Source organism: Paenibacillus selenitireducens, assembly GCF_002021565.1.
Taxonomy (GTDB): Bacteria; Bacillota; Bacilli; order Paenibacillales; family Paenibacillaceae; genus Paenibacillus_K; species Paenibacillus_K selenitireducens.
On sequence record NZ_MSZX01000009.1, the window covers coordinates 115,344 to 173,014 of the forward strand.

The window sequence follows — 57,671 nt, forward strand, 5'->3', positions numbered from 1 at the left end:
ACCTGATAGTTTTAGATCCATATGTAAGCTTTTAGAGATTTCTATCAGACGCGCAGCCGTAGGGAATACTCTACCATTTGCTTGCTCTTCTTTGGTGATCGCGCCTTTGGCAAATGCCCAATTCAAATAACCCTCGGCCCAATATCCGCTTGATTGTTCAACGGTTTCTCCTGCCCCTCTAGCAATAAGAGCAACCGCCTCTCCTAGAGAAACTTTCGTTTCTAACAAGAGATCTCCACGATCGTATCCTTTCACGATTTGTTTTTGCTGCATCCACTCTTGATGATAGATGGGTTGCAACGGAGCAGCGAACGCTGATGCGGCAAATGTCGTGGACAAGGCCCCCGTCAGCAATAATGTTGACGCTTTCATTTTCAATTTCAAAAAAACCACTCTCCCCTTGTAAGTGTCAATTGAACTATGAACAAATGTAATATATTACCGCACATTTGTTGATTCATAGTATACACATGTTCTATGAAACCGGTCAATACGAAACTTTACAGTACATTATTCGAGGATATAAGATGTCATTATGTAAATTAACATGAACATATGATAACTCACTAGGTGCATATTGCGAATTCATACCAGCTCCTGTATCCTTAGTTAGTGTACATACAACTCGAAAGGATCTGCGTCCATGATAGAATTAAGAGAGGTTCCTCTTTTCTCAGAGATCCCTACGGATGAACTGCAACGTTTCGAGCCGATGCTGCGAGAACGTAAATATAAGAAGAATCATGTTTTTATGTTCGAAAATGACCAAAGTGATAGTATATACATCCTGCGTACAGGCAAGGTAAAGGTGTATCGGATCCAAGACGGCAAAGAAATCGTGATTGGCATTCATTTTCCAGGAGATGTCGTAGGCGAAGCCGAAGCCTTAACCGGCGATCTGTACCGCGTTGCCTCCGTTGAAACGTTAGAGCCTGTTGTTGCATGGCAGATCAGTAAACCGGATTTTTTGGCCATCGTTGATCGATACCCTTCCGTTATACGAATCGCTTATACGATGATGTTCGCTCGCGTTCGCGTATTAAATCGAACCATACGATATTTGACCTTTCTTGATGTTCGTACGAAGTTAGCCAATTTAATGTTGGATCTCTATTATAATGTCGGTAAACTCGAAAATGGCGAATGTAAAATAGACATGAAAGTGAATCATGCCCTTTTAGCCAGTATGGTAGGAAATACACGCGAATCGATCTCCAAGACGCTAAGTGAATTTCAGAGTGAAGGTCTTATCGAAATACGGCAGAAATATATCTTTCTTCGTGATATGAAGCGGTTAGAGAAAATTTGTTATGAAACCGAAGAGGTGCCGGAGCTCCGTAAATGGGATCATGGGTTACGTATCACCGAAGACTTATCGTAGCACAAAAACATTCCTTCGATTATGCCTCAGCTCTCTCACGATACTTGGTAGACACAATCTTGGCAAAAGAAAAATAGGAGCTGCTGCATAGCAAGCTCCTATTTCTTTGCTCAGTTCCCGCTGGGACTCAGATCTGGCCCCTTCTCTTCTACCTTTATGTGCAAAGTATAGCTATATAAATTTGTGTCCTTGGCAATGGGGGAGTTATTTCTGAAGTAGAGTATGTTCTCCTCTCTCTTCGCATATTTCAAATAATCTCCTCGATATGGTGCATCGTTGGATTCGGCGTATTGGATATCAGCTGCACCAAGAAGTTTATCATACAGGATTACGGTTTGTTGACTTGAACGTTCGACCAGCTTCAGCAGACCGGAACCATTGGCACGGATGAGCAGAAAATCATCATCACCGCCTTCGATGAAATAGTTATCATCTTCGCCGCCGAATTTGACGAGATCTAGCGTCGACTTCACAACCCCTGTTCCATCCTCGATGAAACGTAAAGTTTTGCCGTCTGTAAGCAGCAATTCATTTCCGAACTGAGTCACATTTTGTTCGTATCGTTGCCAATACTTGACGTCAGATTGACGTATGACAGATCCGTCCTTGAGGATGAGGTAAAAGAGATGGTTGTTAATGTGTGGCTCCCCGTAATTATCTCCAATGGTAAGGAATAATAGGCCGCCGGGTGTCTTTCTAAAATCGAATGTAACGCCATCGTAGAGTTCGGATCCGAGATTTGCGATCTTGGTCTGGATGCCGTTTTTGTCCGTTACGAACAGCTCCCCCGTATTCTTGACCACACTGTATGTCATGCCTGCATAGGTTTGGCTGGCTCCCGGATACGTATGCAATCCTGCAGCGCTTATAAGCTGGTGTTCCGCATCCCATGTAAGAGAATTACCCTCTAACGTCTGAACGATGAACCTCGCGGGTACGAAAAGCTCGTTCTTATTTTCATACGGAGCGGCACCTACATCGACGAGGCGACCGTCGATCACACCTGTTTTGCTTCCGATCCGCACCGCCGCTTTTTTGCCATAACCAATCATTTCTGCGCGTTGATGCGCTTTATCCCACGTTATGCTCATTCCGGCGGACTCCATGACAGAAGCGGAAATATAGGTTGTGCCATTTTTGACTACGGCGCTTCCAGAGGATTCCCCGCCTTGATCCCATGAGAACCGATAATAGGCCGTTCCTCCGGCTTGCGCAACTGCGGGTACTGCAAGTAGTGCAGCGAATAAGGCAGTCGCTATCCATCTTGCTTTCAAATCCATCATCCTCTCAACGGTTTTCGTTACAAGGCATCACAAAAATATGATTTATTTGCTTTTTCCAATTCGGATTCTGGGATCAATCACTTCTATGTATCCTAGACGGATCTTCGTTAGGAAGAGTTGCTGATTATTATTTTGTTTTTTCCCCATCAGCGAACGATAAACCTTTCTCTTCAAGGGCAATGCGTATGATCCCCATAGCTTTGGGACCCATCCCATGCAGCTTCAGTACATCGGCCTCGGTGATCTTGCTCAACTGTTCCAGCTTTACAAATCCTGCTCCAGCAAGCGCACGAAGTGCCGGCTTAGCTATTCCTTTGGGGAAATCCGGTTCAGATGGGGTCTCCTTCTCCAAGAAATGAATTTCTAAGCAAAAAAAACATAACCTTATGATATCAGTTATTATGCATATTAATAGTCAATTCTAGGATAACTATCGAATTCCTTTATTTCTTTGTTATATACCTAATGATCCCGAATTCAGCGAACGCACCTTATTTGATTTCCTTGCACTCTCCAACGCATACCACATAGCATCCATCAAGTGATTAAACTCGTCTATAGGCTTGTTCAGTGTGTTACCGTCCCTGTCCTTATCCCACGTATAGTTATTGATTTCGGTGATAAAGTTAACGCAACGTGGATCAATGACAATTTCGAAATCCTGTATGAATTGGATGCCGTTCATGATGGAATCTTTATCCTTGGCTGCTGCCTTGATTCTCTGCAATCCTAACCGTTTTAATTCGTCTATGCTCTTAGGTTCGGCGCTATCTGCAATGATAGGGCTTCTAGTGTACCCCTTACCGTCTAGGCGCTCTTATTTGGCTTTATTACTCATTCCACGTTCATACACTTCATCCAAGATGTAAAGCCGCATATTTTCCTTATCTACCGCAATAGAAATGAATGCTGTCGGGTCATGGGTATAACCGAAGTCCAAGCCATTGGCGACTAAATCACACCGTTTTAGAACGTCTACACGGTCAATCTCTGCCACTCTAAAATTGTCATAGACTAATCCATCTGCAACGCCCCAATCACCGTCACACACAATACTAGCCCGTCGTGGATTCGTTCTATAAAGGCTCTCGTACCGCTTTTTGTCACCATCATCCAGCCATTCATTCACTCGGAATGTCGTTGTCATTGCGAATGTGTCAGGCTCTTGTGTAGCTTCATCAAAGAACACCTTTTTAAGCCAATGGCGCTCACTCCACGGGTTAAATGTTACGGTTATCTGTTTGAAGAATTCGGGGTCATCGTAGCTACCACGGATAGACTCGACAACGGTTCGAAACTTATCATCTGATTCGATTTCGTAAGCTTCCTCAAACCACGCCCAACACAAAGAACCCACATCAACGGTTATTGAGGTGAGTTTCAATGGATCGTCAAGTCCACGAAATATGATTCGCTGTCCTGTCGGTTTATATGTTAACTCAGGAAGGCTGTCATTCGTTTTCCAAAGCGATTTCACGTCTAATTGATTGATAGCCCATTTAAGGTCTGTATAGCAACTCTGACGCAATGTATTACTGTAACGCCTTACTACTAGTGTATTAGCCCAAGGGTGCTGCATCATGCGATATATAAGGTTGAGCGCTGTTGTTTTGGACTTCTTCGAACCCCGCGAACCTTTGCACACTCGGTAAAAGTTACGATTGTTCCAAAAACGGTTATAACCTTTCCCTATTAACTTTTTAACGCTAATAGCACTCATGAATCATCATCTTCGGGAACATCGTTAACGAACGTAGGTAATTTGTGTGTAACGTCTATAACATCTTTCCATAGTCCATAACGCTTCCCTAGTTTCTCCGCAGCGTCTAGCCTTTCCTTCGTGCTTGGCGGCTTTGGTGTTAACATTTGCGCTCCACCGACTATACCAATAGGAATCTCTTCGTATTCCTCACCACGTAGGATTCGGGTTAAGGTTTCAAGAATCTCATCCTGTGAATCAATCCGTTCTTTATCCTTGGATTCCATGCGCTCGGCAATGTATGAATTCACCTTAATGTTCCTTAATATCTGAACCGCTCCTGCTTCCGCTGCATTACCCGTTGAAATATATCCGGCTCTTATATATGATTCCTTGGCGTTACCTGTTTCAATATAGTAATCCGCAAACGCTCTTTGTCTTGGTGTTGTCTTCATCCCTTCACCTCCCTACGTTGGTAGAAATAAAAAATGGAGATAAGCCGTCTACATTATTCGTAGATAACCTATCTCCATCGTTAATTTATATGTGTTTTCTGCTCTTAAATAAGAAAAAGAGGATGTCTTTTTTCGTTTTGTGAAAAAGACCCGCCCCCTCCCTTCGGATTTTCAAAGCGTTAAGTTCTAAAAAGATTTTATAACAACTTGCACACCCTGTCAAAGTCCATATACAGCGATAAAAAAGAACTATCCACAGGTTTATACACAATATGTTGTATCACCTTGTGTTTGCTCACTATTTCATTTCTACCATTCACAACACATTAAACGCACCTTACCACCGCGACTATCTCATTAGGTTTGTGTTCGCTGTAAAGTACGTTGAATCTAGTGTGAATACTTTAGAAAAAAAGAATTCAAAAACATGTACCCATAAAAAAAGCCACCTATTGGCGACTCATTAATTCTATTTGTATTTAAAAAGTAATATTAATGGTTATGTTAAAATGATTGCAACAATCTTATTATTGTCACAATCAACTGTTACTTGCATTGATTTGCACACACTTGCAAAAGCACGTACAGCAATATGATCTTTGAATGAGCTATCAAACGACCATTCATTTGGCATAAGAATAACGCAATCATTCAATTCCATAAATGTGTTATAGATAAAGTCCCAAATTCCTTCTATATCATATTCATTTGTTATAGAGATCTGATCTAATGTTACATTAAATCGCTTAATCTTGCTGTATGATTTTTCATTCGTTTCCTTGTTATATAAATCATAAACAATAGGGTTCAAATTATTATTCACTTTAAGATTTAGAAACTTATTTTTTGCATTATCTTTTATTGTTTGTAACATTATTTGAACTTCATTACCTTTTGTTACTTTTCTTATCATGTCAAAACAAGGTGCTATCTCTTCAATGATTTGTCTATAATATTTTTCTTCTACTATCGGGAGATATAATACACCATTCATATCAGTTGAAATAAATTGAGCTATGAAGAACTGACATAGTGGGGATAATTCTTTATTATTATCAAAATCCCCTGCATTAATTCGATCAATTTTAGGTCTAATCATTTCTTGCTTATTACTATTAATGGCTGGTTCCTCATCAACTTGTTTATGAAATATCTCTTCAAACAACTCCAAAACCGATTCCTCCTATAATAACTAAAGGAGAAAAAGTCTAGGGTTCTAGCCCATATCTTTTTCTCCTTAGTTATTTTATTTAAAATATTATTTTACTTCAAACTGAATCGTACCAGGAGTAACCGCATATGCTACTCCACCCGAACCATCTGAAGATAAACAAGTAACTGATCCGTTTATTGTGGCAAATTTCTTACCTGCAAATGCATATGATTTCGTTGCTTGATTAGATACAGATCTTGGGGTACCAAATGTACTATATTTGAATTGCTCACCATAGGGCTCAATATCCCACGTAACAACCATATTAACATAACTAATCCATGTTTTTGGCGTCGTAATTGTAACTGTCCAGTTAGCATCTACAGTTTTACCATCAACCTCAGACCAGAAATCTAAATAACCATCAATCGTACCGCTACCTTTAGCTAATTGATTACCTTCAAGAGGTACCAATTTAATAGGAATTCGGACATGTTCAGGATAGGTACCAGCTTCAACATTTTCACTCGGTACCTGTGATACTTCTGCAAACACACTTGTAGGTAATGCAACGATTAGAACTGCCAATAGAATTATGTGTGCAATTTTTTTAAAACTCTTCAAAACAAGCATCTCCTTAGAGGTTAATTTTGTCGAGCTAGCTCTTAACCAGACTAACACCCCATTTTTTCCCAGTCAACCCAGATAATCCAAATCAGTTATATATTGACCTACATTTTTTGTAATAAAATGTAGGTTAGTGTATTTTTTAGGTCTATAAATATAGGTTTCATGACCTATGCAGTTCAAGATAGATTCTGGTAATAATCAGATTCGGTAGTAATTAGTGCAGAAAACAGAAAAAAACACTTGACATTTGGAATACACCACAATAATTGCGAAGGATACCTTTTCTCAAGGTATTACTTCAAAAAAACAGGTGATTTCCCAATGAATACTTTACAAAAGCCAAAATTCCCAAAGCTATCTCTTAGTGAATGTGCTGGCGCTCCTATCTTACGCACCCTGTGGGATCGCTTTGACTTCTCCTTGCTCTTAACACAATCGGGTATGATGAAACGCAGCGGTACCCCATCTTGGTTGATTTGCTTTCTCTATGTTGTTGGTTTGGTATCCAATTGTCCTTCTGTTGTCCAAATGGCAGAATTAGCGAAGAGAGATAGCATACTACTAGCAATGTTTAAACCCTGGAAACTCGCTCAATACACGATAAGCCGTTTTTTTACAACTTCTTTTGCATGGAAAACCTTTGGGAAAAAGCGCGTAGAACGTTTGCAACAGGATGCGATAACACAACTTCAAGAGGGAGATGTTGTGAATTTAGACGACACCCACTGTGCTCATCCATACGCAAAGCAGCTCCCTTTTCTTAGCTGGCTCTACGATCATTCTTCCAAAACCTATACGTGGGCCATGAATCTGGTGGTGCTACAAGCTGTTTTGAAAAGTGGACTTGAGTATCCTTTGTTTTACTCAGTCTGGCACAAACCTGAGATCAAAGGAGAAGGCCTTGCGAAGCTGGATCTCGCCAAGCAAATGCTTCTAATGCTGCGCGAATCCGTGAAATGCCGTTTATGGGTGGCGATGGATCGTTGGTATTTGTGTAAGGATTTTTTCGCTTTCCTGGAGTCCCACCATTTCGATTGGGTCACAAAGGCTAAACGTAATACGGCTTTATTTCGTAAGATAATTGAGCCGTGCACGGGGAAAGAACGTTACGTGCCGCTTACGCCCGTCATGCTCATTCGCGAAGTTTTTAATGATTTAAAGCGACAGGGATCCACGAGTCTCGTGTCTATTGCGATTCCAAATATCTATATGAAGCAGCCTACCATGGTTACGAACCGCAAGGGGAAGCAAGTGAAAAAGCAACGATACGTACAGATCGCTGCTGTTGTAGCCATGCGTCTAAAAGAAGACGAGCAAGGAGTTCACGATACCATAGAAATGGATAAAGACGAATCCCCGGCCACGTACAGAGGGGCCTATCTACTCATTAGTAATCGCTACGACACTCCGAAGAAAGCTTTGCAGACATATGTGAAACGCTGGCGCATCGAGGTGTTTTTTCGTACAGCTAAACAGGAATTGGCATTTGAACTGTGCCACTCCGAATTCGAAGCGCATCACCATGCCCATTTTGAGTTGTTATTTGCAGCAGAAACGCTGTTAGCTGTTGCTTTGTTTGAAATGAACAAAGAAAAAAAGAGTGAGGATGAAGGCTGCACTCACGGCGAAATGATCCGCGGCCTTTTCCACACTCGTTGCCAAACTCGCACGAGAACCTACAAAGGTCAAGAGCGAATCTATGTTGATTTTGACATAGAAGTGAAGAAATTTGCAAGTCTTATTCGTTTATTTTGGCCGGAACATTATCTGATGCTTCTTTGGGGAGCGCCTAAACCGCATATTTACCAGGTGCTACCACGAACTGCATAGGTCATATGATATCATGGTTATGACATAAAATGTATATTGGTTATATTTCTGAAAACCTACTCCATGGAGGGATATATGTATGAAAGTTGGCGAAGCACGGGCTTTCGCTGCCGAATGGGTCATTCAGCATGCGAGCCATGATCACTGGTTCATAGGTGCGTATTTCAGCGGCTCAACCGTTGGTCTTCCTGATGATTTGGAGTTAGCCATCTCCTCTGATATCGATGTCGTGATCGTCATCGCACAGGAAGAACCTCCTCTCAAGCTTGGAAAGTTTATTTACCGTGGAACGCTCGTAGAAGTCACGTATCTGTCTTGGAATCAGCTCTCCTCCGTCGAAGATGTACTGTCGAATTATCACTTGGCAGGCGGTTTTCGCACTGACACCATCATTGCGGATCCAACTGGAAATTTGCGAAGATTACAAACACAGGTATTCAGCCATTTTGCTGAAATGAAATGGGTGCGGCGCCGATGTGAACATGCTCGATCGAGAATCGAACAAGGGCTCCGATCCATCAATAGATCTGCGTCATGGCATGACCAAGTTACGGCTTGGTTGTTCCCTACAGGCGTTACTACGCATGTACTCCTTGCGGCTGCGTTACGAAACCCTACGGTACGACTTCGATATTTTGCCGCACGCGAGGTACTGTTAGATTATGGTCACGATTTGGACGGTCTTTATTTGAATTTGCTCAAGTTACTTGGGTGTGCTCACCTGACACCTCAGCAAGTTGAACACCACGTCGCAGAATTAGCTTGTACATTTGACGCCGCCGCAGCGGTTGCTAAAACTCCATTTTTCTTCCGTACAGACATCACATCCGCAGCTCGACCCATTGCGATCGACGGGAGTCTCCAACTAATCCGTACTGGCTATCATCGTGAAGCGATGTTCTGGATCGTCACTACCTTCGCGCGCTGTCATCAGATTCTCGAGGTAGATGCTTCGCTTCAAACACAACGGGAACGCAGCCACGCCTTTGAAGCGGTCATCGCCGATCTCGGGATCACCTCAACAGAATCCCTCATATCTCGAGCCGAGGACGTCATTCAGTTCCTACCGCAACTATGGAATACCGTTGAAATGATCCTTGTAACCAATCCGGCCATTACGGGCAAGTAGATGGGTGTAATCTATTTAGGATACACGGTCACGATAACCCCATCGATGTTATTCCCGGAAATCGCATAGGATCGATCTACGGGGACTTGAATGTCCGTATTTCCAGTCACTGGGTAATAGGTAACTTCATACGTCTCGCCATCGACTTTGTAAGTAAAGGACTTTTCTTTTTTCACATATTCCAGGTACTCTTCTAGAACCATATCCCGTTTGTTCATAATCGCACTGTGCGGCAGACCCACATAACGGTAGTGCCAAGGTTCATACTGAATGCCTGTGATTGCTGTTTTGTCCTTCGGATATCGCAGTACAAAACCATATTTCCATGCATGGTCCATCAGCCATTTCCCTTCCGGCGCTTGATTCATCTCCATCTGCGTGGACCCGATATCCAGGGAGAGACCCATGTTGTGCTCGCTAAACCCTGCAGGCAATGCATAGTCCGAGCCTTTTTCTTCATATAACTGACTCTGTTTATCAAAGTTTCGATAGCCGCTGTTCATCGAGAAATGATTCACTTGATCCTGATTCGCATCCTTAACCATCTTCGCAAAAGATTGAGCGACATGTTCAGATAAGGAAATGTCGGTCTCTAATAAATTATATCCGGTCACCCATTTTGAATCCTGAGTAAGACGAATCACGTCAGATTGTACGCCTTCCGGCTGAACAGGATACTTCGAATTCACTAATAACAAGTCACCTTGATATATTTGATCTTGCGAAATTTGCATCGATATGTATTTCTCTTGAAATGACATGCTTGGACTTATACGAATCGGACTTGCGTCCGCAATTTTCCCTACTTGTTGAAAGATAATATAACCTAAAAGTACTAAAGTTACGAACAAAAAACCCCACTTCTTCATGCATTATTCCTCCTGTCCTTCGAACCTTTATTTAGGATAGGATAAACTTTTTAAAAAGAAGTAAGGTAAATATAAAGTTTTTCTTAAATTATCACATTTGGAAGTTGGTTAGGGCTCTTGTGGAGCCTGTTCGCTCGGTAATCGCACTTCAAAAAGGGTACGAGCCACGTTGCTCTCGGCCGCTATCGTCCCGTGATGCCGCTCAACAATATTTCTTGCGATGAACAACCCAAGTCCGGTACTGCCGCCTTGATGTGATCGGGCTTGGTCACCGATATAGAACATATCGAAAAGATGCGGCACATCTTCCGGCGGGATATGATCTCCATAATTGATGACTTGAACCACGATCTGATCCTCTATGACATAACCATGAATATCGACATACTGTCCATCATTCCCATATCGAATTGCATTGGTCAGGAGATTCTCGAATACACGAGCCAGCAGCTCTCCATCCCCCAAAATATTGAGTTGCGTTGAAACATGGAGTCTAGCAATCAAATGGTTTTTTTCAAATGCAGGATATAATTCTTCAATCAGCTGCTGGAGCAACTCACTTAAATCGATCGGTTTTTTATCTACGGTTAACATGCCGTAGTTCATTCGCGTAATCTCGAATAGTTCGTCAATGAGCTTCTCAAGGCGTTGCGACTTCGCCCATGCGATATTCGCATAATGTCTTATTTGTTCCGGCGTCAAATGCTCGTCCTTCAGAATAAAATCCAAATAGCCCAATACGGAAGTCAGCGGCGTACGCAAATCATGAGCTAAATTCAAGACTAATTGATCCTTGCTGTTCTCTGCAAAATCACCGCGTTCTACGGCTTTCTGTAACTTTTCGCTTGCGAGATTCATATCTCTTGCAATGTCCTCGAACTCGTCGCGCGAATTAATTTGGACACGGCTTTGAAAATCACCACTCGCCAGACGATGAATACCTTTCGATATCTCTTTAAAATAGGTCCCATATCGTTTGGTGAGGAGAAAGTAGAACAATATCGTCAGCGGAATGAAAAAAATCAAAAAGAAGTTCAAATCTCCAACATCTCGGATGAAGTACCGGACCGAAGTCAAGGGATCCTCATACAACACCTGGGACCGATAGTAATACTGGAGCACTTTGTAAAGGGTAAAGGTAATAGAACCAGATAGCAGCATACTGCATCCCAATATCAATAACATTTTGAATCGAAAGCTTCGTATCATGTTAGCCATTGAAGGTATATCCCACTCCCCACACGGTCTTGATGAGTTTGTTGCGATTCACGTCTTCGCCGAGTTTTTTGCGTAAGGTACGAATATGTACCATAACCGTATTCCCGCCTTCATAATAAGCCTCGCCCCACACCTGTTTGAAGATATTGTCCGCGCTAAAAATCTTTTTCGGGTACTTGGCTAGCAGATGCAAGATATCAAATTCCTTCGGCGTTAAATCAATCGATTCTCCGTATAGAATTACGGTATGTTGATCGGGATCGATGACGAGTCCGCCTATTTCCAACACTGAACTTTTGGCAGCCACCGGTTGATTTAATTGCGTAGAGCGACGCAGCTGGGCATTAACTCGAGCAACCAATTCCATGGGATTAAACGGTTTGGTCATATAATCGTCAGCCCCCATAACAAGGCCTGTGATCTTATCGAAATCGCTCGTTTTGGCACTTAGAAAAATGATGGGCATCGAATACTTTCCCCGAATTTGTCGAGTTACCTCATACCCGTCCATGTAGGGCATCATAATATCCAGGATAACCAAATCGATCGTATGCGTTTGAATCGCAAGTACGGCTTCTTTCCCATCCTTTGCTTTCATGATGTGGTACCCCTCTTTGTGGAGATGCAACGCGATCAGATCTGCAATTTCCGGTTCATCGTCGGCGATTAAAATTGTAATATGCTTCATTTCTACCATCCTCTGTAAATAGTTAACATGCAGACTATTATAGCAGATTCATTTCATAATCCCATCCTGAAATCAAAAAAAGCCGCAACGATGCGGCTTACACGCGTGTTCTATCCATTAATTAGGAATTCGGTTGGTGAGGAACTCTTCTAAATCAGGGATAGAAGAAAAACGATGAATATCTACCCCACGAGTGCGAAGGTGACACTCTAGCTTACATTGTAGATCCTCGACTGCCACTTGCAGCGGTTCATAATCATCAGGGTTGAGTAGCGTTATTAAATTCGGGAGTCCCGCTTCAAAATAGTGGTTCTGATAGACGATGTTAGGCTCCACCGTGAGGGGCCAATGTCCTTTTTCCGAATAGTACAGAAAACGAGCAAGTTCATCTTGTATCCCAATCGACCAGAAAAATGCCGAGGCATAATCTTTCTTTTCACATGCGGTTAGAAGTTTGTCGAAGATGCCTTTCAGCTCCTCATAGAAACCTCGCATCCGATCAGGATAAGACGGACCGTTCGAATATGTATTTTTTTGTTCGATCAACAATTCAAGTGTATCGTGTACGAGTCCCTCACAGGCAACTCGAATTTCAACGCAATTTTGAGCATGTATAATGGTATCTATGGCTTCTTCGAGGCGAGCAGGCCGGATTGCGAAATTCTTATATTGCTCCGCGTTTTTACCCCAACCTTTCGTGAAATATGTCCGATTTAAAAGGGCTAGACTCTCGAGCACCTTCGTAATGACAGCATGGGCATCAACTCGGTATAAGGTCATGTCATCTCGATGTTGGTTGTAAGTCATGTTATATACGTGGGCGTAAATATCACGCATATGCGACTCGGCTCGCTCCACTAATTTCAATCCGTGATTAGGCATTTCGGCGATCGTATCGCGTAACTGCAGAAATCGGACACGATCTTCTTCCGAACGGACGTACAATAGTTTGCAATCCGCGATAATCGAGGTATTCGTTTCTTCGAATGCGGCCATTCTTGCTGCTCGTTCCCAACTAATTGGCCAAAAGTCAAAGCTAATATCGTTCAATACAAACTGCAAGCTAGCGTCGTAGCCACGGGATGTAGCTGAAATGAAAAAGAAATCCAGGTCCGACCGCTGCGTAGCCGTTCCTTGGGCGTAAGATCCGTAGTAAGCCACGATCGCAATATCATCCGGATAATGGGTTTGAATATGACGGACTAGCGTATGAGCAACATCGAGTATGTTATGCATCTAAATTCCCCCTCTCCCCCTCATTATACAACCGCTGTCTTGCGATTCTAGGTAGAGAATAACTAAAAACCATTTTCTGCGCACTTAGAGGCTATTCGCCATTCCATATCTTATCGCGTAGGCGTAATCGTCTCGTCCATTCTGTTCCGCTCTTTCTGCAGCCATTTCGTAATGATATGGGACTTGAATGTGCTCAACCATCCACGAAGGACCCCTGTGCCGAACGATCGCATATTTAGCATGTGGTGTTTTTGATTCCATGGCATGCGGGTAAGGTAGTTCTTCGAAATAGGCAGGGAGTCCAACACTTCCAGGATTCACAATGAGTTTTCCGTTCGGGAGCCACAACGATTTCTGTAGATGGGTATGTCCGCATAAAATCACTTGCTGAGCAATAGGTGCTAGTTCATCCATAATCGCCCCAACAGATCTTTCGAATACCCCATTTGGGTTAATCTCCTCTACCAAATAGGCTTCATCAGAAAACGGAGTTCCATGACAAAAGAATAAACCTTCCATGACCCACGACGATTTGAATGATCTTATCCATTCCACGATATCCTTCGAAAGCAGCGGTTTTACAAACTTAAACGTAGCGGATTCCATCTCATCCATAAGTAAATACCGATCACAGTTTCCCATGATGTGAATCATTTCGGGCCGCTGCATGAGTAATTCAGCAGTCTTACTAGGTTCGATTGGGCCGAACAAGGCATCCCCTAGATTCACAATCGTGTCTATTCCACGTGAATCAATGTCGCTTAGGACAGCTTCTAAGGCATGAACGTTGCTATGAATATCTGAAATGACAGCGATCGTCTGATGATTCATTCGATATCCCCCCCTAATTCAATCGTATTTTATGATACGAATTATATCTTTTTACACAAACTAATGGAATTAGGGTACGTAAATTCGAAGCCGAATTTCTGATAAAAGCTTACTTTCGGTACGTCTGCCATTAGAATTACCTCAGCACCGTGAGCAACGTTGTGATTCAAATAGTTCGTTAGCTCTTGCATGATGATGTCATCGAACCCTTGACTCTGATAAGAAGGAGCAATGACAATATCTACGATCTGATAAAACCAGGCGCCATCCCCGATGATTCTGCCCATGCCAAGAAGTTCTGAATCATCTCCTCTTAAAATGACAGCGAAAAGTGAATGATTCAATGATTTCTCCACGATGGCCTCATCCTTGGCCCCAAGACCTGCAGCGATTCTTAATTCAAGATACTCTTTCGTGTTTGGAACTTCATATACAATGTTCATGTTCTGTTCCCCTTCCTTTGGATCATGGAATTTTCACGTACATCATCTATTTTACAAGACTAATGCAAGTGATAAGGTATGCACGGTATTTTAATTAGTCTAAGGATATTTTCGATATAAAAGTTTATCTAAACACTTTATAGTTTTGATTTAGGGTTTGCCTAATTAAAATGCTTCTGGTATAGTGATAACCTATTTAAGCCAAGGAGGTCTGGGCATGAAATTGTATAAGCCAATCGACATTGCACGAAAGTTGCAAATTAGTACAAGTGCATTACGGCATTACGAATCATGGGGTGTCGTACCAACACCCGCTCGCAGCACGAATGGCTATCGCCAATATACAGAAATTCATTTGGCTTATTTTCGCTGCCTCCGTGCAATGTTCCCTGGATTTGGCGTACCTGTAACTTGTAATGTCCTGCGGCATATACAGCATTCCGAGATGGATACCGCCTTCTGGATCGTGAATAAAGAACAATCGATCCTGCAACAAGAGAAAGTCGTCGCGGATCAGACGCTCGCGCTACTGCAGAATCCAGAACTTCCGATGCTCAAGAACACACAACTAAGAGATCGCATGACCATTGGCGAAGCAGCATCACTTACCGATGTCCAAGAATCGGCCATTCGGCATTGGGAAAAAGAAGAATTGATCGCACCCCTTAGAGATCCTCAAAATGGATACCGGATCTTCACGCCAATGCACATCCGGCAAATCTTACTCATCCGTACCTTGCGAAGAACCGTCTATTTTTTAGAGAATATGAGAGAAATCGTTCAAGCCGTGGAACATCACAGTATCGAACAAGCTAAGAAAGTAACGGAACAAGCACTTCAGAGCATCCATCAGCGCAGTCGACAACAATTCTTAGGCGTTCATCAATTGGTAGAGCTATGTAAAGAATTAGACCTCATTTAACTTCATATGCATACCAAAAAAGGAGCTGCAACGTAGCAAGCTCCTTCTTGATCATCGTCTCGTCCTCTCAACTATTCGCCGATTAATCTCGCGGATATTCTACTTTCATGATGTCCATGAATGGAACTTGGTTCTCACCCTCTGTTCCCTGGACATGTACTTTCCCTGTTCGTGGCACCATATTTGTAATAATACCGCGGATCGGTTGTTCTTTCCCCCACACCGTTAATACGATTTCGGAGCTTTCTTGTTTGGCTTCGGTCAATTGATTTGCTATATCCTCTAGTACAAACTCGTCTCTCGTCGGACGTTTTGGTGGTTTTGCCATATTGCCGTGTTCCTCCAATAACTCATTTTGTTCAACATATGCATGTCTCTATTCTTTCTATCTTACAGTTATGTTCCTATTATACGAGATAATTGGCATTCTTTAAAATGATTATTCCTTTTTGTACTCGAATGATCGAACATCTTTCGCAATCTTGCTGTCTTATTCCCGCGACCTCCCCAGCGCCAGAATCGTGTGCTACACTCAACAAAAATGTAAAATGGCTTCCGTTGGCACATGAAAGGAGTATTGACACAGCCTTTCATTTATAAGATTCCGGTAAGTGACGAATACAAACATACGCAATAAAAGCAAGAACTCCGCTGACTGCAATCGAAATTGAGAATGCTCGGGTATAATCCTCGAGGTTAGCTAAGGACTGAATTTGCCCCAGTGAAGATGAGAATAGAATACCGATGCATGCCACGCCGAGTGAATTGGATACATACATACAGGTCGTAAATAATCCTGAACCTGTCCCTGCTTCTATAGCGGGTACTATGCTGAGAACGATGTTGGAAAGTGGTGTCGTGGCCATTCCAAGCCCCAGTCCATATACGGACAACAGTATGATATTCTGAGGTATGAACAAATGCCCTGCATCCAAATACATCGACCCCATGAGGAGCAGGCTGCTGATGCCCATGAGTAAAGCGCCTGTTTTCAACACAACGTTCCCCCATTTCTGCACCAACCTGGATGATAATAGTGAGGTAAGAAAATAACCCACTCCCAGCGGAAGAAAGACTAGACTTGCCGCTCGAACGTCATAATGCAAACCGGATTGTACATAGTAATTCAATATAAAGAAGAATGAGAACATACTGAGATAGATAACGATAACCGTCACGATCCCGATACCAAATGAATTTGCTTTAAATATAGACAGATCTATTAAACCTTCGTTCTGCCCTTTCATCTTCCTTAACTGGACAGCTAGAAAAGCTAGTAATATAAGGATTGAAATCATGAGACAGCCCCATGTCCATAGTGGCCATCCTTGCTTTTGTCCCAAAGTTATAGGAATAATCAAAAGCAATAATCCCAGCGTCAATAGGATGGTACCAACCCAATCCAGCTTTGCTCTCACCTTACCATAGGATTCAGGAATGATCGGAAGAAACAAGAGTACCAATACGCCGAAAGGTACATTAAATAGAAATACGATGCGCCAATCAAGTCCGAACAGATCCCAATCTATTAGAAATCCGCCTAGGATTAATCCGAGCGTGAATCCCACACCTATCACAGCACCATATATGGCAAATACCAATCCCTTTTCTCTTGGCAGAAAATTGATCTGCAGCATCGACAGGACTTGCGGTTGAATCATCGCTGCGGACAGCCCCTGGACAATTCTGATCACGATAAGGATGACGGGTTGTGACACGATGCCCCCTAACAAGCTCATGACTGTAAAACCTAACACGCCTAAGGTCAACAATCGTTTCCTGCCATACATATCACCCAGCTTCCCCCCTACGATTAACGCCACAGCTAGTCCTAACGAATATCCCGAAAAAATAAGCTGCGCTTCTGAAAAGCTGGCATGTAGGCTGGTTTGCATCAGCGGAAGTGCTACTTGCATCATATAGTTGTTCAATGAAATAAGCAGCGTGGGCAGCAAAATAAGAGCAAGCGCATACCAACGCTGTGGATCAACCTGAGGTTCTGATTCCATATCTGCCCTTAGATGGGTTGATTTGCGATTCATTGTACTTCATCCTTTCTATCCCATTAATTGATAATCATTATCATTTACATGGATTATTCGTGCTACCCGCAGAAGGATTTTCTTTCCCTAAGGAGGGAGCGAACAAAAAAAGAACCCCTTCTTGTTAGAAGGAGTTCTACTTATTGATATTCATCCGAGATTACGTCTCGTTGACAGATGCGCTTTACATATTCACTTGGGTTACAGCCGTAATGCTTGCGAAAATTCGTTGTGAAATTACTGATATTGCTATAACCAACCGATACCGCGGTTTCACCTACATTTAATCGCTCCACTTCCATATACCAACGTGCTTTTTCCATTCTTTGCTGCCGAACAAGCTCAAATATCGTCATGCCGTACAATTCACGAAATCCTTTTTTTAATTTGAATTCATTAAGTCCTACCCGTCTCGATAACTCACGAATGGATAACGGCTGTTCATAGCGTTTCATAACTAATTCTCTCACGCTATTCAACTTGGACATATCATCGCGACTTAGAAAAGGTTTGCCCCCCACGGGGCCAAGTCCCTCAACTTCTCCGAATAAAGCAATGAACTCCATTGCCTTGCTTTCCATATACAGCCGTTTCATGGAGCCCTGATACGTACAATTCATGAATTCAGACACACATTTATGGATTAACGGTGAATCCGGGTAACGATCAATTTTCCCTTTATACCTTTGTAGCCATTTTTGCATGTTCTGTTTTTCTGGAATATCCCCAGCATATTGCAGCAAGGCTTCGGGAGACAAGCGTATTTCAAGCAATTGGTTTCTTAGCCCTGCTTTCTTTTCTTCATATACCAGCTCATTCTCCAAGAAGAGAACATTGCCCGTAAGTTGTTCCGTATGGCTTTCTTTCCCATTCCATTCGCAATAGATTTCACCGTGAAGGCAATAGCTTAGTTCAAATAACGGGCAAGCTTCCTGGATTTGAAGTTTCATATCTTCATGGAAAGTGATATCCGCGATAACGATTTCCATACCTGGGCGTATGCGTATTCGATTCATGCTTCCCGTACCGACATGTGAAGGAATCGTAAGATTCTGCTCCCCATCATTTGGATACATGCATCCATCGATAAATGTTGTAAATTGGTCGTAATACTTATGGATATCTGCATTCAATATATGAAGTTTCATGCCATACCTCCTCTCAAAGGATTCCTATCGAACAACGCTAAGTCAAGTGCTTTCGCTCGCGGCGAAATTTGCCTGGGGGCAATTTCATATCCTCCATAAAGACACGCGTAAAATAATGAACCGATGAAAACCCCGTGAGATCCGCGATTTTTTTGATCGGAAGATCACTACTTATGAGTAAGCGTGTCGCTTGCCTAACGCGCTCCCGCCGGATAAAATCTGTAAAACTCTCACCGATGCCTGCGGAGAACAAGCGGGACAAATGGCGCTCAGATACATTTAAGTAGTGTGCGACTTCGACAAGACTCAGCGGTCTTGCTAAATTGTCTCGGATGTATAGCTTGGCTTGCTGAATCAGCATATTCGAATTTTTGCGTTTAACATGCATCTCCTGCTTCGGACCCTGTGCTCCAAAGAGCGTAACGAACGACTGAATCAAGGCGTAGGCCACCGAGGGAACGGCTGCCGCAGGAAGATTTTTGTCTTCATCCGTTTGCAGCAGCAGTGATTTCCATAATAGCGAGGTAGGATGCTGATCATCCTTCAGCACGCATACTTTCATCGTTTCGCTGAGTCGTTCAAAAGCTTCCCGTACCGGTACTTGGGTCAATGATTCGTCTACTTCGAAGGCGACATAAAGCAAGAACAGGCCTGCTTGCGTTCGAATTTGGTGGGTCACGCCGGGCCTGGAACAAAAGTGGGTACCTGCTTGAAGCTGGTATTCCACCCCATCATCCGTATATTCGCCTACGCCCGTAAGGACATAGCATATTTCGAAGAACGAATGCTTATGAATGGGATTATCAAATAACTGTGGATTCACGCCCCAATAATGGACTTTAAATGATGCTTCACTCGTCTGTAGGACGGTTGCGATCTCATTTAACAAAGAAGTCGTTTCTTTACCCAGATACATCAATGTTCCCGCCTTTAGTCCATCATGGCTTTATTTTATAAAAAAATGTCCTCTGTCCAAAAAGACAACGATTAACTAGGATCTCTATAATTATAAGCGTAGTAACTATGAATTGTCAGTAAGTATCGAGGGAGGCCAAATCATGATCGAACCTAAAGATGTGGATTTTTACAAAGAAAATGGATACCTGCTTGTCAAAGGCGTTTTTAATCAACAAGAAGTCGAAGAGATGCGGGAAGCGGTCGAACGAATTATTCAACGTGCTGCAAAATCCAAAGCGGATGCGAATGCCGCGTGGCAGGGTGACTTCCTTCCTCCAGAACAGTTGAAGAAGCTCGTCCTTAAGGGATTTCATGATGTACATTATCATGATGCTGCATTTATGCAAGCCATTGTACATCCCAACATGCGCAACATTTTATCACAGATCATTGGTCCCAACGTTCAACTCCATCATTCCAAAATGTTGGTGAAGCCGCCGGAGAATGGCGCGGCATTTCCAATGCATCAGGATTATCCTTATTTCCCGCATGCGAACCATACGATGTTGGCTGCAAGCGTCCATCTGGATTATGCAGATGAAGAGAATGGCTGCCTTCGCGTCATTCCAGGATCCCACAAGGAAGGCTCCCTTCCTCACGTCGGTTCTTATTATTTGAATCATAAGGAGTACCCTACCAAAGATGGGACACCTTGTATTGCAGACGCGGGCGATGTGTTGTTTTTTAATTACTTGACCATTCATGGATCAGATCCGAACCGAAGCTCGCGTACGCGCAGGAACGTGCTTTTTCAATACAAAGACGCGAGCGATTTCCCGACTGAAAATGTTCACTTTGATTGGGGCATGGGATTGATGGTGACCGGTGAGAATCCACATTTCACGAAAGTGAAGCCGAACTATACGATTATCTAAAAAAACAAGCCGCAGGGAGCGTATCCCTCGCGGCTTGCGATATTTTAGCTGCTATATGCGGCTGAACCGATCTTTTACTCGATTTGCCATCCAATGATTGACTTCAAATAAGTCCGCTAAGGGTTGATGCGTGAAAGGTACTGTTGGCATGTACCCTGGCGGTCCGAACTCTGGGGTCATTGTTAAAATACGACAGCCTTCATCCTGCCTCGCCTTGAACACGGTATCCCACCAATGTTCAAACCTTTCCAATGCCATAGCATATTCAGGTGCGGCAGGGTGCGCCACTTGCGGCCCTTCTTCGAACCCTATGCGGGCATGAAGATGAATGGTTCGGTCCATGACGAGAGCCATGTCTTCTTCTTGATCATGGAGCAACGATTCACAGACGCAAGTAAAGTGGCTGAAATCCGCCGTAACTCTTAGATCCGGGAATTTTCGAAGGAGCCTTGCCGTAGACCATGGCGAGAACATGGTACGTCCGCGATGGGTTTCGTGCCCGATTGGCGTACCATACGTCTTCTCCACTTGGATGGCATGCGCAAAGAACTGATCCTGCATGTCTTCGTTCCAATAATCTTTTCCGCTATGCGAATTGATTAATACGGGATGATATTTGATTGCCTGTTCGACTTGTTGAAGAAAGGACTCCTCATGATCCCCATTCGTAAAAATTTGCGGGATATATGCAAGGCCTAATTCTTCCTTCAGTTCAATAAACTCATTTTCTTCATCCGGTGTTGGAAGAGGTGCCTCAATCCCATCATAGCCATGCTGAGCGGCTCTCTCGAATTTGTCCCGTAACGTTCCGTTCATCCCCCAAAAGGCATGAAAACATGTTAATTCCATTTCGTATCCCTCCAGTTATTTATGGTGGCCTCGCGGTTTTTTGCCGCTCCATCGCTCATCGATCTGTTCGTTCTTGGATTGGTATCGCGCGTCAACGCTAATCCGGTATTGATTCGTCGTATTTTCAAGTGAACAGTGAAGCAAGAACATGCCGAAAATCAGCACATCGCCAGCTTCAAATGTCGTTGTCGCCCATTGCCCGCCGAACTTCTCCGTAATGATCAGTGGATCATCCGTATAGTGTCCAATCCCATCCCGGTCTGAATCTTTGGTACCGTAAGATTGTTTCAGAGCTTCAAATCGATGGGAGCCTAAACAAATGGCAAGCCCTCCTAAATCGTAGGAGACATCGCCGATCGGAGACCACACGGTATATACGTTGTGCGTTCCCCGTCCCATATAGACAATGTCATAATGCGCACCCGTGAAATCCCCTGTACCTACCGCTCGCAGCCATTTGTAATGATACGTAAGCGATTCCTCGCCCAACAGTTCGTCAAAAAAACGCATGACATGCTCCCCATTCAACACATTGAGAAGCGCAGGCAAATCCTCATTGGTGCCACCCATAAAAATACTCTTGCTTCCATCCGCGATGACACCTTCTTCAAGGAGCGTATCTCGTTCTATTTTTCCCATCTGGTTCATTTTCTGGAGTATCGCTTGACGGGCATCTAGTACTTGGTCTCGATCATGGAATCCTCGGATCAGCAAATACCCGTCTTCCTCCATCCGTTCACGAACCGCTTGTACATTATGTAAAACATCGTTCGAACTTCTTAACTCCGTTAAATGCGGTCCACCTAACTCTAATTCACGATTTCCAACTTTAATCATCATGATACCGACCACCTGTACGTTTTTGGATTCATTGGAGCATTTGCTCTGTCTTAACTATAAATCCGATAAACGTGACTGTATTTACGGAAATGTGATGGATATTTAATGAAATCGCTTCAAATTTTAATCATTAGGATAGTCGCCTTGTTGTTGGTTCCTCCATTTCGAGGGCGAAATCCCTTCAGTCTGTTGAAACCATGCGCTGAACTGATGAATGCCCGAAAAACTCAATTGTTCCGCGATTTGCACGATAGATTGATCCGAGGTTCGCAGCAGCCACTTCGCTTCCGTTAAACGGTGCATCTGTTGGTACTGCTTCGGAGATACGCGATAGGATTTCGTAAATTCCTTGCGAAAAGCCGACACGGATAAGCCAGCCATTTGGGCCAATGCTGTCACACGAATCTCTTGGTGCAAATGATTACGGATATAGTCGGCCGTGCTTGCAATGGACATGCGATGTGCGTCTGTATTCGAATGCTGCAGCAACGTTAGGAGAAAGAGCTCGATCCACGCAGAAATAACGGCTTCTTTTTCCTGAAGCGGTTGGGATACGACCTTCAACCAGTTACGGAATAAAGATTCATAGATATCCCGACTTCCCTGTGACAAGTGAATGAGCCTTGGACATTCTGGTTCAGTTAACTGATAGAATCGCTGTACCAGCGGCTTTGGCAAATCGGATGCCTGCATGACCCCGAATCGTACGGCATCATTCGTCCAGAATCGGTGCGGGAAGTTCGGCGGTATGAGGACAACGCTGCCTTTTTCCATGTTAAATTCGCGATGATGGTACTCCAACACCGCAGAACCTTCTAGTACGATGGATACTTCATAATCGTTGTGGTAATGCGTATCCATACTCCACCGATTTCTGTGAGATGCAATGGATGTCATAACTTGAATTGCCATGAAGATCCTCCTGCAGACGTTGCTTTGTTTCTAGTAATGAATTCGTTAAGCACAGTGTAGCATGTTCGCCAAAGGAGGAGAATAACAATTTGAAGATGTGAAGACATTCCAAAAGCCGAAAGGCTCTCAAGGAGTGCGCGTTCGGCTTACGGAAGAATATTGCTATGTTGCAATTTCAACGATTTTTGTTCGTGATTTTAACTAGATACTCGAGCGATTGCGCCAAGCTATCGAACGGATCACCTGGACAATAGTCTTGTTCTACCGCGTAATATTCTACGCCATTCGCCTCACCCCATTGAAGTATAGGTGCGAAATCAATCGAACCTGTGCCGAGCTCTGCGAAGTATTGCCGATCGTCATTCGTCATGTCTTTGAAATGAAGGATAGGGAATTTCCGGCCTGTATATTGGGAGATGTAGGTTAACGGATCACGGCCAGCCTTTTTGACCCAATACGTGTCAATTTCCGGCAGAAGTGATTGACCTTTCTCAGGCTCGAGCAAATAATCCAAGGCCACGCGGTTGTTAATTTCCGTATGGAATTCAAAGTCGTGATTATGGTAGCCTACGTAGAATCCCTGATCTTGGACAAGAGATGCGATTTCGAGCAATCTTCGTTTCACTTCACGATAACCGGGTTCATTCTGCATATCTGTCGGCAAGGAGTTTAAGTAAAAGTATGATGTTCCAAACAATTTTGCTTCATTTAATACGGCATCCAACTCCATATTCAGACGATACAGACTGACATGCATACCTGCTACCGATAGCCCTGTTTCTTGAAGAGCAGCCGCAATTTCAACGGCTGGATATCCGTGCAACCCATCAATTTGAACGGACTTCCACCCCATCTCGCTCAGTTTACGAAGCGTTCCATAGAAATCCTTTTTGCAGGCCTCCCGTAATGTAAACAATTGTGCGGCGAACTTATGATGCAATGAACTCTCCTCCTTCCAACAAATCCAGCCATCTGATCTCCTCGGGGGATAGTTCAATTTGTAATCCGTCCAAGGAGGTTGTGACTTCTTCGATCGTTTCCATCCCGACAAGTGCAGCCGTAGGAAATGGCTGATGCAGCACATAGGATAATGCGATTTGCAGGCGTGTTACGCCTTTTTGTTGAGCAAGCGCTTCTGCCCGCGCATAGCGTTCCCAGTTCTCCTGTGTGTAGTAGACGTTGACCATCTCCGCATCCTCCAGCTTATCTGGTGCAAATCTCCCCGTGAAGAACCCGCCTGCTTGCGATGACCAAGACAATATCGGCATTTGATTTCCGGCATGCCAATCGCACATTTCACGTCCCGCCGATACGCATCCTTCCCAACGGGGTACCCTGCATTTCGCTAAGCTTAGGTTGGCGCTATTGAACGTGAAGCCAATCAACCCGTGGGATTTCGCGTAATCGTTCGCTTGCTGAATCCGTTCATGCGTCCAATTCGATGCGCCGATGGCATGGATACGTCCAGCTTCTAGATGTTCGTTGAGCACTTCCATGATCGGTCCGACCTCGACATTCGGATCATCGCGATGCAATGCATAGAGGTCCACGAAATCCGTCCGAAGCCGTTCCAGACTTTCCAGCAAATCCTTCGTGATTGCCCGGGGGTTAACCCGAGGACCTGATTCCCCGTCGTCATGATGAGCCCCTTTGGTCAGGATCATCAACTCGCTTCTTCGCCCCGAGGTTTCGAGCCATTGACCGATGGCTCGCTCACATCTGCCGTACTGGTGCGCCGTATCAATCATGTTACCGCCAACCCGAAGGAACGTGTCGAACATGCGGTCTATGTGCTCCAAATCGTTCTTACGCAAGAAGTTCCCCGATCCCATGATCAACTGCCCGACGTTCTTCGTCACGGGTTGGCCATTCTGAATCCCTTGTACATGTATTGTTCTCATCGCGTAACTCTCCTAACGCTTGTTCCGGATTCGTACGGAATCAAGCTTGTGATTTCGCATGCTGCGCTGTGCGGTGGAGGACCCATGCCGCTAAAAGACGAGTACCGTACCCCGTTGCACCTTGTACGGTATATCCTTTCGTCGCAGCAACATCCTTTAATCCCGCCATATCCAAATGCACCCATTTCAGCGACGGATGGACGAATCTCCTCAGGAATAAGGCTGCCGTAATCGCGCCTGCCTCTCCGACACTGCTTACGTTACATACATCGGCGCAATCTGAATCCAAATAACTGTCGTATTCGTCTGCAAGGGGTAATTGCCACACCTTCTCGCCAACCTTGGCGGATACCTCACGCATCGTATCGACCAACGCTTGATCACCGAATACGCCGGCATATTTCGAACCTAAAGCCCCTGTACAAGAGTATGTTAATGTGGCAATATCCGCGACTTCCTGTGCACCGAGGCGATGTGCGTACAGCAGCGCATCTGCAAGAACGAGCCTGCCTTCTGCGTCGGTATTTCCAATTTGCACGGTGAGTCCGTTCGCATAGGTCAGAATTTCGCCTGGCAATAGCGCATTGCCGCCCGGCATGTTCTCAGCAGCAGGGATAAGGGCTACTACATTGAGAGGCAAACCGCTTCGTGACAGAATATCCATGGCACCAATGACCGAGGCCCCGCCTGCCATATCCATTCGCATATCGCTGATATTGTAATCCTTCTTGAGGGAGATTCCCCCGGTATCGAACGTGATTCCTTTGCCCACCAGAGCAATAAGCGGTTTGGAATGATCAGTAACATAGGACAATTTAATGAATACAGGAGCATACTTGCTACCTCGGCCTACCGCCAGTAATCCTGCCATGCCTTCATCCGCTAAAAGGCTCCCTGACAATATTTCTACACCTACTGAAGTATGGGCGAAATGTTCTTGAACCCTGCGGGCAAGCGTCTCTGGTCGCAAGGCATTCGGAGGTTCATTAGCGAGGTCTCTCGCAAGTATCGTTCCCTGGACGAGGGACAGAGCTCTACGAATACGATCTTCGGTTTCTTGTGTTTGCACGACATCCAGCCTTAACGATGGAACATATGGTTCCTTCGCTGTCGACTTATATTTATGGAACGTATAGGTTCCGAGCAACCAGCCCTCCAGCCATGCGCCGGCAACGTCAGCAAGATGCAGTGGAACGTGTTCGAAGGCAGCGAAGGATACGTGAAACTTCCCGAGTTGGTCTTTTACGATAGACCTTCCTGCCAAGCCCGCGGCATGACGAATCATTTCTTCATTTGCCTTCGTTTTTGTACCCAGCCCCACGAGCAATAGATCTGGTCTCTTCGCGTCACCGGCGATCCAAGTTAAATTCCCTTGCTCACCTGCGGACATACGCGTCGTTGCCATTATCAACGTAAATTGCCCATTCTTGACTTGCAATTTTCCATGCTCCATGTCTTCCTTGAAAATAGGATATATTATGGCTTCGGCATCTTCGAAGCATCCGAACATCTCATTCATCGCACGATCCCTCCGTCATCCAATCGGATCCACGTCTCAAATTCCCGTTCACCTTCTTGCATGCGAATGACACGTGCTCCTCGTTGAAGCTTGCCATAGCAGTTATACCCGCTTACGCGACCGTAACATAGGCGAATGCCATGAAGCTCTCCGGCATAATCATTGTCATGGTCATGCCCGACGAACGTACCCAATACATCGCCCCGTTCAACCATGGCTGTGAACAATCCGCTGTTGATTTTGGCGCATTCGACGCGTTCCCCTTTCGTGCCGCTAACATACCCCGTCTTCCACAGCTGGTCATACTCGGGAACCGGAATATGGAAAAAGGCAAGGGACGGGAGTTTCCCTACGTTACGCTCTTCCATCTCACGGGATTGGTTGACATACCATTGAACCTGGTCCGTGCGAATCCAATCATACCCGCCGACCTCATCAGGGGCCATCAACCCGGAATCGAGAAAATAGAGGATGGCAGCTTCTTTATCACTACCCTCATTTGAACCTTGAATTGTGAGCAAGTAGTTGCCTACCCCTGTAATGTCAGTCGGACCCGCTTGCGTCAGACAACTACTGTGTTCTTGTTGGATGTGAAGCAGCTCTTCCTTCGTTACGCCCTCCTCAGCATCATGATTGCCAAATACGGCTGCCCAAGGAACACCGGATTCAACCACCGTTGAGATCGCCCTGCGGAATGAGACCAGCGGTTCTGGTACGCCATGACTCCAAATCATATCTCCCGTAAGCACAAGGAGGTCTGGCTGCTCCCATTCCACGATCCGCTTGACTAACGCTAGCGTCTTATCGTCCAGGCCCCGTTCATCTTCTTTTCCATCCCCTAGATGCATATCCGTGAATTGCACAATTTTAAACGTACCGTCGTCTCGAAACTGCAAATTATTCGTCACTTTGTTCACTCCCCCATGTTAAGGTGCAAATTCAACGCACAGATTCGCTATACAAGAGGCTTCCACCGGAAATTGAATTATTGTGCCGGCAATCTGGATAGGATGATCCCCCGAATGTTTTTCCATAATATCCACCCAATAAGCGCCCGTCACATTTCGGTATAAATTCAGCTTTGCCATGGTTGCTATCCCCTCTGTTTCATAGACCCGAATCAAACAACGAGGCACCTCTATCGTTACTTCGGGCAGTTTGATAGCTGAGATGGCAACAGTCCCTGCTTCTACCCTCATCAAGCTTTGCTTTAATGGCCATGTGCCACGTTGAGCCTTCACAGAAACATAATTGAGCGGATGTTGATACCTGTAGCTTTCTTCGATTAAAGATGCATTGTTATGGCATTCTACGATGTCAATAGCCATCCGCATCGTATGAGTACCCGTGTCCGGGTGCGGATCGGGTGCGTAAGAACCTCGTAATAAAGTGACGGATAAGGAATCCTCCACGCCTCGAAAACCGTACTTGCTATCTGTAATCAGCATTAGCCCTTTAGCCTGATCTTGAGGTATGCCTACCGACCAACTATTCGCCGGGACATCGAGATTCATCGGATTTCGAAGGACGGTGCCGAATGCCGTATCGTATTTGTACGCATCACATGGGTACGAAAGAGGAACGACAAACTGCAGTTGTGGCGTAAAATCATCTTTCCGACCGTACTCGTGCCAATCACATTCGACATCATAATCCAGCCGAGTACTGCCGCGGTCGAGAGAAATGGTTACACGTAAGCTAGAATTGCGAAAGGGTACGCGATAGGTAACCGATTGGCGTAACTTATCCATGCCTAAATCGCATGCTTCGATGTGCAATCCCTGTGTGAGAGGTTCTACTTTACGGTATCTGCCAACTAACCAGGCATTCCCCCCGCCTTGAAACGCATCTTCCTCAATAAACCGAAAACATGCCCCATGGCGGTTGCGATCTACGTATTCAGATCCAGTCTGCTTATCCATCAAAGATATCAGGTTGAGGGATTGTGGATCGAGAACCGCGATGATACGATCATTCGCTAACGTAAAGGAATACATTTCATTCGGCGGTATATTTTCCCGTGTTAAATAATAATCATCTGCTGTTAAAACATCCATATTCCCTTCCTGCTCTTGCAGGATATACGTGCTGTATCCCATCGGAGGAACTTCGACATCCAGCAGAACTCGCAAATAGAAATGACCCCAATGTTCCATAAACCCTCGATCAATGAATTGATACGCAACGGTATTCCCTTCATCGTCATAGAACGCCAGGTTCCTGATATCTCCATTCCAATCCCAGATTGTAATTTCCGTAAGTTCATTCCGTTCTCTCCACGCCGAGTTGAATACGTGGAATACCCGGGTTTTTCCTCTCCCACGGTCACTCTCTCCTATCCGGAACAGGTCTTTCACACCTACGCCTGCGCCTGCTCCTTCGGAGAAGCTCTCGCGTAAATCTTCGTCTTCAACAATATAACGAGATGTATCGATTTGCGCTGCAAGCTGCCGAATCGCCGCGCTTCTTCTGGAATTCGCCAAGGCTACGATTTCTTGGAATGTCCCAAGGGCATGATCGCGCGTCTCTGACACGCCTGAGCCTGGCAGGATGTCATGGAACTGGTTAAATAACGTCTTTCTCCACGCTTCTTCGAACGACTTTCTATAATAAATAGCGGAAGTCCATAAGTTAGAAAGACTAGCAAAAACCTCTGCCTCATTCAATAGAGTCTCAGACACACGATTCGCTTTCTTGATACGCGCCTCCGAGCTATAGCATCCCGTAAAAATGAAATTCAGTTCTTGTTGAATAACAGGGAGTTGATCCCTTATTTTTTCTACATCAGCAAAATATTCAGCATACGTGCCGAACTGTAGGGTAGGGAAGATCGGCCAGCTATTCATATCGATCGCACGCTCGAGATCACGGCGTGTCGGACCGCCGCCATGGTCGCCAACGCCGTAGACTTTCATCATGGTCTTCATCCCTGTAGAGGCACAAAATTCCGGGACCGTCATGACCATGCCTGGTTCGATTCGAGAGTCATACCAATGAGGTTCTTTATAGGCAATAACAGATTTACCCGATGGCGATTGCCAGCGGTATAGATGATGCCCGTCGTTGTTATGCCCGCGGCAATAATAATAGTAACGAATACCCGCATGATGGAGCGTCTCGGGTACATTTGCGCTATGACCAAAGGTATCCGGCTCAAAATCAATCTGTAAATCTTCCGGAGCTAAATCGAATAATGAACAAATGTAGTTCTTCGCGTATAGGAATTGCCGGGTCATGCTTTCTCCGTTCGGCATGTTCTTGTCCGCTTCAACCCATGTTGAAGCAAGTACTTCCCAACGCCCTTCATGTACTCTGCGCTTAATTTCTTCGAGCATTTCGGGATCATACGTCTCTACGATATGGTAAGCGGCAGCCTGATTATGAGAAAACTTATAATCGGGGTATTCATCGAGCAAGTCCAGCATTGTACGGAATGTATTTAATGTGGCCGATACCGTTTCATCCCAACCCCACAAGAAATTCATATCCAAATGGGCATGGGCTGCACAGAGCACTCGATAGGACTTCGCTTCATCTGCCAGCTCCGATAACATGCTTTCAGCATGCCTTGCTGTATGCTCGCTAATCGTCCCATGGGTTAAGCCAAGGTTAAGTACATATGTAGCGGCGCCATCGATAAGTTCGTCATATTTATGCGCATGAACCACCGATATCCGGTTGGCATATTCTAATTCGGCAATGATGCGTTTTCCCCAGTAACTACTAGTATAGTTGCTCTTTAACTTTGCTAGTTTTGCATGCATTGGATTCACAGTTGTCATAGATCTATGCTCCTTTAAGAGGTCGCTCAACGATTCAACTTTTGATATTTTCAGATAACCGTTCTTGGATGAATTCTACCAATGTTGGCAAGTCTACCGTACCAGCGCTGCCTCCGTATTCACCTACCGATAACGCTCCGCAAGCGTTTCCGTATACGAGGCAATCCTTCACCGGCATGCCGGATAGAAATCCGAATATATAGCCCGCATTAAAAGAATCCCCTGCCCCCGTCGTATCAACGACGGGAACGTTATAACCCGGGCAATGCGTTACGATTCCGTGTATGATTGCGACTGCACCCTGCGCACCTAATTTAATGACCGCATTTTTGCGCTTAGCTGCAATGAATTGAATACTATCCTCCACCGTCTTGCATCCCGTGTAATGTAAGACCTCTGTCTCATTCATGAAGAACACGTCAATCCAATCCATCAGATCAAAAATGCCGTGATACCATTCCCCGGTGTCATCCCATCCTACATCCAACGAAACGGTGATGCCGGATTGATTCAACTTCTGCGCTATCTTCATATATGCCGCATGATTCGCACTGCCTTTATATCCTGTTAGATGAACGTGGTGGGATGGCATGAGATCTTCGATTGCAACATGCTCAACTTGAAGCTCGGCGTTCGTCCCTGCATAGGAAATGAAGGAGCGATCGTTCTCAGGATTAATCGCGATCGAAATGCCTGTTTTATTCCGATCGCTTCTTTCGATAAAGCTGGTATCGATACCACACTGATAGAATTGTTCGAGGATATATTGACCGTAATAATCTGTGCCTACGATTCCTTTGAAGGCTAATTTCTTCCCCAGCTTGGCAAGTGTAATGCTGAACAAAGCCGCGCCTCCTCCGACATGAAGGTTCATGTCACGCACGAATATCTCTTGTCCCGGCAGCGGTAATTGGTTGCAGCCGACAATCACCAAATCTACGTTTGCATCCCCGATCACAAAGGCATCATATGTTTTCAACGCATCCATCTCCCTGTCTCTTCCAGCGGAAACACGCCTTCTCGCCTGAGTTCATTTAACGTTTCTGCAGCTGTCCCGCACTTCCAAACGGTGGCCTAATATGATATCTTCTTCCTGTTGGATCTCGCCGGATATCAGCCGGAGCAACGTCTCAACAGTAACCTTACCCATATGATGGATAGGCTGTTCCATGGAAGTAATTCTTGGCCTTACCAATTCCGTCAATTGACTACCGTCGAAGCCCATCACGGAGATATCCTCAGGCACCCGTAATCCGTGGTCAGCGATACAATTCACGGCTCCAATCGCCATATCGTCACTGACGGCGAAGACGGCCGTGGGTTGGAGCTTGTAACGAAGCAGTTCGCCCATCATGTCATAACCACTTTTCACTTTATAATCACCAAATCGGATATGCTCGTGGACGATTTTGATCCCATGATCGCTCAGGGCATTCCGATATCCGCTATAGCGATTCTGTCCTGACGTGATATCCCGCATGTCTCCCCCAATAAACCCGATCCGTTCATGTCCGATCTCGATCAAATACTTCGTTGCATCGTATGCCGCCGCGTAATCATCGACAATGACCGAAATAAAAGATTGATCCATCGGCTTGACGCTCGAGAAAATGACGGGAATATCTAATTTATTAATAAACTCGCGAATTTTCTCATTAATTTTCTCGTGCATGATAATAATACCTTCGACACGCATCTCCTTGAAAATATTCAAGTATTTATACTCTTTTTCGATGTCTTCACTAATGTTGCATACGAGCAAGTTGTATTCATTGGAAGTCGCTGTCTGTTCAATGGAACTCAGGATCGTCGAGTAAAAACTTGAAGTCAGGTCCGGTACAATGACGCCTAATAGATTGGTTTTGTTGCGAACCAAACTTCTTGCAATCTGGCTCGGCGCGTAGCCCAAATCTTGAATCGCTTCATTCACTCGATTCTTGAGATCTTCCCTGACATATTTTTCGCCATTCAACACTCTCGATACGGTTGTCGTCGATACACCCGCCCGAATAGCAACGTCCTTAATTTTTACAGTCATCTTCCTCATCCTAATCTTAAACTTTTAAATTAATCCTTCTCCAAAAACAAAGGTTGTGAGAATGCCGCGTAGCCACCTTCGATATAGGCACTGATACGTACATACCCTTCATCGCCTTGGCATTCGTATTCAATATGTCTCGTTCTACCTGTTACTTCATGCAGCACTCTTCCTCCGCTGCCGAACAACGTAACGTATTTATACATTTTGTCGAGCAATTCATTGGATTTCAAATCGATGATGATCTTATTCCCAACGCATTTGATGGATTCGAACCCAAAGCCTGTTGATACATAAAATCGACCTTCTTTAATCGCCTGCAGAATGGCTTCTTGCGTGTTTTCTTCCGCCAGCACCATATTCCAGGCTTGTTTCTCCTGCCCATACACATGGGAATCATCATTACCAAATCCCCAGACTTTCCGGCCAGCGGTTAGGAGTGCATCCCATTTGTCAAAAGCGATATCGTATTCGATATTTCCGTCCCCGTTATATATCTCTACCCCGGTGTAGCGCTCCATAGCCATCATATCTTCCAGGGTCCAGAAGTTAGAGAAATAGCGGTTCGGATGAACTAAGACACAGATTCCGCCATGGTCTAGCGTTGCATCGGCATACTTTTGATAATGATCGATCGTGAATTCATTCGTGTAATTTTCCATCATGGTATGAGGCGGTTGTACCAATAACATGTGAGATTTCCGACTGCTTACCTCTATGGCTTCAAAAACCGTTGGAATCTTGCGTTTCCCTTCCACATTCGTTATTTTGTCATGATCCGAAATGGCGAGAAAGTCATAATCCCCATACATCTTATACACAGTTTCGAGTGGAAACCAACCGTCGCTGTTGTTCGTATGATTGTGGAAGCTGCCCCGGTACCATGTTCCTTGCTCATCGTAGGGGTTCAATATTCTCATATCGATCCTTCCTTTTCCTATGAATTATTCTTTAATCGAACCGATCATGACCCCCTGGGCAAAATACTTCTGTATAAACGGGTAGATCAGAATAATCGGTGCGACAACGATGATAATCGTAGCCATCTTCATGGAATCCCCGGTCACCTGCATTTTCTCAAGCACTTCGTATTGGCTCATCCCTGCTGCTGATTCCAGCTTGCTTCGCATGGCTTCTGCGCGCGTTAACATCTCTTGAAGTAAAGTCGAGAGTGGACGAAGATCACTCGATCTGACGTAGAATGCGCCCGTAAACCAATCATTCCAATGACCTACGGCGTTAAATAACGCGATAACCGCTATCACGGGCTTACTTAGCGGCATAATGATCCGCATAAAAATGGAGAAGTCGTTATATCCATCGATTCTTGCAGATTCCTCTAGACTCACGTGAATTTGTTGGAAGAAAGTTCTCATAATGATTAGGTTCCAAGCGCTATACAGGGAAGGAATCACATACACCCAAATCGTGTTCGTCAAATGTACGCTTTTCAGGAGCATATAATATGGAATGATGCCGCCGCTGAACAACATCGTAAAAAAGATAAACAACGTAAAGAATCGAACGCCGGGCATCGTTTTACTCTTCAATGTATAAGCGGCCATGGCTGTAAGAAAAACGCTGGCGATCGTTCCAACGAAGGTCCTGAACAAGGATATTCCGAATGCGGTGAGAATATTAGCGGACGTAAGAACTTCGGCAAAATTCTGCAGCGACCATACCCGCGGCCAGAAGTAGATTCCGCCACGCTCTGCATCTTTGCCCGCATTAAAGGATAGGGCAAATATATTTAAAAAAGGAAGAACTATGGATAAACACAATAGCGTGATGAGCAAGTAGATTACGACTTTAAAGATCTTTTCCCCGAGTGTCGTCTTATAAAACTCCTTCACTACTCTTATCCCCCTTTCCTTATACACGAAGATCGTGGAGGCCGGCTGTACCGAGATTCGGACTCAACCGGCCTGAGTCCACGCGAATGATTAGAATTTCAGATGCGTTTTGGGATCCGCGTCTTTTTGCTTCAGCAGCTCCATGAATTGTTGCAATCCAGTAGCTTCAAGCTGCTTAGATGCAGAATCCAGTATTTTCTTCGCTTCATCCATACTTTTTGCGTAATAAGCGCGAATTAAACTGTCATCATAATTTTTGAACGCGGTCTTCAGTTCCGTTCCTTGTTCAAGTTCACCGATGAAAGATAATGGCGTATATCCGTCCACGACATTGGCATTTTTGTGTTTTTCATCCCAACCCCAATAATCGGCAATTTTCAATGCTCCTGCATTGACTTCCGGTGCTACAGCATCGCCATACTCCATCTCCCCGAAATCGGCCATACGGTCGATATCCGTACCACCGAGCAGTTCTCCCCAGGAGTTAGCAACACCGGCAAATCCAAGCTTCTTCGCTTCTTCCGGATTGCTCTGTTTCAAATCAAGAACCTCTTTCTTGACAAGCGGGTTTCCTTTGGTGTCAAGGGTATAGTCTCGGCCTTCAAGACCGTATTGCCACAGTAGCTTACCATCACGGCTTGCAAGGAAATCAGCAAGTTTCATGATATCCTCTGGATTTTTTGTGGTCGTCGGAATGGCCCATCCAGAATAACCGGATTTGTAGTCAACTTGCATTTGATATGGACGGTCAACAAAATCAATCGGACCTAAAGGCAAGTAATGCATATCTCTGTTAAAATCTTGGTAGTTGTGTGCATTTGCGATAATACCCCAAGTTTCATTCAAAGCGCCTTCCGTTGCGCGGCTTTCATCTATGGTGAAGAATTCTGGATGCAGCAGCTTCTCCTTAAGCAATTTTTGAACATATTCAACTTTTTTCAGTGCAAATTCGGTTTGGCTTTCATGCAAGATGTTTCCAGCTTTATCCTTCATGATCCTTTGGTCGTCTTTGCCCCACTCCAGATCGTTGAACAATACGCCGACCTCTCTGCCTCCCCAGTAACTAGGACCAATCGGAACTACATCTTTACTGTTCTTATCTTTGAAGTTGCCTGCTTTAATTTTCTTAGCAAGCTCATACAGTTTCTCTGTTGTATTAATCGTTCGAGGATCGACATTCAACGCTTCTGCGATATCTTTGCGAATATAAGGTCCGCCAGCATATTTCCGGGTTACATAGCCCCCTTGTCTTCCAATGTTCATGTGTGCGAAATAAGTGGAACCGTTGAATTCCGGACGGAACATAACGCCATTTTTCGTATCTAGAGGCAGGTAACCATCCTCTAAATATTTGCTATACACTTTCGTCCCTTTCATCAGGGGAGTTAAATCCGTGAACATATTTTCTCTCGCGGCTTTTAGAATGACGGGCATTTCAGGTCGACCGCTATTGTCCAAGTAGAACGTGATAAAGTCAGGCAAGTCGTTCGAGGCCAATCCGGCGATGAGTCCGTCGATGGAATGATCCGCAACCATGATTTCGACTTCCAGGTCAATGCCTGTTAGTTCTTTCAGTTTGGCTTTGATTTCAGCATTCATGTCTTTCGTATAGTCATCCGTGCCCATGAAGACGAGGCCTTTCACTTTGCGATTAGCAATCCATGTAGCTGGTTTTCCTGGGTCTTTCGCTACATTTTCCGTATCTGTTTTGGGTGTGTTTTCGCTAGGCTGCGTCGCTGTGTCATTACCGCTGCACCCCATGAGTAGCAAGGAAGCTATCAGGGGTATGGAGAGTACTTTGAGCCACTTTTTGTTTCTAAGCATTTCATCATCCCTCTTTTTTAGTTTTTTCAAAAATCGCCTAAGCGTTTTTCAATACAAGAAGTACAACATGAGTGCTCAATCTGGTATCGCTACCATAAAGAAGTGTCTGAAACTTTCTTGGAAATACGATTGGCGGCAACCACGAGTATTAATCCGATAACTCCTTGCATCAAACCTACCGCCGTCGCGTAACCATATTGCCCGTCTTGAAGTCCTACGCGGATGACATACGTATCTAATATTTCTGCGAGTTGCATATTTCCCGGTGTTCTTAAGAGGTACAGCTGGTCGAATCCCGCGGATAATATGCTGCCTAACGATAAGATAAACAGAATGAGAATCGTCGGTTTAATCGATGGCAATGTAATATGCCACATCTCTTTCCATCTGCTGGCTCCGTCCATCTTCGCAGCTTCGTACATATCGGGGTTCACCCCGGCTATTGCAGCTAAGTAAATGATGGAATCCCAGCCAATGGTTTTCCATATGTGGCTCCCGAACATAATTTGATAGAAATAGCTCGATTCCATCATATAAAATTTACTGCCATCTCCACCGAAGTAGGATACCACCTGATTGATTAAGCCGTTATCCGGAGCAAGTAGTCTTTGTGTTAAGCCAACGACGACAACCCAAGACAAGAAGTGCGGCAAATAAGCTATGCTCTGAGCGATGTTCCTGAAATAGCGGTTCTTCACTTCGTTGAACATCAACGCTAGAATGATCGGAAATGGAAGCCCGATGAATAATTTCATGCATGAGATAATCAGTGTGTTCTTAATGAGCATCGTACTTTGGTAATCATTGAAAAACCGTTCGAAATACTTGAATCCAACCCAAGGGCTTCCGAGAATGCCTTGGTTAAATTTGAACTCTTTAAATGCAAGGATCAATCCTGTCATCGGGATGTATGAAAATATGATAAAAAATATGAGGCAAGGCAGTAACATGAGGTATAGATACTTATGAAGTAGTATATTTCTCCAGAGTTTGGATGACTTAGATGTGGCAACCGATGTGTTCACCCGAGTTTGCATGGATTACAGATCACCTTCTCTTGTGTTAGTGGGTCACAAAATAATGCGTAATGCTAGCATGCAATATAAGATTTTCGAAGGTAAAAAACAGTTCTATCTGTGGTAAATACGGTGGAATGGAATGACGCGTTAGGTTATGTGCTCACCCACTTTCATAATAAATTCTTTTTTTATCATAAATTGGAAGTGTTAACTACACATCCTTTTTATCTTGATTTTTTGTAAAAGAACCTCCCGTTTTGCTGCGATTCACTCCGTATGGTAGCGATACCAGATTCAAACTTAAAGCTCATAACGTGATCTAATTTTAAGGAGTGTGTCAACATTTTTCGTCGTGATGGCATCGACCTTCAAATCCAGAAACTTCGCCATATCGAGGGGATGATTCACGGTATACACACATATAGCTAGACCATTCTCATGAGCTATATCCACGATTTCGTTCCGACACGTACGGTAATCCATATTGAGGCCGTAATACCCTTCTTCCCTTGCTCTCACGCAGATGTCATGCGCGAATGACATCTCATCCTGAGCTTCTACCGACAACTCATCTGGCGTGTTCAGAAATACTCGGATCCCGCTGTTCAGCTTCGTTATTCCGTCAGAACATCCTGTAATGTATACTCGGTCCTGCGCTTGTAATCGATAAATCGACTGTAATGCAGGTTCGATGCTCATTCTGTCCTTGATATCCAAATTCAGTGTGATCTCGTAAGCTTCCGAAACCTTCAATATTTCGTCCAGAAGAGGAATTTCATAGTGTTCATAAACCGGATCCAACTTACGGCGTACATCTTGGATGTTTAATTGTTCGTATGTATGGGCCTGAAGTAGAGGAGAATCATCATGAAGCAGAATCGCGAAGTCATCTTTGGTGGAACGAATGTCCACTTCAACCATATCGGCGCCGCTGACCGCACCTTCGAGGAAGGAGGCCATCGTATTATCCGGTGCGTCCCCGCAACCCGTATGGGCGGTAATCAGAACTCTTGATTGATGTACCATATAGCCTCCTTAACCTATTGAATTCGAGGTAAGCGCTTTCCTTGAGAAGATTATAATCCATCCCCTGATGAAAGCGCAATCATTATTTTATATTTATTTTGTTAATGTGATTTTAGTCGTTGAATTTCGAATCACGAGTTCCGGGAGGAGGACCAGCCGTTGTTTGTTCGGTTTGCTCCCGTCGATTTCTTGCGTAATTAATTGAACGATTTGTCTCCCCATCTCTTGGATGGGTTGAGCCACCGTTGTTAACGAAGGATCGATAATCGTAGCCAATAAGGTATTGTCAAAACCGACAACAGATACGTCTTGGGGTACAGACATCCCTTGTTCTCGTACGGCCTGCACGACACCGATGGCGAGCAAATCGTTACACGCAAATATAGCGGTAGGCTTCAAAGGTCCCCGAAGCAATTCCGTAGCCGTCTCTTTCCCACCTTGGACGTGAAAAGGACTGACAACAACGAGTCGATCCTCATAAGCAATACCTGATTCTTCGAGCGCTTGCTTATATCCGCGCACCCGTTCTCGCGAGCTCATGACGCCTAGATCCTCTGCAATGACGGCAATACGCCGGTGCCCTAACTCTATCAAATGGGATGTTGCTAGATAGCCGCCCAAGAAATCGTCCACTAATACGGTATCCACGACGAAAGAAGGCATCTCCCGGGCGATGACTGCAATCGGAAGCTTCTGCTTCAGCAGCTGCTTCACGATTGAATCGCTGCGAGCGCCTGTGGCCAGAATGATGCCGTCCACTCTTTTTTGCCGAAGTACATTTACATACCGTTCTTCCTTCGACAATTCGTTATCCGTGCTGCTAATCACTAGATTGTAGCCCAACAGCTGAGCGCTATCTTCGATGCTGCGTGCGACCTCCGCGAAGAACGGATTCGCGAGATCCGGGATCAGCAATCCTAATGTATACGTTCTTTTCTTCGTAAGTGCGGACGCGACAACACTCGGCTGATAATCGCTTTTTTTCATAATGTCCAGAACATGTTTCCGTGTTTTATCACTAATCCGCCCCGTTTGGTTCATCACTTTGGATACGGTGGCAATGGAAACCCCTGCTTCTCTGGCAATATCGTAAATCGTCGCCATATCGTTCCCCCATTTATTGTCATCAGTATCCTTAGTATAAGCAAAGTATCCTATTGGGGCAATTTCACAATCAGTATCGGGCAACGATCATTTTCTTACGGGTATAGAACTCGACGCCATCTTTGCCATTCGCATGCAAATCTCCATAGAATGACTTTTTGTAACCTGAAAATGGAAAAAACGCCATGGGAGCCGGAACGCCGACGTTTACACCTAACATGCCTGCATCAATGTTCTCTCTGAATTCTCTCACGGCTTTTGCACTATCCGTATAAATACAAGCGCCATTCGCGAATTCGGAACGATTCGTCAGATCAATAGCCTCTTGAAGTGTATCTACTCGCACAATCTGAAGGACAGGGGCGAATATTTCATCCGTCCAAATCTTCATCCCGCAGGCCGCGTGATCGAAGATCGTCGGGCCTAGGAAGTACCCTTCTCTTTCTGATTGGGGATGCTTGCGGCCGTCCAGCACCAGCTTAGCTCCTTCATGCACGCCTTGTTCAATGTATTGGATGGTACGGTTCCGGTGAGCATCTCGAATGACAGGGCCTAGGAAGACATCACGCTCCATCCCATCCCCAACTTTGATAGAAGCGGCTGCTTCAACAAGATGTTGCACCAGCTGATCTCCAACATCGCCAACCGCAACCACGACGGAACAAGCCATACACCGTTCACCTGCAGACCCAAAGGCAGCACTAGTAATTTCCTTCACCGCCAATTGTAAATCTGCATCAGGCATAACAATGGAATGATTTTTCGCTCCGCCAAGGGCTTGCACTCTCTTACCATTCGCTGCCGCTGTCTTGTAGACGTATTCGGCTACAGGTTGGGAACCGACGAAGGATATGGCTCGGATCTCTTCATGTTCAAGCAATCCATTCACAATCTCATGCGCGCCATGGACGACATTCAGCACCCCATTAGGCAATCCTGCTTCTGTCAGCAGCTCTGCCAATCGGTTCGCTAACAATGGCGTACGCTCGGACGGCTTCAAAACGAAAGTATTGCCGCACACAATCGCAAGCGGGAACATCCAGCAAGGGACCATCATCGGGAAATTAAAAGGGGTAATCCCGCCGATGACGCCGATCGGATAGCGGTACATCGCGGACTCCAAACCCGAAGCAATATCGGGCAAATTGCTGCCCATGAGTAAGGATGGCGCCCCCGCGGCAAACTCCACGCATTCAATACCGCGCAAAACTTCACCGTGAGCTTCCGCATAGCTCTTGCCGTTCTCGAGCGTAATCATGCGAGCTAATTCATCCCAATGTTCAACCAATAACTGTTGATACTTGAACATGATTCGTGCACGGCGCGGCACCGGTGTCTTGCTCCATGTCTTGAACGCCGCGGCAGCGGAATCTATTGCAAGCTGCAGATCTTCTCTACTGGATAGAGGAACCCGCGCAATGGCTTCTCCCGTAGCAGGATTATATACAGTCTCCTCTTTGTTAGCCGTTGAAGCAACCCAACTTCCATCGATAAAATTACGTATGGTTTGCAAGTTAGCAGACATCTTGTTCCCCTCCATTGGTTAAATTCCTTGCTGAACATAACGAGCGATCCGGTCTTCGATTTGTTGTAACGTAGGCATCGCATCCGAACAGCTGTGGCTGGACACGACGATCGATGCCGATGCACTGCCGAATTGCTGGCATTTATCCAAACTCCATCCTTGCATCATGCCGTAGATGAATGCGCCTGCGAAGGAGTCGCCTGCTCCGAATGTCTTCACGACCTCCGCTGGGAATACGCTACCTTCGTATCGGTCCCCTTGCGACGTGAATGCAGTTGAACCGTCTCCACCGCGTTTGACCACGACCACCTGGGCCCGATGATCGAACCATTGTCTTGCCGTCGCTGCATCATCTTGTTGGAGAGAACCTTCTAGAGCCTCGATCAAATCGAATTCTTCTCTACCTCCGATCAGCACATCCGATTTCTCAGCAGCCTGTTTATAGTACATCCCGGTTTCCTCACGGGAAGTCCACGTGTAGGGACGATAATCTAGATCGAAGAACACGATGACTCCGTGTTTGTGCGCGTGTTCAATGGCTGTAAAGACGGCTTCGCGAGATGGGCTTTGGGCAAGCGCTGTACCAGAGATCAACAGTGCCTTCGCTTGACGAACGTAGCTTTCGCTTACGTCTCCCGGTTCCAACTTCAAATCCGCTACATTGTCCCGGTACATGAGAATGCTGCAATCCGTAGGAGATTTTATTTCCGTAAATGCCAACCCGGTAACACTACCCGATTGATCTACGATAATATTGTCCGTGTTTATATTCAATTTCTTCAAATATTGAACAATGAAGCGACCGTGCGCATCATCAGAGACTCTTCCAATGAATCCTACTTGCATGCCAAGTCTAGCCAGTGCAATCGAAATATTGGCAGGGGAACCGCCAACATATTTCGTGAATGTCATGGTCTCTTCCATCGGACGGTGGATTTCGTTCGCATTTAAATCAATGCACAACCTGCCAAGCCCTATGAAATCCAACGGGCGATTTTTTTGAAATTGGATGCAACTCACCGTTCGCCACCACCTTTCCCTTGTGTCAACAGCCATTCATGGTTCGGATCATTATGGAACTTCCAGGTTCGAACAGGGCCTGCCATGACATTTAAATAATAAAGATTGTAGCCTGGAGGGGCTGAAACGGGATGGTAACCACAAGGAACCAATACCGCATCACCGTTATGCACAATCAGGGTTTCATTTATCGAGAGATCATCCGTATACACACGCTGCACGGCAAATCCATGTTCTGGAGACATTTTATGATAATAGGTTTCTTCCAAAAGTGATTCATCCGGCAGGTTGTTCTGATCATGCTTATGCGGCGGGTAGCTGGACCAATGGCCTGCTGGGGTGAAAACTTCCACGACGAGCAGCCGCTCGGCTTCTTCCTGTTCAGGTAAAATGTTATGAATCATCCGCTCCATCGATCCATACCCTCTTCGCTCGACCCCGACCTGTTCTGGCGCAATCAATCTTGACGCTAACCTGCCTTCGGCTGGTGCAGAGCATATTGCGATTTCTAGTACCGTTTGTGCCTCGATATGTAAATGATTCCCTGAAGGTACATATACGGAAAAAGGCGGAATTTGCTCAAATACACTCATTCGCTGACCAATGTTCATATATTGATTGTCATTCGTGAAAACATTTGCCTTTCCACTCAAAATTACGAGGCAGACTTCATTATTCTCGGTTTCTTGGCGTAACGTCTGTCCGGATTCCAGCTGAAAAACTTGAAAACCAACATAATTCCACCCCGCGGATTGCGGCGTGATCGTCAATACGTTGCCAGAATCATCTGGTGAAGTACTTCGAACAATGTAATGGGACATGGTAGGCCATCCTCTCCCTGTGATCGTGAATTAGTTGTTGATGTCACGTAGAATGCTTTCTATATATTGTTTGGATTGAAAAGCGTATTCGTACGGATTAGCCTTATTTGGATCTTGTTCGGCTTCCAGAATCATCCACCCATCGTAATGATGTGCGAAAAAGCTCTGAAATAATGGACGGAAATCGATGCATCCATCGCCGGGTACCGTAAAGACGCCTTGAATAACCGCTTGTTGGAATGGTGTTTCAGCACGTTTTACCTCATGAAGGACATCTTCACGTACATCTTTTAAATGAATATATGCGACACGGGAGGCGAACTGTTGATATAACGCTAACGGATCGGCCCCCCCGTAGTATGCGTGTCCTGTATCGAGCAAGAGATGAACGAGCTCGGGGTTCGTGGATTCCATGAGACGCTCTATTTCTTCAAGGCGCTCAACGACGGTACCGATATGGTAATGGTATACCAGCTTCATGTCATGCTGTCGACAAATCTCACCCGCTTGATGCAAGCCGTCAACGAGATAGCCCCACTCGACGTCCGTGAGAGGAATCACATCTTGAACCCCTTTAGATCGGCGGGGATCTCCTATGATGGATCCTCCTAACTCACAAGTTACGACATGGCGACTGCCCATGAATTTGAGAAATTCAACATGCTGCCGATACGAATCCAACTCGGATTCTCTCATCGCCGGATCGGAGAATACAACGCCTTTCCATTGGGATGTTAGTTGTAATCCGTTAGCCGCAAGCGTTGATCTCAAGATCGAAGCATCTTGAGGAAATTTGCGACAATTCTCCGTACCATTGAATCCAAGTAAGGTAAAGTCCTTCATCAAATCTTGAAATGTATAGTGATCTCCCAATTCCAGTACATCTTCATTCACCCAATTAATGGGTGAAATCCCTAATTTGATGGATGGAGTATCCTTTGGCATACTGTAACCTCCTTGTTTCGCTACATTTTGAATGCCTTATGAATCCGCTCATTCATGCTATTGTGGGCCTCAAGAACCTTCTCGCTTGTCGATACTTCAGGAACATCTACCCGCCACCAAGATTCATATCCGCCACTATTGGTTCCGGGGAGTACTTTAACCTCGATCAGCGTCGAGATTTCCTCTTGTTTGACTTGCTGCAGGGCCGTTCTAAGCTCTTCGATCGAAGTGACGGAGAACGCCTTGACCCCCATACTTCTTGCATGTGCCGCATAGTCGATCGGAAGATACGCTCCAGTTAAACGCTCAGTCTCTCTGCTTCGCCGTCTAAATTCATTGCCAAATCCATCGCTGCCGTGATCTTTCTGCAAATTGTGAATGCATTGGAAGCCGTGGTTATCCAGCAAAATGACATTGATCTTGACACCCTCTTGTAAGCTCGTGACAAGTTCGGAATGCAGCATCAGATAACTGCCATCACCGATAATCGCATAGACTTCTTTTTCCGGTTGGGCCATCTTGACCCCGAACGCTCCCGCGACTTCATACCCCATACATGAAAAGCCATATTCCATATGGTAGGATTTCGGAGAAACAGAGCGCCACAACCGGTGGAGATCACCCGGCAGACTTCCAGCTGCCGCCACGATAACCTCCTCATCGTTCATCGATCGATTAATTTCTCCCAAAACTCTCGTCTGTGAAAGTCCAGTTTCACTATCGATCGCGTATAATCGGTCTACTTCCTGATCCCAGTTCGCTTTCAAACGAGCTAGCTCATTGGCATCGTAGGAAGTCTTGTAATCTATTCGAGTTAAGGAATCTTTTAGATCCTTTAATGCTTCTGCTGCATCCGCAATCAGATCATGTGCATTCATTTTTACGGCATCGTACGCGTTGATATTGATATGAATAAATTCAACTTCAGGGTGGATAAAAGCTGATTTGGAAGCCGTTGAGAAGTCGCCTAATCGGGTTCCCACACAAAGGATAACATCCGCTTCTTGGGCTAGCAGATTTGCAGCGAGTGAGCCTGTTGTGCCGATACCGCCCATATTGAGCGGATGATGCCAAGGAAGTGCGCTTTTGCCTGCTTGTGTCTCAACAACGGGGATACCGAACGATTCGGCGAACTGGATGAGCGGTTGGTATGCAAGAGAATAATGGACGCCGCCACCTGCGATGATAAGGGGTCTTTTTTTTCTGGCTAACACGTCAGTAACACGATCACATGCCGTCTTGATCACTGGCACTCGATCGATATAATGGATTCTTTTCTCGAAAAATGCTGATGGGTAATCATATGCTTCTGTCTGTACATCTTGAGGGAGACAAATCGTTACAGCGCCGGTCTCGGCGGGGTCTGTCAACACTCGCATCGCTTGGATCATCGAGCTTATTAACTGCTCGGGGCGCGAGATGCGGTCCCAATATTTACTCACGGGTTTGAACGCGTCATTCGCAGATATAGTGTAGTCCATCGGATGTTCAATTTGCTGCAACACAGGATCAGGCTGCCTGCATGCGAAGATATCTCCTGGAAGCAATAACACGGGAATACGATTGACTGTTGCTGTTGCTGCGGCTGTTACCATATTAAGCGCACCCGGTCCAATGGAAGACGTACACGCGAATATTTCGAGCCTGTTCTTCTGTTTCGCGTATGCGACAGCAGCATGAGTCATGCCCTGTTCGTTCTTCCCTTGGATGAACTGCAGATTGCCCGGTTCACGTTCTAATGCTTCCCCGATGCCTAATACATTGCCATGACCGAAGATGCCCATGACACCTTTTACAAATTTATATTCCTTGCCGTCGAGCTGAACGTACTGCTGATCCAGAAATTTCACCAAAGCTTGAGCCATCGTTAATCGAAGCACACCCATTCCATGTCATCCTTTCGTCGCAACATGTCGTTTGTAGGTTAACCGCTTAACCTATTCATGCAAAATAACCTACTCGCTTGCCGTAGCGTATTCAGATAATTTTACCGGTCTCTTCTCGATCCATGACCGCTGAGCAGCTCGCGCAATCAATTCCGCCTGATAGCCGTCTTCTCCGCGGACAGGGACCTGTTTGTCATCGATCAATGCGTCAATAAAACTCTCGATTTCAATGCTATACGCCTTCTCATACCGCTCAAGAAAGAAATGTTTGGGGTTATCCCGTGTAACGCCCTTGATCGTGCTGAGTTCAGCAGAGTTAGGGAAATCATTCTGGACGTTGACTTGACCTTTCGATCCAAAGACCTCAACCCGCTGGTCATATCCGTAAGCCGCTTGCCTGGAGTTATCAATGACACCCAGCGCACCATTCCTGAATCTGAGGGTAATAATTGCGGTATCAATATCTCCTAGCTCCCCAATCCTAGGATCCACCAGCACGGCTCCTTGCACATAGACCTCTTCCACTTCGCTCCCACTCAGGTACCGAGCCATGTCGAAATCATGAATAGCCATATCCATAAATAGCCCCCCAGAAACTTTGATGTAGTCATGTGACGGAGGACTTGGATCACGCGAGGTGATCTTGATAATATGCGGCTCTCCAATGGCACCTTCTTCGACGATTTCTTTTACTCTTCGAAAATGAGGATCAAACCTCCGGTTAAACCCGAGCTGAAATTTAACGCCGTTCTCATTAACAACTTGTAGCGCATTTTGCGTTTTGGCGATATCAAAGGAAATGGGCTTCTCACAGAAAATATGTTTGCCAGCCCTTGCCGCCGCTTGGATCATGTCTGTATGGGTATCGGTTGAGGAACATATAAATATAGCTTCGATCTCTGGATCCTTCATAATTTCAAACGCATCTCGGGTAATTACAGGAATACCTAATGCTTGTACCCACGGCTCAGACCCGTCAATCGCAATGTCTGCAATCGCTTTCAAATGAACCTGTGGATGCTTCAATAAATTATGGATATGAAGCCTTCCAATTCGTCCCGTTCCGATCATTCCGACAGTTACTTTTCTTTTCATTGCATCTCCACCTTGTTCTCACAGGATTTAAACCATTCTAAGGTGAGTAACCGCTTAACCTAAATCGATTATATCACCGTATCTGTAATTTGAGAATAATAATTTTGGGATAATTACCCACTAATTTTCCTAGAGAGTGACAAAAAGGAATGCCTATCATGAATGAGACACACTTTTAGACAGGCTTACACCGGGGATTATCGAAGTTGTGCTTCGCAAACGTCGATGTTTCTCACACAGATATCCGCTTTATTGGATTTATCCACTAACTTTACTTTAAATCTGCGATTTTCGGCGTCTATCATGGAGTAATCCAATATAGAACGTGGAAATGGCTTATACTGGACCTTTTCGTGCTCCTACATTGGATTTTTCCATTATACGAGTACCGTTATCCTCTATGATGAGGGCTATGTTGGAAATATCCAATATAGGTACACTCCTATTACTTTCATTGGATTTAGTCCAATTTTGATAGCCTTACACCGGGGATTATCGAATATAAGTATGGACGCTTAAATATATGCAAATCCGTAAAAGTTAATCATTATCGTTAAAACATACATTTTTCAGTGCCCTCTTTTTTGAGGGGAAATCAATGGAAATGCTCATTTTTCCGCAACGAAACTTGGCTCTCTAATCGTGTTAAGTCGATTTTTCCTCTACGAGACGAAAAGACGAAATCCACACAAAAAAGTGCCGAAAAGTCCTCTGGACTTTCTCGACACGCTGAGGAATGCTTATGAGCATTCATACACTTCCTATTATATCATGGTTCTTCATATCCGCGAGCTGTATGGATTTATTATAACTTCACATTAAAATACACGCTCGAGAACGCCCATCCTGCCATATGAATGAGCAACAGGATACCAAGTGTTGGTGCAACAGACAATTGTACGCCGCATATCAGCAAAATAAATAAAAAATAAATCGCACCGAGTGTAATTTTCCATGCCGTTGCTTGCGATTTACTTGAAATGACTTGATATCTTTCATCAAGCCCTCTATTGCGCGCAGCTTGCTTACGACCCCACCATAATCCAAATGCCCCTCCTGAAAGTCCAAGTAAGATACCAAGGAGTACGAATACCTGATCCCAACTCATGCTCATTCACTTCCCTTCTCAAAAATAAACACGTCTTCGATCTTGCAACCAAATACCTTAGAAATTTTATAAGCCAATTCCAGGGATGGATTATATCGGCCGCTCTCAATCGAGATGATGGTCTGTCTTGATACGCCGATTTGTTCCGAAAGTTGCTCCTGCGTTAATCCAAACGCTGCTCTGAGATCTTTGATGCGATGTTCCATCCAACCACCCCTTTTGTAAAGCTTGCTTTACGTAAAGGATACTTTACATCAGATATAATGTCAAGCAGACTTTACATTGACTAAATTCTTTTTGACAATAAAAAAAATGATGCCTGATTAGGCACCACAACAAATTGATCGATCTTTATCCCTTCCGAACTTGCCTCATTCTATCGATAAGCTCATGATATACTGCTTCCGAAGTGGACCGATTTTTCTTCTACCCGTATCTTGGAAACCAATCTTTTCATACAATTTCTGTGCAGGAATATTCTTCTGGTTAACAGCTAGAACGATCTCATCGCATCCTAGAAACTGGTGTCGTACAAAGGGTCGTAACTGCTCCAATCCTCTCCTCGCTAATCCTTTTCCTTGTTGAGTGAAATTTATGGAGAATGAAGTCAATAACATGGCATGAGGATTATCGGTATACTCTTTGACTTGATCACTTGCGTGCAGTACAAAAAAACCGACTGGAACCTGTTCACTTAGAATGACAACAGGATGTTTTTCAGGATGGACCTCTAACATTTCGATAGGTAAGGCCGTGAATTGCTCTTGTTCTTGCGGTAACGAAAAACGTTTCAGTTGCTCATCATGCGCTGAGCTATAGAGCTGTAATTCTACTTGGGTTTCTACCTTCATCAACTCCTAGTTATTTGCCTAAAGGCTACATATGTACTTACTTAGGAAAATATCTGTCGATCAGATCTAAATCTTCTTTATCTATTACCCACCCTAAAGCATGTAGATTATTCTCCATGTGCTTCATATTGACGGCTTTGGGGATTGTTACGATGTTTTCTTGTCTTAATACCCAATTTAAAGCGATTTGATAAGCTGTTTTTTCATATTTGATCCCAAGTTCATCTAGTAAATTGCGTTCTTCAGTCCCTGATACTGGAAAACCAGGCATGCCAAATACTTGTGGTGCATAACCAAATGGAGAATACCCCATCACCGTAATTCCATTCTCATTACAATATGGGAGAAGATGATCCTCAATACGCCTATCGTTCAAATGATAACCTACCTGATTACAGACTAATGGTATACTGCCCAGACATTTTTGAGCCTCTTGCATGAGTTCGATGGAAAAATTACTTACGCCAACATACTTAATCAATCCCTCCTTAACTAACTTGACCATCGCTTCCATCGTTTCGGCGAGTTCATATTGTTGACTTGGCCAATGCTGTAAATATAAATCGATATAATTGGTGTTCAGACGATTTAAACTCGCCTCTACTGCCCAGATCACACCGTCAAAAGAACAGTTTTTTGAAGATACTTTGGTTACAAGAAACACTTCATTTCTTACACCATCGATAGCTTGTGCTACAAGACGTTCTGATCTGCCATTCGCATATTCTTCTGCCGTATCAATTAGAGTCATCCCGTTTGCTATGCCGTAACGCAGAGCTTCTATTTCTTCTTTCTCCGTCTGTTCATTCTCACCAAACTTCCAAGTACCTTGACCCATCACAGGAATCTTCACGCCTGTTTTTCCTAATTGTCGATATAACATTCTTTTCTCCTCGCATCCTTCCTGATTCAATAATTCGCGCAAGATCTTGTATTTCCTCTTCATGGTCTTAGGCATGTTGCAGATGCCTGTCACGCATATCTGACAAAATAAGCACATAAGTTGTATCGTGAAAGTCTGGTCTTATGGATCGAAAAAGAACGAAAGGAGTACATGGGATGACAACTCCGAAACGAAATCAAACACAACAAGCCCATATCCCACAACCTATCAGGAGTGATGGTGCCGGTTGGGTCGATAAAGGGCCTCGCGATGTGATGAGGGATTGTGAGAATCCGAATATGTTCGTACCCCCTGTTACGGATGCAGGTCTAATAGCCAATTTGAGATTCTCTTTCTCAGACACCCATATGCAGTTGAACCATGGCGGTTGGTCTCGCGAGGTAACGGTTCGTGAACTACCGATTGCGACCACGCTTGCAGCTGTTAATATGAGTTTAACACCTGGTGGCGTCCGGGAACTGCATTGGCACCAACAAGCAGAGTGGTCTTATATGTTAATAGGAAGCGCACGCATTACATCGGTGGATCAGAATGGCCGCAATTTCATCGCGGATGTAGGTCCGGGTGATTTATGGTATTTTCCACCGGGGATTCCCCACTCCATTCAAGGATTAGCGGAGGGTTGCGAGTTTCTACTCGTATTTGATGATGGGGCCTTCTCCGACTTGAATACGTTATCGATATCCGATTGGTTCGCGCATACGCCTAAAGATGTGTTATCCGCGAACTTCGGGGTTCCAATGAGTGCTTTCGATCAAATTCCAACGGAACAAGTATACATCTATCAAGATCAAGTGCCGGGTCCGTTGGAAACACAAGAAGTTCAATCGCCCTACGGCACGGTCCCCGAAAGTTTTACGTATCACCTGCTCTCCCAACCTCCGATAAAGACACCTGGCGGAAGCGTACGTATTGTGGATTCTACGAACTTTCCAATATCTCGAACAGTAGCTGCGGCGCTCGTCGAGATAGAACCTGGCGCCATGCGTGAATTGCATTGGCATCCCAATAATGATGAATGGCAATATTATTTGACCGGGCAAGGACGCATGACGGTTTTTGCCGGTAATGGAGCGGCTAGAACGTTCGATTACAGAGCCGGGGATGTCGGTTATGTACCTTTTGCTTTTGGACATTACATACAGAATACCGGTACAGAATCGCTATGGTTTCTTGAAATGTTCAAGAGCGACAGATTTCAAGATGTGTCTCTGAATCAGTGGATGGCCCTTACGCCTTCAAACCTGATTACCAGTAATTTGCATGTAGGTCCAGAACTTATGGATGCCTTAAGAAAAGAAAAATGGCCTGTTGTAAAATACCCTGGTTTTTCTTACTATCCAAGGTGAAATGAAGTATCTATGACAAAAAATGACCGTTCATCGACGGTCATTTCTTTATTTTATATTCAATTATGGCTAGCATATGTACTTCACTACTTCTCTAGTGCTGACTATCGTCCAATCGTGACAATAATTCAAAAGGTTTCATTTCCCAAGCTTCATACGGAATGACTCCTTTGTTATGAAGTGCATCTAATGTACGTGATTTCATATGAGGTCTCGAAATATATTCATCGATATTGGATTCGTCTAATTGTACAAATTGAGCCTCTTTAATTTCTTCAGGTTGTATGATCACTTCGCCACCCAAATACTCACATGTGAACACCATCGAGAGTATACCCATCGTCGCATTATAGTAAACCCCCGTGACTCCGTTCGCCTTAGCCTCAATCCCGGTCTCTTCTTTCAGTTCCCTGCAAACCGCTAAATGTGGCGGCTCACCCTCTTCTACTTGCCCGCCTGGAAGCTCCCAAGTATCAGAACGTCCATGCGTTTTGACCAGAAGAACTTCACCTTGCCCGTTTCTGACCAAAGCAGATACGGCTACAATATGTTTGGGTACTCGGTATTCATCATTCATGTTGTTAATCACCTCACGATATTATAGCATTTACTTGAAACATTGCTAGAACGGTAAGGAGACCGATTAAGACCGATTGACACAATACATTCTCAAATCATAAATGTCTTTGAAATCCATCAACGACCTAATCATGTATAATTGTATTATAATACCATATCAAGAAATAATAATAACTACATCCTATTTTTAAGTGTGATCTACTTATTGAGTTGGCTCAGAATAAGATACCTCAAAAACCAATCGTAAAATGTAACTTTGATAAGATAAACCGTAGTTTATTAGGGATGAAAGGAACCATCACCCTAACAACTCAATTCTGGCATGAAAAAGGAGCCTTTTTGGCTCCTGATCCTTCAGGTATTCGATTGGATACGCCCTCACTTCATCAGCCCAATAGCATCGAAATTAGTCTTCAAATCTGTCGTGATGCCAGCCTCAACACGTAACGCGGTCAAAGCATCTGCAAGATCATTTTTATCTATGTATACGTATGGGCTTTTCCAAATGGATCCCATTTGTAATGACCGTATTTGAACAGGCTTGATGTTAGGGAAGTCAAATATCCATTGACGAAGGTCGGATTCTGGAATATCTGACTTTACGTTCTCGCCGATGATGTCCAGCACTTTCCCCCATTGCGAGATCCCTTGGAAAGCGCCCAGTTTATCGAGAATTTGTTTAATGACTTGCTGCTGCCGCTCGTTACGAGCAAAGTCGGAAGACTCTTGCGTCCCTTGATTGGATTTGCGGTATCGCACGAAGTCCAGCACTTGCTTGCCATTGAGCTTCTGAATCCCTTTCTTTAAGTCGATATGGGTTCCGTCTGCGGAATCGGTATATTTCATGTCCATATCGACATCGATCTCGAGTCCACCAAGCGTATCCACGGTTTGGCGTATCGCATCGAAATTCACAACGACCATGTGTTGGATGGGAAGATCTAGCAAATCACTGAAAAACTGTTTCGTGTTCGGAATAACCTCGGACTTATCTTTGATATAGTAATAGGCATAATAAAAATTGGCCTTGCGCGAAGGCAATGATTTAGGTTTTAACAATAAATCACGCGGTATAGACAATAGACTGGTAGAACGGGTGTCGGGATTGTAGCTCACAAGCATAAGCACATCGGTATTCATCATCCCTTCTCCGCCTTCTCGACTATCAACGCCTGCAAGAAGAAAGATCATCGGTTGAATCGATCCTTTCTCATGCGGATTCGTAGTTAGAACATCTGTAGCCAGTGGCTTTTCTGGGGCAGCCATATGCTGAATCGCGGCATCGGCCTTGTAATATATATATCCTACATAGATGCCAGCTCCAAGAATAAGTACGGCGATCATCAGATAAATGACCTTTAGAACTTTACGCATCGCCATTTTTTTGCTTTTGACAGACATAGTATCCTCCATTGCTTTTGCGTTTGTTTTATTGATCGAGATGAGTTGACTGATCTTTTGATCGACGTAACCCTATTTTTCTCTCGATATTTTCATAAAAATCAACACAAGAGTTCAAGCACTTCTGTGCAAAAGACCATCGACGAATCAGTTGGTATACGAGGACAGAGGTAAATATGCCGATGAGTGCCCCCGCAATAACATCGGATGGGAAATGAACCCCATTCCAAATTCGCGAGAAGGAGATCAACCCTGCGAGTAGAAGCCAAATGATGCCTTCTCTCTTTCTAAATAAGAAAATAGCTGTTGCGATGACAAAAGATCCAATGGAATGATCGCTAGGAAATGAAGCATTCGCGGCATGTTCTATTAATTGATTAACGGCATGATGGACAAAAGGCCTGTCCCGATAGAAAAAATGAGAAAGAATTTTCCCGATTCCAAAGCCAATGCAAGCTGAAAAGAGAGCTACGATCACCATTTTCTTGTTCTTCTGCTCGCGCGTAAACCAATATAGGATGATTCCTAAATAGAATAGATATTCTGCTTTTTCTGACAAAAATTGCATGACGGGATTTAATGCAGAAATCGAAATTGCTAAGTGATTAATAGATTCAAAAACGAGTTCATCGATATGAGAAAAGTCCAATCCCCTAACCTTCTTCCTTATTCTATGATTTATTCTATTGTTTCAGATGCTGGAGCATCGATGTCATTACACGTAAACATGCTCTGTTATGAAAATGTCACTTCGTTTTTGTGAGCATGGACACTTAACACCAATCCAATGGCGATCATATTGCTAAGCAGAGAGCTTCCTCCATAACTGATGAACGGCAATGAAATACCCGTTAACGGGACTAAACCGATATGCATGCCAATATTAACGAAAATTTGAAACACGAGCATGCCCATGATCCCGATGACAAGATAGGACCCCGCAAGTTCCCTGCTTTCCATTACGATTTGAACCATTCGATACATAAGCAGAAAATAAAGCATGAGTAATACGGCTGATCCCAAAAAACCGTATCCCTCCCCGATAACGACGTAGATAGAATCGGAATACGCATAAGGAATGAACCCTCTCTTTAAAAAGGACCCGTCGCTTCCGGTCATACCTCCCGATCCGATGGCGCTCATGGCATTTTTCACATGCCACGATTTATCAGGATCGCTCGTGGGATCCAGGAAAGTTTGAATTCTAGACATTTGATGCGGTTCTACAAACTTGGATAATAATTCATGGTTCGCATGATACAGCCATAGCACGGTACCAATCGCAATCACGACCATGCTAAGGAACAAAATCATATAGAGTGAACGAATATTGCCCATCCACAGCATGCTGAGCAGCACGCCTACAAACACAAGAGCAGTGCCTAAATCAGGCTGCTGCATAATTAACACAATAGGAATCATGAAGATGATGCAGATCGGTATTAAATCTTGAACAAAACGGAGCTTCTCTCCATTCCGTTTACCTAACAAATGAGCTACGAGCAAAACGGTAAATATCTTCGCTAATTCCGAAGGTTGGAGCTGAAAATGGCCAATGCTTAGCCACCGCACTGCTCCATTAATATTCACTCCGGTAAACTTAACAAGAATGAGCATCCCTATGCCCAAGCCATATAAAATATAAGCTAATTTGCCTAATAGAATTTTATAATCGATCCATGATATCGCGAGCATGGGAATGCAAAAGGCTGCGAATAAATATAAATTACTGATATGAAGTCCTTCTAAATTTGTACCCGTCGTGGCTCCAAAAATAGCGACCGTTCCGCAGGCAACTAGACACAATAGAATGAAAAGCGTGAATTTATCTAGCTGTTCAATTTTTCGTATAATTATCATGTAAGAACCTCTATTTTGTTGAATTTCTATATGCTTCTTGACGTCGATGGTAGTTATCTCGTGAAATGCTAAGTAATATACCGGTGCTTGCCAAACAGAGTATCAACGAAGACCCCCCATAACTAATAAACGGAAGCGGTACGCCCGTGATTGGCAGGCTACCTGTTACAGCTCCGATATTCAATAAGAACTGTATAAAAATCATCATGACAATGCCTATCCCTAACATGACTCCGAACGGTTCATTACTTCGAATGGCAGCGATAAAGCCCCGCCAGATTAACAAGAAAAAACTGATAATCAGAAGCAACGTCCCCACAAACCCAAATTCTTCTCCGATGACAGCAAATATAAAATCGGTGTGCGCCTCCGGCAAATAAAAAAGCTTCTGTACGCTTTGACCTAGGCCTGTCCCGGTAACCCCCCCATGTCCTAATGCATAGAGCGACTGAATAAGTTGGTAGCCCGAGCTTTGGGGGTTATCCAAAGGATTCATAAAAGAACTGATACGCTGCAGGCGATAACTCTGACTCACGGCAAGATAGACAAATATAGGGATAAGCGCCAGACTAAGTAGAAATATATGCCGCAGATCAACACCACCGATGATCAGGATGGTCGCGGCGATAAAGAACAAAATTAACACCGTGCCGAAATCTGGCTGTTTCAAAACAAGCAGCAGAAGTATGCCAATCACGAGCAGAATCGGCAGTAATCCTCTCTTAAAGTCCCGAATCTGATCCCCTTTTCTACTTACCAATGCAGACATATATACAATCACAGTTAGCTTGGTAAACTCAGAAGGCTGTAAATTAAATCCGCTCAACACAAACCAACGTCTCGCACCATTGATGTTCGTTCCAGCAAATAAAACGAGAATAAGTGCACAAAATGAGATCAGCAACAAAATGGGGGCTGCTTTCTTCCAATACGTATAAGGAATACTCATAAAAATGAGCATCACAAATAATCCGATGAGCGCAAATACGCCTTGTTTCATGACGTAGTGCCACGGACTATCGTGTTTTGTCATCGCCATCGGGGAGCTTGCGCTAAAAATCATAATCAAGCCAAATCCGACAAGCAGTATAGTCACGAACAAAAGTAGAAAATCAGGGCGGCCTCGGATTTTACCACTCAAATCAAGGACACCTCCATCTCGGTCATTGCCATGTAAGTGTGTTATTACTCCAGATCGATCTTACCGTGATACTCTTTCTTGGATATCAACTCTAACTTATCATCCGTCAAACCATAAACATCCAGACCATTTCCTGCCTCACCTAGCGACCAAGCAAGTGCGAGCTCGTTGCGTCCATCATGATTGATATCTGGAAACCCGGCATACTCCAGACCATATCCAAAACCTTTAACTTCCGAAATGATTCGCCACTCCTCTTGATGCTGCTTGAATAGAGCCGCTTTTAATATTTTTCCACTTACATTATTTTCTTCATATACGACAACGGCTTCATCGATACCGTCTCCATCCATATCACCGAATGAGATGTGCTGGCCCTCCTTACCTTGCAAAGGAGCCACTAATTGAGCTTCATTTGGCAGCAATTTGATAAGTTCGTGGCTGATCTGGTCGCGTTGAAGGCTGCCTTCGGATACGGGAGGTTTGATCATATCCATTGGCGTCGTGGGGATTCCACATCCTCCGAGCAACAATAACATGGTTAACATGATCCCTATTCGGTTGAGTTTGTTGAGCATGTTGATGACCTCTCCTTGTGTCAAGGTTAGTTACTATTTTATAGGTGATAGAGCGTAAAGTGGTTATGAAATAGTTAAAATATCATTTTCCAGTGATCGGAAGATAGATATGAACCTTCGTTCCCTTCCCAACTTGACTCGTTATTTTTAATTCGCCGTGATGCAGCTGAATGATTTGATCGGATATGGCTAGTCCCAATCCACTGCCAGAAGTATGTTGATCTGCTTTATAGAACTTGTGAAGCACACGTTGGAGTTCTTCCTCCGCGATACCAGAGCCCGTGTCCTCAACACAAATAACAACCTGATCCAAAGACATGTATGCCTGAAGAAGGATTCGACCCTTTGGGGCCGTAAATTTGAGTGAATTATCCAACAAATTAATGAATACTTGCTTTAAGCGGTTCTCGTCGGCTTGAATGGGAGGAATATTCTCGTTGACTTGTATTTCGAGTGAAACGCCTTGGCGTTCAGCTCTTGGACCGAGCTGCCGACCCATATGATGCAGCAATTCGGGAAGTTGGACAGGAGCAAGCTGGAGGGCAATTCTTCCATTATCCAATTTAGAGAAATCCAACAACTCATCAACCATTTGAGCTAGCCTGTCGCTCTCCAATTCAATAATATCCAGTCCTTCATGTAACAGATGCATATTGTCCTTCCCATTCGATTTTAAAGTTATAACCCAACCTTTGATCGACGTGAGTGGCGTTCGCAGTTCATGGGAGACGGAAGAGATAAAATCATTTTTGAGCGCTTCGCTCTTTAATATTCGGGCAGCCATCATATTTAATGTATCTGCCAAAGAGCCCAGCTCATCCCGGTAACGTTTACGCACTCGGATGCTAAAGTCTCCTTCTGTCATGCGGTCTGCTGCTTGTTTGAGGTCCTTGATAGATCTTGTGATCGTCCAGGACAACAGCAAACCAAGTACGGTGACGATTGCAATGACAAGGATCCCGACGCAAATGAGCAGGACGGTAATTTGATACACGGTTTGAACCGTTTCCGTCAAGGAAGTGACAAATCGAACCTCACCTAAAGTAACCTCTTCATTGCTAGATTTTAAAGGGTACGATACCGCTAATATCGCCTCTCGTGTTATGGGGTCCTTCCCCCTCCAAATCCCAGGGACGCCTGATATAGCTGCTT

The 57,671-nt window shown here is 44.5% G+C and carries 54 protein-coding genes and 2 pseudogenes (2 of these 56 cut by a window edge); 6 read left to right on the forward strand and 50 right to left on the reverse strand.

Annotated features, from left to right (window positions below; translation table 11 throughout):
- Positions 1 to 372, reverse strand: the start of a protein-coding gene (locus BVG16_RS21430) for a bifunctional metallophosphatase/5'-nucleotidase (RefSeq protein WP_078501445.1). It extends 1,491 nt beyond the left edge of the window; only the first 372 of its 1,863 coding nucleotides appear in the window; its start codon is at positions 370 to 372; its stop codon lies off the left edge, out of view.
- Between the two features lie 271 nt (positions 373 to 643).
- Between BVG16_RS21430 and BVG16_RS21435 the strand changes: the two genes are divergently transcribed.
- Complete coding sequence (locus tag BVG16_RS21435; protein ID WP_078501242.1) at positions 644 to 1,381, forward strand: Crp/Fnr family transcriptional regulator; 738 nt, start codon at positions 644 to 646, stop codon at positions 1,379 to 1,381.
- A gap of 110 nt (positions 1,382 to 1,491) precedes the next feature.
- Here BVG16_RS21435 and BVG16_RS21440 read toward each other — a convergent pair whose 3' ends face one another.
- The 6 genes and pseudogenes from BVG16_RS21440 to BVG16_RS21465 form a co-directional block, all read right to left on the reverse strand.
- Positions 1,492 to 2,655, reverse strand: coding sequence for a copper amine oxidase N-terminal domain-containing protein (locus BVG16_RS21440; protein WP_158081749.1), 1,164 nt, complete (start codon positions 2,653 to 2,655; stop codon positions 1,492 to 1,494).
- A 136-nt stretch (positions 2,656 to 2,791) separates the two neighbouring features.
- Complete coding sequence (locus BVG16_RS21445) at positions 2,792 to 3,016, reverse strand: helix-hairpin-helix domain-containing protein (RefSeq protein ID WP_198957517.1); 225 nt, start codon at positions 3,014 to 3,016, stop codon at positions 2,792 to 2,794.
- 102 nt (positions 3,017 to 3,118) lie between these two features.
- Positions 3,119 to 4,384 (reverse strand): annotated as a pseudogene (locus tag BVG16_RS21450) (PBSX family phage terminase large subunit).
- A complete protein-coding gene (locus tag BVG16_RS21455; RefSeq protein WP_078501245.1) occupies positions 4,381 to 4,818 on the reverse strand; it encodes a terminase small subunit in 438 nt (145 codons plus the stop codon). The pseudogene BVG16_RS21450 and the gene BVG16_RS21455 overlap by 4 nt, the downstream one beginning before the upstream one ends.
- Positions 4,819 to 5,317: 499 nt before the next feature.
- Positions 5,318 to 5,989: a hypothetical protein gene (locus BVG16_RS21460; protein WP_078501246.1), complete on the reverse strand. Its 672-nt coding sequence runs from the start codon at positions 5,987 to 5,989 to the stop codon at positions 5,318 to 5,320.
- A gap of 87 nt (positions 5,990 to 6,076) precedes the next feature.
- Positions 6,077 to 6,595: a hypothetical protein gene (locus BVG16_RS21465; RefSeq protein ID WP_078501247.1), complete on the reverse strand. Its 519-nt coding sequence runs from the start codon at positions 6,593 to 6,595 to the stop codon at positions 6,077 to 6,079.
- A 327-nt stretch (positions 6,596 to 6,922) separates the two neighbouring features.
- Here BVG16_RS21465 and BVG16_RS33435 point away from each other — a divergent pair, with 327 nt between their 5' ends.
- Both BVG16_RS33435 and BVG16_RS21475 read left to right on the forward strand, forming a co-directional pair.
- Complete coding sequence (locus BVG16_RS33435) at positions 6,923 to 8,431, forward strand: transposase (RefSeq protein ID WP_233147127.1); 1,509 nt, start codon at positions 6,923 to 6,925, stop codon at positions 8,429 to 8,431.
- Positions 8,432 to 8,510: 79 nt separating this feature from the next.
- Positions 8,511 to 9,560 carry a hypothetical protein gene (locus BVG16_RS21475; protein ID WP_078501248.1) on the forward strand — a complete coding sequence of 350 codons (1,050 nt, stop codon included), beginning with the start codon at positions 8,511 to 8,513 and terminating at the stop codon, positions 9,558 to 9,560.
- Between the two features lie 11 nt (positions 9,561 to 9,571).
- On the opposite strand, the gene BVG16_RS21480 is transcribed toward BVG16_RS21475, so the two are convergent.
- From BVG16_RS21480 to BVG16_RS21505, 6 genes are all read right to left on the reverse strand, one after another.
- Positions 9,572 to 10,429: a M15 family metallopeptidase gene (locus tag BVG16_RS21480; RefSeq protein WP_078501249.1), complete on the reverse strand. Its 858-nt coding sequence runs from the start codon at positions 10,427 to 10,429 to the stop codon at positions 9,572 to 9,574.
- Between the two features lie 108 nt (positions 10,430 to 10,537).
- Entirely contained in the window at positions 10,538 to 11,647 is a 1,110-nt protein-coding gene (locus BVG16_RS21485) for a sensor histidine kinase (protein WP_078501250.1), read from the reverse strand.
- Positions 11,640 to 12,335, reverse strand: coding sequence for a response regulator transcription factor (locus BVG16_RS21490; RefSeq protein WP_078501251.1), 696 nt, complete (start codon positions 12,333 to 12,335; stop codon positions 11,640 to 11,642). Before BVG16_RS21490 ends, BVG16_RS21485 begins: the two co-directional genes overlap by 8 nt.
- 117 nt (positions 12,336 to 12,452) lie before the next feature.
- Complete coding sequence (locus tag BVG16_RS21495; protein WP_078501252.1) at positions 12,453 to 13,571, reverse strand: nucleotidyltransferase domain-containing protein; 1,119 nt, start codon at positions 13,569 to 13,571, stop codon at positions 12,453 to 12,455.
- Positions 13,572 to 13,655: 84 nt separating this feature from the next.
- Positions 13,656 to 14,402 carry a metallophosphoesterase family protein gene (locus tag BVG16_RS21500; protein ID WP_078501253.1) on the reverse strand — a complete coding sequence of 249 codons (747 nt, stop codon included), beginning with the start codon at positions 14,400 to 14,402 and terminating at the stop codon, positions 13,656 to 13,658.
- 41 nt (positions 14,403 to 14,443) lie between these two features.
- Positions 14,444 to 14,845, reverse strand: a complete 402-nt coding sequence (locus BVG16_RS21505; protein ID WP_078501254.1) for a GNAT family N-acetyltransferase — start codon at positions 14,843 to 14,845, stop codon at positions 14,444 to 14,446.
- A gap of 217 nt (positions 14,846 to 15,062) precedes the next feature.
- Here BVG16_RS21505 and BVG16_RS21510 point away from each other — a divergent pair, with 217 nt between their 5' ends.
- Positions 15,063 to 15,767: a TioE family transcriptional regulator gene (locus BVG16_RS21510; protein ID WP_078501255.1), complete on the forward strand. Its 705-nt coding sequence runs from the start codon at positions 15,063 to 15,065 to the stop codon at positions 15,765 to 15,767.
- An 82-nt stretch (positions 15,768 to 15,849) separates the two neighbouring features.
- On the opposite strand, the pseudogene BVG16_RS21515 reads toward BVG16_RS21510, so the two are convergent.
- The 4 genes and pseudogenes from BVG16_RS21515 to BVG16_RS21530 all read right to left on the reverse strand — a co-directional run.
- Positions 15,850 to 16,116: pseudogene (locus tag BVG16_RS21515) on the reverse strand (YolD-like family protein); the annotation flags it as partial.
- 241 nt (positions 16,117 to 16,357) lie between these two features.
- On the reverse strand, positions 16,358 to 17,809 hold the full coding sequence (locus BVG16_RS21520) for an MFS transporter (RefSeq protein ID WP_078501257.1): 1,452 nt from the start codon (positions 17,807 to 17,809) through the stop codon (positions 16,358 to 16,360).
- A 140-nt stretch (positions 17,810 to 17,949) separates the two neighbouring features.
- Entirely contained in the window at positions 17,950 to 18,957 is a 1,008-nt protein-coding gene (locus BVG16_RS21525) for a helix-turn-helix transcriptional regulator (protein ID WP_078501258.1), read from the reverse strand.
- A 37-nt stretch (positions 18,958 to 18,994) separates the two neighbouring features.
- Entirely contained in the window at positions 18,995 to 19,873 is an 879-nt protein-coding gene (locus tag BVG16_RS21530) for a helix-turn-helix domain-containing protein (protein ID WP_078501259.1), read from the reverse strand.
- Positions 19,874 to 20,015: 142 nt separating this feature from the next.
- On the opposite strand from BVG16_RS21530, the gene BVG16_RS21535 reads away from it, so the two are divergent.
- Positions 20,016 to 20,789 (forward strand): phytanoyl-CoA dioxygenase family protein, encoded by a 774-nt coding sequence (locus BVG16_RS21535; protein ID WP_078501260.1) that lies wholly within the window; start codon positions 20,016 to 20,018, stop codon positions 20,787 to 20,789.
- Between the two features lie 51 nt (positions 20,790 to 20,840).
- Here the strand turns inward: BVG16_RS21535 and BVG16_RS21540 are convergent, their stop codons facing one another.
- From BVG16_RS21540 to BVG16_RS21665, 26 genes are all read right to left on the reverse strand, one after another.
- The gene (locus tag BVG16_RS21540) at positions 20,841 to 21,638 is read right to left on the reverse strand and encodes a sugar phosphate isomerase/epimerase family protein (protein WP_078501261.1); all 798 of its coding nucleotides are present in this window, start codon (positions 21,636 to 21,638) and stop codon (positions 20,841 to 20,843) included.
- A gap of 15 nt (positions 21,639 to 21,653) precedes the next feature.
- Positions 21,654 to 22,478 (reverse strand): phytanoyl-CoA dioxygenase family protein, encoded by an 825-nt coding sequence (locus BVG16_RS21545; protein WP_078501262.1) that lies wholly within the window; start codon positions 22,476 to 22,478, stop codon positions 21,654 to 21,656.
- Positions 22,479 to 22,601: 123 nt separating this feature from the next.
- On the reverse strand, positions 22,602 to 23,390 hold the full coding sequence (locus BVG16_RS21550; protein ID WP_078501263.1) for a helix-turn-helix transcriptional regulator: 789 nt from the start codon (positions 23,388 to 23,390) through the stop codon (positions 22,602 to 22,604).
- Positions 23,391 to 23,565: 175 nt separating this feature from the next.
- Positions 23,566 to 24,330 (reverse strand): sugar phosphate isomerase/epimerase family protein, encoded by a 765-nt coding sequence (locus BVG16_RS21555; RefSeq protein ID WP_078501264.1) that lies wholly within the window; start codon positions 24,328 to 24,330, stop codon positions 23,566 to 23,568.
- The gene (locus BVG16_RS21560; RefSeq protein WP_078501265.1) at positions 24,320 to 25,291 is read right to left on the reverse strand and encodes an aldo/keto reductase; all 972 of its coding nucleotides are present in this window, start codon (positions 25,289 to 25,291) and stop codon (positions 24,320 to 24,322) included. Before BVG16_RS21560 ends, BVG16_RS21555 begins: the two co-directional genes overlap by 11 nt.
- 40 nt (positions 25,292 to 25,331) lie before the next feature.
- Positions 25,332 to 26,810, reverse strand: coding sequence for a leucyl aminopeptidase family protein (locus tag BVG16_RS21565; RefSeq protein WP_078501266.1), 1,479 nt, complete (start codon positions 26,808 to 26,810; stop codon positions 25,332 to 25,334).
- Positions 26,807 to 27,718, reverse strand: coding sequence for a metallophosphoesterase family protein (locus BVG16_RS21570; protein ID WP_078501267.1), 912 nt, complete (start codon positions 27,716 to 27,718; stop codon positions 26,807 to 26,809). The genes BVG16_RS21565 and BVG16_RS21570 overlap by 4 nt, the downstream gene beginning before the upstream one ends.
- A gap of 18 nt (positions 27,719 to 27,736) precedes the next feature.
- Positions 27,737 to 30,592: a glycoside hydrolase family 38 N-terminal domain-containing protein gene (locus BVG16_RS21575; protein ID WP_078501268.1), complete on the reverse strand. Its 2,856-nt coding sequence runs from the start codon at positions 30,590 to 30,592 to the stop codon at positions 27,737 to 27,739.
- A 34-nt stretch (positions 30,593 to 30,626) separates the two neighbouring features.
- Entirely contained in the window at positions 30,627 to 31,571 is a 945-nt protein-coding gene (locus BVG16_RS21580; RefSeq protein WP_233147128.1) for a carbohydrate kinase family protein, read from the reverse strand.
- A gap of 51 nt (positions 31,572 to 31,622) precedes the next feature.
- A complete protein-coding gene (locus BVG16_RS21585) occupies positions 31,623 to 32,630 on the reverse strand; it encodes a LacI family DNA-binding transcriptional regulator (RefSeq protein ID WP_078501270.1) in 1,008 nt (335 codons plus the stop codon).
- A 29-nt stretch (positions 32,631 to 32,659) separates the two neighbouring features.
- Positions 32,660 to 33,550 (reverse strand): CehA/McbA family metallohydrolase, encoded by an 891-nt coding sequence (locus tag BVG16_RS21590; protein WP_078501271.1) that lies wholly within the window; start codon positions 33,548 to 33,550, stop codon positions 32,660 to 32,662.
- A gap of 24 nt (positions 33,551 to 33,574) precedes the next feature.
- Positions 33,575 to 34,483 (reverse strand): carbohydrate ABC transporter permease, encoded by a 909-nt coding sequence (locus tag BVG16_RS21595; RefSeq protein WP_078501272.1) that lies wholly within the window; start codon positions 34,481 to 34,483, stop codon positions 33,575 to 33,577.
- A 90-nt stretch (positions 34,484 to 34,573) separates the two neighbouring features.
- Entirely contained in the window at positions 34,574 to 36,307 is a 1,734-nt protein-coding gene (locus BVG16_RS21600) for an extracellular solute-binding protein (RefSeq protein WP_078501273.1), read from the reverse strand.
- An 89-nt stretch (positions 36,308 to 36,396) separates the two neighbouring features.
- The gene (locus BVG16_RS21605) at positions 36,397 to 37,344 is read right to left on the reverse strand and encodes an ABC transporter permease (protein ID WP_078501274.1); all 948 of its coding nucleotides are present in this window, start codon (positions 37,342 to 37,344) and stop codon (positions 36,397 to 36,399) included.
- Positions 37,345 to 37,626: 282 nt separating this feature from the next.
- Positions 37,627 to 38,352, reverse strand: coding sequence for a glycerophosphodiester phosphodiesterase (locus tag BVG16_RS21610; RefSeq protein ID WP_078501275.1), 726 nt, complete (start codon positions 38,350 to 38,352; stop codon positions 37,627 to 37,629).
- Between the two features lie 93 nt (positions 38,353 to 38,445).
- On the reverse strand, positions 38,446 to 39,456 hold the full coding sequence (locus BVG16_RS21615; RefSeq protein WP_078501276.1) for a LacI family DNA-binding transcriptional regulator: 1,011 nt from the start codon (positions 39,454 to 39,456) through the stop codon (positions 38,446 to 38,448).
- Between the two features lie 70 nt (positions 39,457 to 39,526).
- The gene (locus BVG16_RS21620; protein WP_078501277.1) at positions 39,527 to 40,981 is read right to left on the reverse strand and encodes a CoA-acylating methylmalonate-semialdehyde dehydrogenase; all 1,455 of its coding nucleotides are present in this window, start codon (positions 40,979 to 40,981) and stop codon (positions 39,527 to 39,529) included.
- An 18-nt stretch (positions 40,982 to 40,999) separates the two neighbouring features.
- Complete coding sequence (gene iolC / locus BVG16_RS21625) at positions 41,000 to 42,001, reverse strand: 5-dehydro-2-deoxygluconokinase (RefSeq protein ID WP_078501278.1); 1,002 nt, start codon at positions 41,999 to 42,001, stop codon at positions 41,000 to 41,002.
- Complete coding sequence (iolB, locus tag BVG16_RS21630) at positions 41,998 to 42,822, reverse strand: 5-deoxy-glucuronate isomerase (RefSeq protein WP_078501279.1); 825 nt, start codon at positions 42,820 to 42,822, stop codon at positions 41,998 to 42,000. The genes iolC and iolB overlap by 4 nt, the downstream gene beginning before the upstream one ends.
- A 30-nt stretch (positions 42,823 to 42,852) precedes the next feature.
- Positions 42,853 to 43,767, reverse strand: a complete 915-nt coding sequence (gene iolE, locus BVG16_RS21635) for a myo-inosose-2 dehydratase (protein WP_078501280.1) — start codon at positions 43,765 to 43,767, stop codon at positions 42,853 to 42,855.
- 20 nt (positions 43,768 to 43,787) lie between these two features.
- Positions 43,788 to 45,653, reverse strand: a complete 1,866-nt coding sequence (gene iolD / locus BVG16_RS21640) for a 3D-(3,5/4)-trihydroxycyclohexane-1,2-dione acylhydrolase (decyclizing) (RefSeq protein WP_078501281.1) — start codon at positions 45,651 to 45,653, stop codon at positions 43,788 to 43,790.
- A gap of 69 nt (positions 45,654 to 45,722) precedes the next feature.
- The gene (iolG, locus tag BVG16_RS21645; protein ID WP_078501282.1) at positions 45,723 to 46,748 is read right to left on the reverse strand and encodes an inositol 2-dehydrogenase; all 1,026 of its coding nucleotides are present in this window, start codon (positions 46,746 to 46,748) and stop codon (positions 45,723 to 45,725) included.
- 805 nt (positions 46,749 to 47,553) lie between these two features.
- Positions 47,554 to 47,862, reverse strand: coding sequence for a hypothetical protein (locus BVG16_RS21650; RefSeq protein ID WP_233147129.1), 309 nt, complete (start codon positions 47,860 to 47,862; stop codon positions 47,554 to 47,556).
- Entirely contained in the window at positions 47,859 to 48,062 is a 204-nt protein-coding gene (locus BVG16_RS21655; protein WP_078501283.1) for a helix-turn-helix transcriptional regulator, read from the reverse strand. The genes BVG16_RS21650 and BVG16_RS21655 overlap by 4 nt, the downstream gene beginning before the upstream one ends.
- Before the next feature lie 165 nt (positions 48,063 to 48,227).
- The gene (locus BVG16_RS21660; RefSeq protein WP_078501284.1) at positions 48,228 to 48,707 is read right to left on the reverse strand and encodes a GNAT family N-acetyltransferase; all 480 of its coding nucleotides are present in this window, start codon (positions 48,705 to 48,707) and stop codon (positions 48,228 to 48,230) included.
- 37 nt (positions 48,708 to 48,744) lie between these two features.
- Positions 48,745 to 49,632, reverse strand: a complete 888-nt coding sequence (locus BVG16_RS21665; RefSeq protein ID WP_158081750.1) for an aldo/keto reductase — start codon at positions 49,630 to 49,632, stop codon at positions 48,745 to 48,747.
- A gap of 134 nt (positions 49,633 to 49,766) precedes the next feature.
- On the opposite strand from BVG16_RS21665, the gene BVG16_RS21670 reads away from it, so the two are divergent.
- Positions 49,767 to 50,960, forward strand: a complete 1,194-nt coding sequence (locus BVG16_RS21670) for an oxalate decarboxylase family bicupin (protein ID WP_078501286.1) — start codon at positions 49,767 to 49,769, stop codon at positions 50,958 to 50,960.
- A 94-nt stretch (positions 50,961 to 51,054) separates the two neighbouring features.
- Here BVG16_RS21670 and BVG16_RS21675 read toward each other — a convergent pair whose 3' ends face one another.
- The 7 genes from BVG16_RS21675 to BVG16_RS21705 form a co-directional block, all read right to left on the reverse strand.
- Positions 51,055 to 51,537 (reverse strand): NUDIX hydrolase, encoded by a 483-nt coding sequence (locus tag BVG16_RS21675; protein WP_078501287.1) that lies wholly within the window; start codon positions 51,535 to 51,537, stop codon positions 51,055 to 51,057.
- Positions 51,538 to 51,917: 380 nt separating this feature from the next.
- Entirely contained in the window at positions 51,918 to 52,940 is a 1,023-nt protein-coding gene (locus BVG16_RS21680) for an LCP family protein (RefSeq protein ID WP_078501288.1), read from the reverse strand.
- A gap of 28 nt (positions 52,941 to 52,968) precedes the next feature.
- The gene (locus tag BVG16_RS21685; RefSeq protein ID WP_233147130.1) at positions 52,969 to 53,589 is read right to left on the reverse strand and encodes an undecaprenyl-diphosphatase; all 621 of its coding nucleotides are present in this window, start codon (positions 53,587 to 53,589) and stop codon (positions 52,969 to 52,971) included.
- Between the two features lie 86 nt (positions 53,590 to 53,675).
- Entirely contained in the window at positions 53,676 to 54,800 is a 1,125-nt protein-coding gene (locus BVG16_RS21690) for an FtsW/RodA/SpoVE family cell cycle protein (RefSeq protein WP_078501289.1), read from the reverse strand.
- 10 nt (positions 54,801 to 54,810) lie between these two features.
- Complete coding sequence (ftsW, locus tag BVG16_RS21695) at positions 54,811 to 55,941, reverse strand: putative lipid II flippase FtsW (RefSeq protein ID WP_078501290.1); 1,131 nt, start codon at positions 55,939 to 55,941, stop codon at positions 54,811 to 54,813.
- 44 nt (positions 55,942 to 55,985) lie between these two features.
- Complete coding sequence (locus tag BVG16_RS21700) at positions 55,986 to 56,519, reverse strand: hypothetical protein (RefSeq protein WP_078501291.1); 534 nt, start codon at positions 56,517 to 56,519, stop codon at positions 55,986 to 55,988.
- An 82-nt stretch (positions 56,520 to 56,601) separates the two neighbouring features.
- A protein-coding gene (locus tag BVG16_RS21705; RefSeq protein ID WP_233147131.1) for a sensor histidine kinase crosses the window boundary here: on the reverse strand, positions 56,602 to 57,671 show its 3' portion. The gene runs 418 nt beyond the window's last position; the window shows 1,070 of its 1,488 coding nt (coding positions 419-1,488); its start codon lies off the right edge, out of view — the gene reads right to left on this strand; it ends in the stop codon at positions 56,602 to 56,604.

What these genes read in the sequence shown, in the direction of transcription:
- BVG16_RS21615 (WP_078501276.1), bottom strand. Translation starts at nt 39,456, where the DNA reads ATGGCGACGATTTACGATATTGCCAGAGAAGCAGGGGTTTCCATTGCC.
- BVG16_RS21560 (WP_078501265.1), bottom strand. Translation starts at nt 25,291, where the DNA reads ATGAGAACAATACATGTACAAGGGATTCAGAATGGCCAACCCGTGACG.
- BVG16_RS21690 (WP_078501289.1), bottom strand. Translation starts at nt 54,800, where the DNA reads ATGATAATTATACGAAAAATTGAACAGCTAGATAAATTCACGCTTTTC.
- BVG16_RS21435 (WP_078501242.1), top strand. Translation starts at nt 644, where the DNA reads ATGATAGAATTAAGAGAGGTTCCTCTTTTCTCAGAGATCCCTACGGAT.
- BVG16_RS21575 (WP_078501268.1), bottom strand. Translation starts at nt 30,592, where the DNA reads ATGACAACTGTGAATCCAATGCATGCAAAACTAGCAAAGTTAAAGAGC.
- BVG16_RS21675 (WP_078501287.1), bottom strand. Translation starts at nt 51,537, where the DNA reads ATGAATGATGAATACCGAGTACCCAAACATATTGTAGCCGTATCTGCT.
- BVG16_RS33435 (WP_233147127.1), top strand. Translation starts at nt 6,923, where the DNA reads ATGAATACTTTACAAAAGCCAAAATTCCCAAAGCTATCTCTTAGTGAA.
- BVG16_RS21490 (WP_078501251.1), bottom strand. Translation starts at nt 12,335, where the DNA reads ATGAAGCATATTACAATTTTAATCGCCGACGATGAACCGGAAATTGCA.
- BVG16_RS21525 (WP_078501258.1), bottom strand. Translation starts at nt 18,957, where the DNA reads ATGAAACTTCATATATTGAATGCAGATATCCATAAGTATTACGACCAA.
- BVG16_RS21565 (WP_078501266.1), bottom strand. Translation starts at nt 26,810, where the DNA reads ATGAATGAGATGTTCGGATGCTTCGAAGATGCCGAAGCCATAATATAT.
- BVG16_RS21510 (WP_078501255.1), top strand. Translation starts at nt 15,063, where the DNA reads ATGAAATTGTATAAGCCAATCGACATTGCACGAAAGTTGCAAATTAGT.
- BVG16_RS21495 (WP_078501252.1), bottom strand. Translation starts at nt 13,571, where the DNA reads ATGCATAACATACTCGATGTTGCTCATACGCTAGTCCGTCATATTCAA.
- BVG16_RS21480 (WP_078501249.1), bottom strand. Translation starts at nt 10,429, where the DNA reads ATGAAGAAGTGGGGTTTTTTGTTCGTAACTTTAGTACTTTTAGGTTAT.
- BVG16_RS21530 (WP_078501259.1), bottom strand. Translation starts at nt 19,873, where the DNA reads ATGTATCTGGGTAAAGAAACGACTTCTTTGTTAAATGAGATCGCAACC.
- BVG16_RS21700 (WP_078501291.1), bottom strand. Translation starts at nt 56,519, where the DNA reads ATGCTCAACAAACTCAACCGAATAGGGATCATGTTAACCATGTTATTG.
- BVG16_RS21505 (WP_078501254.1), bottom strand. Translation starts at nt 14,845, where the DNA reads ATGAACATTGTATATGAAGTTCCAAACACGAAAGAGTATCTTGAATTA.
- BVG16_RS21605 (WP_078501274.1), bottom strand. Translation starts at nt 37,344, where the DNA reads ATGCAAACTCGGGTGAACACATCGGTTGCCACATCTAAGTCATCCAAA.
- BVG16_RS21545 (WP_078501262.1), bottom strand. Translation starts at nt 22,478, where the DNA reads ATGATGATTAAAGTTGGAAATCGTGAATTAGAGTTAGGTGGACCGCAT.
- BVG16_RS21600 (WP_078501273.1), bottom strand. Translation starts at nt 36,307, where the DNA reads ATGCTTAGAAACAAAAAGTGGCTCAAAGTACTCTCCATACCCCTGATA.
- BVG16_RS21550 (WP_078501263.1), bottom strand. Translation starts at nt 23,390, where the DNA reads ATGGCAATTCAAGTTATGACATCCATTGCATCTCACAGAAATCGGTGG.
- BVG16_RS21520 (WP_078501257.1), bottom strand. Translation starts at nt 17,809, where the DNA reads ATGAATCGCAAATCAACCCATCTAAGGGCAGATATGGAATCAGAACCT.
- BVG16_RS21620 (WP_078501277.1), bottom strand. Translation starts at nt 40,981, where the DNA reads ATGTCTGCTAACTTGCAAACCATACGTAATTTTATCGATGGAAGTTGG.
- iolB (WP_078501279.1), bottom strand. Translation starts at nt 42,822, where the DNA reads ATGTCCCATTACATTGTTCGAAGTACTTCACCAGATGATTCTGGCAAC.
- BVG16_RS21535 (WP_078501260.1), top strand. Translation starts at nt 20,016, where the DNA reads ATGATCGAACCTAAAGATGTGGATTTTTACAAAGAAAATGGATACCTG.
- BVG16_RS21660 (WP_078501284.1), bottom strand. Translation starts at nt 48,707, where the DNA reads ATGAAGGTAGAAACCCAAGTAGAATTACAGCTCTATAGCTCAGCGCAT.
- iolG (WP_078501282.1), bottom strand. Translation starts at nt 46,748, where the DNA reads ATGAAAAGAAAAGTAACTGTCGGAATGATCGGAACGGGACGAATTGGA.
- iolD (WP_078501281.1), bottom strand. Translation starts at nt 45,653, where the DNA reads ATGGGTGTGCTTCGATTAACGATGGCTCAAGCTTTGGTGAAATTTCTG.
- BVG16_RS21590 (WP_078501271.1), bottom strand. Translation starts at nt 33,550, where the DNA reads ATGAGAATATTGAACCCCTACGATGAGCAAGGAACATGGTACCGGGGC.
- BVG16_RS21655 (WP_078501283.1), bottom strand. Translation starts at nt 48,062, where the DNA reads ATGGAACATCGCATCAAAGATCTCAGAGCAGCGTTTGGATTAACGCAG.
- BVG16_RS21585 (WP_078501270.1), bottom strand. Translation starts at nt 32,630, where the DNA reads ATGACTGTAAAAATTAAGGACGTTGCTATTCGGGCGGGTGTATCGACG.
- BVG16_RS21610 (WP_078501275.1), bottom strand. Translation starts at nt 38,352, where the DNA reads ATGGTACATCAATCAAGAGTTCTGATTACCGCCCATACGGGTTGCGGG.
- BVG16_RS21650 (WP_233147129.1), bottom strand. Translation starts at nt 47,862, where the DNA reads ATGAGCATGAGTTGGGATCAGGTATTCGTACTCCTTGGTATCTTACTT.
- BVG16_RS21485 (WP_078501250.1), bottom strand. Translation starts at nt 11,647, where the DNA reads ATGGCTAACATGATACGAAGCTTTCGATTCAAAATGTTATTGATATTG.
- iolE (WP_078501280.1), bottom strand. Translation starts at nt 43,767, where the DNA reads ATGCCAAAGGATACTCCATCCATCAAATTAGGGATTTCACCCATTAAT.
- BVG16_RS21455 (WP_078501245.1), bottom strand. Translation starts at nt 4,818, where the DNA reads ATGAAGACAACACCAAGACAAAGAGCGTTTGCGGATTACTATATTGAA.
- BVG16_RS21540 (WP_078501261.1), bottom strand. Translation starts at nt 21,638, where the DNA reads ATGGAATTAACATGTTTTCATGCCTTTTGGGGGATGAACGGAACGTTA.
- BVG16_RS21670 (WP_078501286.1), top strand. Translation starts at nt 49,767, where the DNA reads ATGACAACTCCGAAACGAAATCAAACACAACAAGCCCATATCCCACAA.
- BVG16_RS21475 (WP_078501248.1), top strand. Translation starts at nt 8,511, where the DNA reads ATGAAAGTTGGCGAAGCACGGGCTTTCGCTGCCGAATGGGTCATTCAG.
- BVG16_RS21680 (WP_078501288.1), bottom strand. Translation starts at nt 52,940, where the DNA reads ATGTCTGTCAAAAGCAAAAAAATGGCGATGCGTAAAGTTCTAAAGGTC.
- BVG16_RS21500 (WP_078501253.1), bottom strand. Translation starts at nt 14,402, where the DNA reads ATGAATCATCAGACGATCGCTGTCATTTCAGATATTCATAGCAACGTT.